Here is a 57671-nt window from a genome sequence, read left to right as displayed (position 1 = left end):
CCAGAGAGCTGGAAAAGATCCTGTTCGATCTCCTTCCCCGGTGTGTAAAGGGCGCGCTGTTCTACCATGACGCGGACCGTGCACACTTTCAGGCCATAGCCGATCTGGCAGAAGATCAGCAGTACATCCGGCAAAAGCTGCCTGAACTGGGCCTGTGCGCCTTTGTGGCCGACGGCAGCATCCTCCCCCGGGCCTCGGGTGTCTCCGCTCTGCCGATGAAGGGGGCGGTTCCCTTCCAGGCCCCGAAAGAGCTCTCCGTCACCTTGCAGCTGCCCCACCGGGGTGCCATCTCCGGCATGGGCATCCCAAGAGGGATCACCCTGATCGTGGGCGGCGGCTATCACGGAAAATCCACCCTGCTGAAAGCCCTGGAGCTGGGTGTCTATCCCCATATCGCCGGAGACGGCCGGGAGTTCGTAATTACAGATGACACCGCGGTGAAGATCCGGGCCGAGGACGGCAGAAGCATTCAGCGCACCGACATCTCCATGTTCATCCATGACCTGCCCAACGGAAAGGACACTTCCCACTTCACCACGGAGGACGCCAGCGGCAGCACCTCCCAGGCGGCCAATGTGGTGGAGAGCCTGGAGGCGGGCGCTTCCCTGCTCCTGATGGACGAGGACACCAGCGCCACAAACTTCATGATCCGTGACCAGCTGATGCAGCGGGTGGTCCGCCGGGAGATGGAGCCCATCACCCCGTTCCTGGACCGCATTGAGGAGCTGTACCAACAGCATGGCATCTCCACCATTCTGGTGGCAGGCAGCTCCGGGGCCTATTTCCACGCGGCGGATCACATCATCCAGATGGACCGGTATATCCCCCGGGATATTACCGCCTTTGCCAAGCGGGAGGCCCAGGCCTTTCCCGATGAGCGCTTCCCGCTGTCTCCGGCCTCCATGCCGGATTTTGCCCGCTGCCCCAAGCCGTCGCCGGAATTCCACAGCGGCGACCGGATCAAGCTCAAATCCCTCGGCCGGGACGGGGTGTCCATTCAGCGGGAGACCATCGATCTGCGGTATGTGGAGCAGCTTGCCGACGGGGAGCAGTCGGCCGCCCTGGGCTACTGTCTGCTCTATGCCCAAAAGCACCTGATGGACGGCAGGCGGACCCTGCGGCAGATCGTGGAGGCGCTGGACCGGCTGATGGAAACTCAGGGGCTGGCCGCGCTGTGTGGAACGCGCACCGCCCCTCCCTTCCTAGCCCGGCCCAGAACGCAGGAGATCTTTGCCTGTCTCAACCGCTTCCGGAGCCTGAATCTGTCATAAACCACGCCCGGCAAAGTAACTGCCGGAACCCAATACAACAGGAGGTATTTTGTTATGCGCAAGAATTTTGGAGCCAAGCCCTGGACCTATCCTCAGCCGGTGTTCATCCTCGCCACCTACGGCGAGGACGGCACCCCCGACGCCATGAACGCAGCCTGGGGCGGCATCAGCGGCAGTACGGAACTCTCCATGTGCATCAGCGCCGGCCATAAGACCACCGCCAACATCCTCTCCCGCAAGGCCTTTACGGTCAGCATGGCCACCGCGGAGCAGGCCGTGGCCTGCGACTATGTGGGTGTTGCGTCGGGCAATCACGTGACCAACAAGCCGGAAAAAGCGGGCTGGCACACCACCAAATCGGAATTTGTGGATGCTCCGCTCATTGACGAGCTTCCCATGGCCGTGGAGTGCCGCCTGGTCCGCTACGAGGCGGAGAGCGGCCGTCTGGTGGGCGAGATCGTCAATGTCAGCGCCGATGCGTCGGTGCTGGATGGGGACGGGAACATCGATCCCGACAAGCTCCAGCCCATTCTCTTTGACCCCATCCACAGCGCCTACCGCAAGATGGGCGAAAAGGTGGGCAACGCCTTCCAGGATGGCGCCAAACTGAAGTAAACACCCTCCGTGCCGGCAGCGAGAACTTCTGCCAGCTGAAAAAACGCAGACGCCAAAGCAGGCGTCTGCGTTTTTTATGTGGAAAGCGGCCTCAGGCGTCCGCCCGGATTTGGTCCAAGTGCTCCTGCAGGTGCTCCAGGAACAGCTCGGCCGCCTTGGAGAAAATTCTGGATTTTTTCCAGACCAGGTACATCCGCAGCTCCAGCCTCGGCTCCAGGGGCCGGAAGCAGAGATGGCTGCCGGTGGTATTCACCAGCTTGTCCAGGGTAAGGGCATACCCCATCCCCTCATCCACCATCAGGGAGGCATTGTAGATCAGATTGTAGGTGGCGACCGTATGGAGCTCCGGCGGCTCCTTCCGGAGCCAGCGGTACAGCCCGCTCTTATTGTCCACCTGCCGGGAGAGGAGCAGCGGCTTGTCCCACAGATCCCGGGGCGCGATGGTTTCCCGTCCGGCCAGGGGGCTGTCCCGCCGCATCAGGACACCCCAGGTGTCCCTCATGGGCAGCTCGATATAGTGATACCTGTTCTTGTCCATGTCCCCCAGGAGGACCCCGAAATCCAGCAGCCCCTTGTCCAGCCGCTCGCACACGTCCACCGCGTCGCCGCTGACGATGTGAAAGCGGATGCCGGGATGCTTTTCCTGCAGCTCCTTTGCGGCTCTGGCAAGCTGACGCACCCCATCGGTCTCGCCGGTACCGATATAGACATCCCCGCTGATGGTCTCCTCCGACCACATGACCTCTTTTTCTGTCCGGCTCACCAGTTCCAGGATCTCCTCCGCCCGCTTCCGCAGCAGCATGCCGTCCTCGGTGAGGGTGATCTTCCGGCTGCCCCGGATCATCAGCTGCTTGCCCAGCTCCTCCTCCAGCTCCTTGAGCTGCCGGGAGAGGGTGGGCTGGGTCAGGTGCAGGGACTGGGCGGCCGCGGAGATACTCTGCTCCCGCGCCACAGCCAGGAAATATTGCAGCACGCGCAATTCCATTCGCTTCACCTCCGAATGGTCTGATGATAGCACAGAGCAGATATAGTTTTCAAGCATACTAAGATATTCTATATAGGTATTTGTTATCCAACTTCACGAGTGCTACAATAAAACCAGAAATTCTATGGATCGGAAGTGCAACATGGATTTAGAAGCATTTTTGGAGCATCTGAACAGCGGAAAGCCGGTGCCGGGCGGCAGCGAGGCCCATCAGTTCATGCACGGCGTCAGCCAGGAGGCGCTGCGCCTCACCGCCGAGATCAACGGAAGCTACCATACGCCGGAGGAGCTACGCCGCCTCTTCTCCCAGCTGATCGGCGCTCCGGTGGACGAGACCTTCGGGCTGTTCCCACCCTTTTATACTGACTGCGGCAAAAACATCCACATTGGCTCCCATGTCTTTATCAACATGGGCTGCAAGTTCCAGGATCAGGGCGGTATTTTCATTGGGGACGGCGCACTGATCGGGCACAACGTGGTTTTGGCCACATTGAACCATGCCATGTCCCCCAAGGATCGCGGCAGCATGATCCCCGCTCCCATCCACATCGGGAACCATGTCTGGATCGGCTCCAATGCCACCATTCTGCCCGGTGTGACCATCGGAGACGGGGCCATTGTGGCGGCCGGTGCCGTGGTGACCAAAGACGTTCCGGAAAACACCATTGTGGGCGGCGTGCCCGCCAAAATCATACGGCATTTAAGCGAGGAGGAAATCAACCATGCATTCGAAATATAACGGCTATTCCTTCCCCCTGCGGGATACTGTCCGGCGGGAAAAGGTACGCTTCCACAACCGCTACGGCATCGAGCTGGCAGGCGACCTGTACCTGCCCAAAGAGGCGGAAGGCAAGCTGGCCGCCCTGGCAGTGGCCGGCCCCTTCGGCGCGGTGAAGGAGCAGTGTGCCGGGCTGTACGCCGAGGAGCTGGCCAGCCGCGGCTTTGCGGCGCTGGCCTTTGACCCCTCCTTTATTGGAGAGAGCGGCGGCGAGGTCCGCAATGTGGCCTCCCCTGACATCAACACCGAGGACTTCTCCGCCGCGGTGGACTTCCTCTCCACCCGGGACTTTGTAGACCCGGAACAGGTGGGCATCCTGGGGATCTGCGGCTGGGGCGGCATGGCCCTCAACGCCGCTGCCATGGATACCCGCATCAAGGCCACCGTCACCTCTACCATGTACGACATGACCCGGGTAAATGCCAAGGGCTACTTTGACTCCGCCGACAGCGCCGACGCCCGCTATGAGATGAAGCAGGCCCTCAACGCCCAGCGGACGGCAGACTACAAGAGCGGCACCTATGCCCGCGCGGGCGGTGTGGTGGACCCTCTGCCCGAGGACGCGCCCTTCTTTGTGAAGGACTATTACGACTACTACAAGACGGAGCGGGGTTATACCGAGCGGTCCCTCAACTCCAATGCCGGCTGGAACACCACCTCCACCCTGTCCTTCCTGAACATGCCGATCCTGCGGTACAGCAATGAGATCCGCAGCGCGGTGCTGGTCATTCACGGCGAAAAGGCCCACTCCTGCTGTTTCAGCAAGGACGCCTTTGCCGACATGGTAAAGGACAATCCCGATACCGAGAACAAGGAACTGCTCCTCATCCCCAGCGCGGTCCATACCGACCTCTACGACCGAAAGGACATCATTCCCTTTGACCGGATCGAGGCGTTCTTCCGGAAATATCTGAAGTAAACACCTGCGGGAGGAGGGATTTTTTTGAGACTTCTCTGCATACTTCTCGCCGTCCTTGGGATTTCCGCCTGCGGGAGCAGCGCGGTCCCGGCAGACTCCGGCAGTCCTCCGCCACAGGCGGTGGTTTCCGGTACCGAGAGCCCCATTTCCCAGCCCTCCGCAGAAGTTCAGCCCAGCGAGGAGGAACCTATGTTACACATCACGGTGGGCAGTCATGAGCTGCTGGCTGCCTTTGAGGATAACCCCTCCGCCCGGGAGTTCCAGGCCCTTCTGACTCAGGGACCGCTGACCATCGAAATGGAGGACTACGGCGGCTTCGAGAAGGTCGGCCCGCTGGGCACAACGCTGTCCCGGAGCGATCAGCAGATCACGACAGAGCCGGGCGACGTGATCCTCTACCAGGGCAATCAGATTACCATTTATTATGGCTCCAACACCTGGAGCTTTACCCGGCTGGCCCGGATCACAGATCCCGCCGGCTTACAGGAGAAGCTGGGCGACGGAGCTGTGCAGATCACATTTTCGCTTGCATAGGAGGTACTTGATATGGCAGTGAAACAGACCGCAGGCCGAGACGCTTTGGGGGAGTTTGCTCCCCAATTCGCTCAACTGAATGACGATGTGCTCTTCGGCCAGGTGTGGAGCCGGGAGAATCAGCTGTCCCTGCGGGACCGCTCCCTGGTCACCGTGGTCGCCCTCATGGCGCAGGGGCTGGTGGACAGCTCCTTCCAGTACCACCTGACCACGGCCCGGCAAAACGGCATCACCCGGGAGGAGATCGCGGAGATCCTCACCCATGCCGCCTTTTACGCCGGTTGGCCCAAGGCCTGGGCCGCCTTCCGCATGGCAAAGGAGGTCTGGGCAGAGGATGTGCCCCAGGACGGCAAGGCGCAGCATCAGCAGGAGATGGTCTTCCCCATCGGCGCCCCCAACGACGGCTTTGCCCAGTATTTTGTGGGCCAGAGTTACCTGCACCCCCTCTCCACCAGTCAGGTGGGAGTGTACAATGTGACCTTTGAGCCCGGCTGCCGCAACAACTGGCATATCCACCACGCCGATCAGGGTGGTGGACAGATCCTCCTCTGTGTGGCCGGACAGGGCTGGTACCAGGAGTGGGGCAAGGCGCCCCGGGCGCTGCGCCCCGGCGATGTGGTCAACATCCCCACCGGCGTAAAGCACTGGCACGGCGCGGCCTCGGACCAGTGGTTCTCCCATCTGGCCCTGGAGGTCCCCGGTGAGAACTGCTCCAACGAATGGCTGGAGGCAGTCACCGACGAGGTGTACCGCAGCCTGGACTGAGCTTCCCTTTCGTCTTTCTTCCAAAAATAACCCCCTATCTGATTTACAGATAGGGGGTCATTCTATCGGTCGATTCCTATCCTTGCCAAGCAGAGGAAGATTCGATATAATCCGGTTGTAAAATGGTCATGAGTCCTGCTCTCCTGGATTACGGGGTCCCGGAGGCATCTCATCCATAGAAAACAGTGAGGGAGAACGAGAGATGGAGCTTCGTACATTGGTGGAACGGGCTAAGACGGGAGACCCGGCAGCGATGGGAGAACTGTATCAGGCGACCAATCAGAGAGTCTATGCACTGGCCCTGCGGCTGACCGGCAATCCGGATGAGGCCATGGATGTGGTGCAGGAGAGCTATCTGTCCGCCCTGCAAAATCTGGAGGGACTGCGGAATCCCGACGCCTTTCTCAGTTGGATCTTCCAGATCGCCGCCAATCGCTGCCGCAAGCTCCACAACCAGGCCCGCCGCTTTGCCTCCCCCGGGTCGGAGGACGAGGAGACAGATTATTTTGACGCGCTCCCCGATCCGGATGAAAAGCTTCTTCCGGAAGCGGTCGTAGACAGCGGGGAGACCCGGCGCTTGATGGCCGAACTGGTGGACAGTCTGCCCGAGGCCCAGCGGGAATGTGTCATCCTCTACTATTTTTCCCAATGCTCTGTGGAGCAGATCGCCCAGATCCAGGCCTGCACACAGGGAACGGTAAAAAGCCGCCTGAACTACGGGCGGAAAAAGCTGAAGGAGGGAGTCCTGGCCCTGGAGGCCCGGGACGGCATCCGCCTGCACTCCCTGGTGCCCATTGGTCCTCTCTTCGCCTGCGTGGGATCGGAAGTACCCGACCCGGACTCGCTCCTCCATATCTGGCAGAACATTGCAGCTGGCATGGGTACCGCGGGCGTGGCTACCGCCTCCGCCGGGGCAGCCTCCACGGCAGCGGGCAGCCAGACCGCAGCGGGTGGTGCAAGTGCCGCGGCCAAGGGTGCGGTCGGAGCGGTGAAGCTGAAGATCGCGGCTGGTGTAACGGCGGGCGCGGTCCTGGCCGGCGGCGCAGGGATCGCCCTCAGCCAGCCGGCGGTAACCTTCTCAGATCCAGTCTTCGAGCAGAACATCCGGGTCATTCTGGACAAGCCTTCCGGGGCCATTCGAGCGAGCGATCTGGAGCAGATCAAACAGCTCTGGATCCTGGACGACGGCATGACAACAAACACATCGGGGGAAGCCCTCCAGGGCACTCAGCCGGTGAGCAGTCTGGAGGACATCGCCCTTCTCTCTGAACTAAGGCGGATTGACTACCAAGTGACAGATGGAGGCACCCTGCTGGACTCTCTGCCGGAGCAGGAGTCCATCCAGACCGCTTGGGTCAACACGGATGAGCTGGACGCGCCCGGTATCGAGGACCTGTCCTTTCTGGAGCGCCTGCCCAATCTGCGTAGACTGTATCTCCACACAGAACCTGGGATAGACCTTACTCTGCTTGAAACCAAAACCTCGCTGATGGGTCTGTCCCTGTTTTCAGAGAGCGACACCACCCTGGATGTCTCCCAGCTGACCCAGCTGCGTTTTCTGGATTACTGGGGGCACTCGAACATCGACATCACACTGGAACCTCCGGCGGAACTTCCCTATCTGAAGAGCCTAACTGTGTCTGGCGGCTCCGACTTTCTGACTCCCTTGGACCTTCTGTCCTATATGCCCGCCCTGGAATATCTATATCTCAGAGTGGCAGGAGACACCGATCTGACCCCCGTGACCCAGCTGACCCAGCTGCGTGTGATTCAGTTCTCCTACGACGGCCCCCCGGTGGATCTGACGCCGCTGCTTCAGTGCCCCAGCCTGGAGATGTGCTTTGTTCCGAATCAATATGATGGAATGACCATCCCGCCCAAGCTTCCACTGGGCACCTTGGAGCAGATTAAAGCCATCGAGGTAGAGATTTTCCAGGAAATCGGCGAGGAAATCCGGGGCTAACCTTCAAAACTCCGCCTTAAAAATAGAAAAAATAAAACCGTCCCCCACCCCTTCCGCCTCTTACTAGCGTGGGCAGAAATGCTCCCACCGGCGGCGGTAAGACGGACACAGAAAACATGGGAGGTGCCTTCTCCTGGAGGAGCGGCCTTCAAAAAACAGATTTTTCCGTCCCCGCCGCCGGAGTCCTTTCCATGCTGCACACTCTCCCCCTATGACAGAGCGCCGCCCCCGCCGAACGATCCGGCAGGGGCGGCGCTTTTCCTTTTTCAGGCCGATCCCATATGTATCACTTCAGCATGGCCTGAAGGGCAGCTCTGGTTTCATCCCGGTGATTGGTCACAGATACGGTGTCTCCCCCCAAAGCCTCCATACGGACATTGCGCGCAGCCGCTGCCTCGTACTCCGCCTGGGTAGTCTCTGTGGTGTGCGAGAGGTAGTAGAAGGTATGGCTGCCACCCGAGAAATCTCCTCCGCCGATGCTTTCATACTCAATGCCCAGCTCTCCGGTGGCAGTATCCCGGCACAGATACCAGTTCAGCGCACCTCCGGCCCAGATCCCGGTCTCCTTGCTCATGAGTTTCCCGTTCTGCCAATAGTAGAGATTGGCCGAAAAAGAGTCCAGAACGAACAGCTCCTCCATTCCATCCCCATTCAGATCGATTAGCTGGGCCTGTGCAAGGTTGGCATAATTGGAGGAGGTGAGCTTTTCCAGCATGGCTGCCGCCATTTTACCCCGCTCCGTCTGGACGGAGCCGCGGCCGGCCTCCAGGAGGGCATTGGCCGCCTCGATCACGTTGGTGCAGCGTTCGCTCTCCTCAAAACCGGGATAGCAGAGCTCATAGAGAGTCGGGCTGGCCTGCTCCGATCCCCACTCTTCCTCCTTCGGCTCGGTGTACTCCACCAGTTCTCCGTTGAAGAAAGTATAGTACTTGTTGCTGATGTCGTTCCGCCAGCCCGTGGTGTCATTTGTCTCCCACTCCGTATACAGCACCCGGCCATCCTTTTGCCAGCTCACATAGCCGCCGCTGGCGCTGCCGTCCCAGCAGTCACAGAGCATCTGGACCTTGCCGTTGACATAGCTGTAGACCACCGGGGCATATGCTCCAATCCCGGGTGCGGGACGGCTGACCACCAGATAAGGGTTCCCGTTGTTCTCCAGGTCGGCCAGGAACACATCCGTCTCCTCCGGCGTCTCATACATATCTCCGCACTCATCCAGGAGCTTTTGCCCATAGGCCTCCATCTGCTTCTGAGACATGGTGCACTTGCTCCGGTCTCCGTAGTAGGTGACCCGCTGCAGGGCCTTTTTCGCCTCCTGGCTGAGACCGCTCTCCTCCGTATATCCCTTAGAGCTGTCCACCACAATGGCGTTCGCCGCGGCATCCCACTCCACCGAGCAGTTAAGGAGCTTTCCCACATCTCTCAGCTTGACAAAGTTGTTTCCGCCGATGTCATAAGCGGTCAGCGCGATCTCCTTTCCGCCATAGAGGAAGGTATTGAAGCTGGGGGTGGCCTTTCCCGCGCCGGCAGAGGAGGTCAGCGTATGCCCCGCCGTGCTGTACGCCCGGTTGGGGACGATCTTCACCGCTCCCATCCCGTTGTCCCAGGTCACATCAAACTGCTTGTGGCTGCCCGAGAGGACATAGGCCAGATCTCTGAGCTTGAAGTAGTTGTTCTGCTTGATGGTATAGGCTGACAAGCGTACTTCCTTTCCATCCACGTAGATCTTGCTCTGGTTGGGTGCGGCCTGAATAGAGGTTGCCGCCGAGGCCACAGGTGAAAGCCCCATACACAGTGCCAGTGTCAAGCAGATTCCCTTTGCATTCTTCATGTTCTCTTCTCTCCTCTTTTTGATAAAATCTTCTCTATCCGCAAAACGGAAACGGGTAGGTCAGGCCGGTAGAAAGCATGGCGTCAGTTGCCTCCTGTCATCATGGCGCGCAGCTCTTCCAAGCTCTCCTCCACCTGACTGTCTCCGTTGAGGATATCCTCGATTACCTCATACCGGGCGCAGTTGGCCTCATAGGCCGCATACAGCCGGTCGTACTCCTCCTGGCTGGATTCATCGCCCGGCCCGATCCCCATGGAAAAGGAGTCCGTCCGGTCGGCAAAGGTACAGCTATGCTGCTGTGGGCCCTGATACTCCACCATCTGTAAGGCGTATTCCCCGCTGCTTTTCTCCCGCACCAGAGATACTGCGGCATCCAGTCCGGTTCCGAGCCAATTGGCCTGGATCTGTCCGTCCGCCCACTGCACCAGGAAGGCATTGGTGTATGAGGTGTCGTTTTGGGAGACGAGGATGAGCTCCTTCATACCGTCTCCGTTCATATCCAGAAGGCGGGCATAGTCCAGCGTGAGTCCCCACGGCATCTCCGGGTCGCTGATATCGGAGAGGGTCCCCATCTGATCCAGCTCCATCATGATATTATACATGTCTTTTGCCATGCGCTCCTCCTCAGTGTGCTCGGCGGCATATGCACCCTGAGAGGCATCCCTGTCGGTGAGGGCCGCCCGGTATTGGTTGAGGTATTGGATCATCTCGCTGGGAGAACAGGCGCAGGCCACGACCTCCTCAAAGGAGCGGTATGGGAGATTCCGCTCGGCCTTCTCCTCCACCGGCTCTTCCACGTCCCGGTTCGCCCACTCCTCCTCGGTATAGTAGTTTACTTCTCCATTCTCAACGATCTTCCATTCCCCCAGCTCATAGCTATACTCCTCCAGGTAGGATTCGCTCTCCTCTACCCGGCCCTGGAGGAAGGTGTACACGCTTCTGCTGTGGCTATCCGCCCCGGAAGAGCCACTCTCACACATCTTTACCTTGCCGTTCTCCGTCTCAAAGAGATAGCCCTCCTGCCGGCCGTTGTACGCCTCCTCGCCGATGATGCGCACCGGCTTTCCATACTCATCCCAGCCGTAGATCTCAAAGGAATTGTCCGCCAGGCTGCTGAAACAGTAGAGATATGGGAGACCTTCCCCCGAGAAATCTCCCAGCACCATCAGGGAGCGGTCGGTCTCGTAGTAGCCGTCATACCCCTGGACCGTGTAGGGATCGTTCCAAAACACCACCTGATCCACCGGCTGACTGTATCCGCTGAAGGGCTCTATATCACCCTGGAGTCCATGGGCGATCAGCAAACCCAGAAGGACCGCCTGATCCGCTGTCATCCGGCACTTGCTGATGTCCCCGTAATACGGCATGGCGGAGAGCACTTCGGCAGCCGCCTGTCTGGAACGCTCCGTCTCCAGAGCCTCTTTCAAGGTTCGATCCCCAGTCGCCTCTGCACCGCTCTGGAGCAGGGCGAGCAGCTTGTCCTCTTCTCCCATCTGCCGGCACAGCTCGATCGCCTTCTGATACAGCTCCGCGTTGCCGCTGTCCCGCTGGATGGCCGCCTCATACTCCGCCAGAGCCGACGCATAGGCAGAAGTCTGCTCCTCACTTCCCTCTTCTGCCGCCTCTGCCATGGCCAGATAGACCTCCGCCCGGCCCTGATAGGCCTCCGGACGATCCGGTAGCAGGTCTGCCGCCTTTCCAAAGGCCTCCAGCGCCTGCTCATATTCCTGCTGGGATAAGCTGGCGGTCCCCTGCTCACAGTAGGCCGTGTACTTTTCCTCCTTGTCGCCGCACCCGCTCAGCAGCAGTACCGCGGCCACCAGCAGCCACACAAACCGTTTCATCTCTCATCTCTCCCCTTTTTCGGATTCATCCCTTGACCCACGTGAGTTCTGGTGCATCCTCCCGATAATACTCGATAAACGGCTCGAATCCCTCTCCGCAGTAGGTCACCGTGGCTGGGTAGGTAGCAATAATGTCCATATTGTCAAAATCCAGCTTTATGGGCTCCGGTGCGTCTCCCTGAAACAGGATCGACTCCCCCGACAGCCCATGGTGCCCAACACGCTTTACACTGGCCGGCACCGTCAATTCCGCAAGCTGTTCACACTCTGAAAATGCAGAACTTCCAATTTCCTCTATGATGGTATTTGGAAGCACCACGCGGCTCAAATTGCTACACCGCCTGAACGCCCCTTTTCCAATGGAGGTCACGCCCTCTGAAATATAAATCAGGCCAATTTCATCATCGATGTCCTCCCAAGGTCTGTCAGATAATTCGTAATGGGTCATCTCCCCCTCTCCGGAGATCACCAGCACGGAGTCTTTATAGTACCAGACCAGGTCCGCTCCGCACACACCCGCGGATTCCGCCGTCTCGGCGTTGACCGTCTTGACGATCGCCTCCATCTCCGGACTCAGGCCATCAGAGGTGCTCTTCTCATCGGACACAGCTGGTGTATTCTCTGCTCCCGCGGCAGACGCCGGGGCCGGGGTGTCTCCGCCGCAGGCCGTCAGCAGCAGACTCAGTGCGATGGTCAGGGTCCCAATGCTTGTAAATTTGTGTTGTTTCATACCTCATACTCCATTTCTCTCATGTTCTGATGTTGCCGTCTCGGCTGTTTCTGTCCGTAAGATCCCGTACCTCTCCCTTCGGTTTTATCTCTGGACAAATTTTTTCGAAAATTTTTCTGAGGTGCTGTGGGCATAAAAAAGCAGCAAACCTTTTTCAGACTTACTGCTTTATTTTTTATGTGGAGTTCCTGAGGGCTCGCTTTTTGATGGGATATTGTTTGACCAAGTATAATCCTATTTTATCAGGAATCGATTCTTTTTACCATCTCAAATTGTTTTGCTACCGTTTTAAACCCAAGCGCGGCGAACATTTCCAGGACCTCCCGCTCCTTCTGATCGATATTCTTTGCGGTGAGCGGATGAACCCTGGAAAGAAGGGATTGGATGACCGGCTTTAACTCCTCCACGCTGCGACAGCCCATCTGGAGGATCTGTCCATCCGCTTTTGAGAACACGCAAAAGGCGGACACCCCGTTCTCTCTTCGATAGGCGACCTCATACAATTCGGGATTTCGTCGCAACAGGCCGGTGGAATGCTCATAAGAGGGCCCGATCTTCCGGCACTGCCCCACGTGGTCCAGATCAAAGCGGTCGAACTCCATATATTCCACCTTGCCCCGCTCTGCGCTCCCTGTGGGTGCACTCGCGCGAAGAACTGCGAACTCTCTTGTGACCGAAAAGCCCTGCTTTTTGTACAGGCGGATGGCCCCCTCATTTTGCTACAGCACTTCCAGATAATACGATTGAATCTGCGCTTGTCTCAGCACTTGCTCGGCCAACGAAAACAGGTCGGTAGAGATTCCATTACCCCGATGCTCCGGAACCACTCCCGTTCCCACATTGAACGCCGCTTCCTGGCCATGATAGAGGCCGCAGGAATGGAGCATAAATCCCACCATTTGGTCCCCATAAAAGGCTCCGAAGGACCGGCTTTCATCCACACCGCTTGTCCGGAAGAGATGGGCCAGCTCTCTCTCGGTCAGGCAGAGCGGAATATCATAATCTGAAAAAGCAAGGTTGAGGCAAGCGGCGATTTCCCCCAGCGGGACATCCTCTAACGTTTGATAGCGATACATAGCTGGTACCCCCTCCCAGATCACGCCAGGATCTCCACACGGCTGCCACCGGACTTGTCCTTTGTGACCACGATCTGTTTGTCGATCTTCTCCTTCAGCTCTGCCACATGGGAGATGATCCCCACCAGGCGTTTTCCCTCCGTGAGGGCAGTGAGCGCGCGGAGGGCCTGCTGGAGGGATTCCTCATCCAGAGACCCGAACCCCTCGTCCACAAACATGGTATCCAACTGGATCCCCCCGGCGGCCGACTGGATCTCATCTGAGAGGCCCAGGGCCAGGGAGAGGGACGCCTTGAAGGACTCACCGCCGGAGAGGGACTTGACACTGCGCTCCGAACCATTGTAATGGTCTATAACGTCCAGCTCCAGGCCGCTCTGGCTGCGGTTGTTCTCCGCCTCCCGGCGGCGCTTGAGTTCATACTGTCCTCCGGACATGACCAGCAGCCGGAGATTGGCCCGCTGCAATATGCGGTCAAAGAAGGTCATCTGGATGTAGGTCTCCAGCGCGATCTTCTCTTTGCCCTGGAGATTGCCGTTGACCGTGTTGGAGAGGGTCCGCACCCAGGCATACCGTTTCTCCAGCTTCGCCAGATCCGCCGCTTTCTCCTGCATATTCCGCAGAGCGGTCTCATTGGCCATCCAACGGGCATGGATCGCCTTCTGGGCCTGAAGCCGCTCCCCGCGCTGCCGGGTCAGCTCCTCCCCGCGCAGCTGCTGGGCCTGGACATCCACCTTCTGGCTGTTTTCCAACAGGTGGTTCAGTTCCTGAATGGCCGCGTCAGCCTTGGTCAGCTCTTCCTCACAGGTCTTTGCGGTCTCCTCGGCCCGCTTCCGTACATCGGCAAGACTCTGGATCTCCTCTCCCAGCGCGGCCATCTTCCCCTGGGCCGCCTCCATATCCGGGTAGTGGAGCTGGATGTGCAGGGTCTGGAGCTGCCCAGTGATCTCCTCTTTCCGGGTCTGAGCGCCTGCCCACTCCTCCCGCAGTCTGGCGGCAGAGTCCTCCGTCTTTCGGAGTTCCTGCTCCGCCAGTGGGATCTTCCGGTCCAACTCCTGTTTCCGCCGGATCTTTCCCTGGAGAAGCTGTTCCTGTGCTCCCATCCGGGCGAGCGCGCTTCCCGCCTGCTTTAGCTCCCCGTCGATCCGCCCGGGAGCCTCCTCCAGCGGACATCCTTCCAGATGCGCTGTGATCTCGCGGTGCAGGGCTTGCTCCATCTGCTCCCGCTGGCCGTCCAGCACGCCTCGGGCCACCTCTGCCTGTCCCAGGGCCTCCCGCAGCTGTTCCTGCTGTCGTTCCAGAGCTGCCAGAGCGATCTCCTGCTGCTGGATCGCCTGCTCCAGTTCGGCCCGGTGGGTCAGCTGTGCCTCCAGCGCCAGCAGCCCCCCGTGGAGCTGAGAGAGCTCTTCCGCCACGGCCTTCCGGCAGGCAGCCAGCTGCTCCTCCGCCTCTGCAAGGGATGGCGCCTCGATATGTGCCGCCATCCGGTTCAGGAGCTGACCCTCCCGCTCTTCCAAGGCGGTGTGGGCTCTGCCAGCGGCCAGGCTCTTCTCCTGTGCCTCCCGCTGGGCCGTCTCCAACTCAGATTTCGCCTGTTCCAGCTCAACCTCTGTGGGGGCCCCGCCGGACAGCCGGGCCGGGGACGGATGGTGGCAGGAACCGCACACGGGGCAGGGTTCCCCCTCTGTCAGTGCCTGGGCCAGCACCCCGGCCTGCTCGTCCAAAAAGGCCCGGTTCTTCCTGCGAAAATCCGCCTCCAGCCCTTCGGCCCGTTCTCTGGACCGCTCATAGGCAGCAAGCGCCGTCTCGCGGGCCTTTTTTGCCTTGGCGCAATCCGCCCACAGGACCGCCAGCTCCTGCAAGGCCCGCTCTTTCTCCCGGGCCCGCTCCTGACGGCGGAGGAGCGCTTGTTTTTCCTCCGCCAGACCCTGCGAAGCCTGGTAAGTCTCCCGGTCGGCTTGCAGGGTTCCCTTCTTTTCCAGCAGGTCGGCAGCCGCCCGCTCCTGCTGACGGGCAAGTGTTACCCGCCGTGCCTCCCCTGCTGCCAGCTGCTGGAGGCATTCCTGCCACGCCTTGATTTGACTTCCCAGAGCTTCCAGGTTGGACTTACGGCGCTCTGCCTCCTCCCGCTCCCGGAGCAGGCGCTCCTGCTCGGTCTCCGTGCCGGCCAGGCTACCAAGCTCCTCTTTCCACCGTTCCAGTTCCCGCGCCTTACTCTGGCAGGCCTCCTCCTGACGGGCCAGACTCTGCTCCAGATCGACTATCCTTTGGGTCAGGACGGTGAGCGCGTGCTCTTTTTCTGACAGCTCCCGGTACCGGGGCAGCTCCGCTTCCAGGGCGGCCAGTTCCCGGCTCAGCGCCTCCTGCTGAGGTGCTTTCTGGTGCTCTGCCTCCAGCGCCCGCTGGGCCCGCTCCACCTGGGGCAGCAATTCCTCCCGGGCTTTGCAGACAGCCGCCAGCTTCTCACGGGTCTTCTGGGCCTCCTCCGCCTTTCCCAGCAGGGCGGCAGTCTCTTTGAGCTCCTCGTCCAGCCCGTCCAGGATCTTTTGGACGCGCTGTTCCTCTTCACGGTCCTGACCGATCAGCTGCTCGATCAGCTCCACGGTCTCCTCAAAGGACAGCTCTCCCGCCTGGGCCCGCTGGAGGTCGGGCCAGCGGACGTGGTCCTCGGGACAGACCGTCCCTCCGATATACTGCTGTACGCTGGAGCGGGCGGCTTCACAGTCCCGCTGGAGCCTTCCGGCCTCCTGCTTCATCCGCTCCTGGAACACCATGTAGTACCGGGTCTGGAAGATCTCCCGAAAGATCTCCTGGCGGCTCTTGGTGTCGGCCAGCAGCAGCTTGAGGAAATCCCCCTGGGCGATCATGGCGATCTGGGCAAACTGGCTGCGGTCCAGGCCAATGATCCCGATGATCTCCCGGTTGACCTCCCGGGCTTTTGTAACCAGGCGTCCATCCGGGAGGGTGAGCTCCGCGTCGGCCTTCTGAACGGTGGTGCCGCCGCCCCGCTTGGCGGGACGCTCATACTCCGGATTCCGGCGGACGGTGTAGGTCTTGCCCCCGTAGGAAAAGATCAACTCCACCTCGGTGGGGGTATCCGGCTGGGCGTACTTGGAGCGAAACATGGATGGGTCCCGGTTGTCGCCGCTGGGCTCTCCGTAGAGGGCGTAGGTGATGGCGTCAAAGATGGTGGTCTTGCCGGCGCCGGTGTCCCCGGTGATGAGATAGAGCCCCTGCTCCCCCAGCCGTTCCAGGTCGATGACCACCCTTCCCGCATAGGGCCCAAAGGCGGATACCGTCAGCTTCAGCGGTCTCATGCTTCTCCCTCCCAGATCTGTTCCATCAGGCTCCGGGCAAAGGCGCGCTGCTCCTCGCCCATGGGCTGCCCGTTCTGCTTCTCATAAAACTCCTCCAGCAGCGCCAGAGGAGACTTCTTTTGCACATCCTCCGCACCGTCCAGCGAAATCGCGGTCCGGGTGCGCTGATTGTCATAGTCCAGCTTCATCAGGTTGGGATAGAGGATGCGCAGCTTGCGCACCGCATCAGGGACGTCCTCCTCATCGGTGAGGGTGATATGGACATAGTCCCGCGGATAGCTTGTCCCCTCATAAAAGCCGCGGAAGGTCAGCTCCTCGTAGGTGCCCCGCAGCTCCACCAGATCCCGCATGGGGGTCAGCGGTATGGTGCGGATGGATACGTTCCCCTTTTCCCGCAGCTCCACCACGGTCACGGATTTCTGGTGCCCGGCCTCGGAAAAGGAGTATTTCAGGGGCGTACCGCAGTAGCGCACCGTCTCCCGCCCCACCTGCTGGGGACCATGGATGTGCCCCAGGGCCACATAGTCAAACGGCGCAAAGACAGACACATCCACATTGTCGGAGCCCCCCACCGATATCTCCTCCGAATCGCACCGGGCGGCCCCGGTGACAAACTGATGGGTCACCAGTACATTCCGCTGGGCAGTGTCCACCCCCATGGCCTCAATGGCGGCGGCCATGGCCTGGGTATAGGTGGAGATCTCCCGCTCCGGGAAGCACCGCCGGACATGGGCCGGTTTCACGAAAGGCAGCAGATAGAGGTGCACCGGTCCGTACTCATCCGTAAAGGTGAAAGGTTTCACAACTCCGTCATACACAGGCGCCAGATAGACCCCGCTCCGGGTCATAAGCCGTCCGCCGAAAGCGATGCGCTCCGGCGAGTCGTGGTTCCCGCTGATGAGAAAAACCTGCACGCCCCGCTCGGACAGGCGCACCAGGAAGTCGTCCAGCAGGGCCACCGCCTCTGCGGAGGGCACGGATTTATCATAGACATCCCCGGCGATCAGGACGCCGTCCGGCTGTTCCTGGTCAATGATCCGGAGGATTTCCGCCAGGATATACTGCTGGTCTTCCAGCATAGAAAACTCGTTGACCCGCTTGCCCAGATGCAGGTCCGAGAGATGGATCCATTTCATGGTACAATTCCCCCTGTATGTGGTGGATATTACCATCATTATACCGGGGATACATCCACCGCGCAAGGATGCGATTGGCAGTCTCGCCGGTCGCATCGAGTTCCTGCGTATCCGCGCAGATTCGACAAGCGCTCCCTTTTCTGAAAAGTAATTTTCAGAAATCTGCACAGTTGAAAAAAGGAATCTTCATATAAAAAATGCAATGAAAATAAATTTCACAAATGTTACAATGGATTCAGCAATATGCCGGAAGATCACAAAAAACGTCTCCCATCATGTGACACTTTCTACAAGGAAGACAGATGTTCCAAGGCAGGCAGAAAGGAGGAATGGCAAAACATCCTGCTGTATGGCAGATATCACACCAGAAAGAAAGGAAAATATTATGAAACACACGTTTCGAAAGCTGGCATCGGTCCTGACCGCCCTTTGTATGCTGGTTTCCCTGTTCCCCGCGGCGCTGGCCGCACTTCCGGTCGCTTACGAGTATGTGCAGGACACCGACGGAGTGGACTCCGGCACGGTGTATGCCATTTACTACGGCGGAACCAGCAACGGAAGCATCCTCTATCATACCGGCAGCGGTACCACCGACCAGGTGGGCGGCACGGTCGCCGGCGACACACTGACCCTCAACGGCGGCTTCGCCGTCTCCCGTCAGCTGTGGACCATCGTTTCCGCAGAGGGCGGCTATACCCTCCAGAGTGTGGACAGCGGCCGCTATCTGGATCTGTCCCAGCCCACCAGCAGCAAAGTCAACACTGCCCAGGAGGCGGTGACCCTGACCATCTCACTGCTGGAGGATGGCACCTATACGGTGACCCATACTTCCGGGAATGCCCTCTCTCACGGCACCTCCGGCCAGTATTATTCCAGCAGCTCCGCCACTCCCCTGTATTTCTACAAGCAGACCGAGGTGGAGCCCAGCATGGCCCCCGGAGCCCCCTCCGGCTCCAGCGCTGGTCAGCCCTTCGTAAAAGAGGACACCAACAGCACGCATTTCCGTATCCCCGCCCTGCTGACCCTGGACAACGGCTGGATCGCGGCGGCCTCCGACATCCGCTGGCGCACAGACGGCGACTCCCCTCAGAATCTGGACACCATCGTCAGCCTCTCCAAGGACGGCGGCGCCACTTGGGATTGGAACGTGGTCAACTACTACGACGATATGGCCGATGACGCCACCGGCCAGACCAGCGCTTCCTTCATCGATCCCTCCATCCTTCAGGCCGAGGACGGCACCGTCCACATGGTGGTGGATGCCTGCCCCTCCTATGTGGGTCTGATGTACGGAAATCAGATGGGCTGGGAGAGCTCCGGCTTTGACGATGCAGGCCGCCTGCTGGTGACCCTGGGCACGTCCGGCGGCAACGCCTCCAAGAAGGTCGCTGACTATACCTATTATGCGGATATCAACAACCCCTCCGCCGGTGCAGAACAGGTCGTTGGCAGTGAAGCGATTACCCTTTACCCCATTTGCAAGGCAGAGGATGACAGCCAGACCGGAGCCTGGGTGGACGCCTGGCTGAACGTGTATACGGAGGAGGACGGTGTCATCACCCCCGACCTGTGCCTCCAGCTGCAGAGCTCCGACGCGGTGCAGAGTAACCTCTTCTACCGCAACTCCCAGTGGAAAGCCTACCCTGTGTTCTACATCATGCACCGCTCCGCCGACGTTACCGCGGACGGTCTGGTGTGGAGCGATCCCCAGTTCCTGGACATCAAGCTGTCCGAGGATGAGGCCTTTACCGGCGTGTGTCCCGGCCGTGGCCTCTCCTTCCAGTATGAGGGCCATGAGCGCCTGGTGTTCCCCCTGTATGACAATGCCACCGGCACCGAGCTGGCCAGCGTCATTTACTCCGATGACGGCGGTCAGACCTGGACGCGCGGCCAGCATAACGCCGACCTGAACGGCGTGGGCAAGACCAGCGAGTCTCAGGTGGTCCTTCTGCCCGACGGCACGCTCCGGATGTACTCCCGCAATACCATCCACTACATCAGCTACGCCGACTCCACCGACGGCGGCGAGACCTGGGGCACCTGCCAGAAGGACATGGCCCTGGGCAGCCGGAACCCCGGCAACGGCTGCATGGTCTCCTTCATCAACCTGGACGGCATTCTGGTGGGTCCGGACAACACCATCTATGAGAATCTGATCCTGGCCTCCTACCCGGTGGTACAGCGGAAACAGGGTGTGGTGCGCATCGGCTATGTGGACGGCGAGAACGTGGTCCACTGGCTCAACGACGATGAACCGCGCTATCAGGGCGCCGGCAATTTCAGCTACTCCTGTGTGACCCAGCTGCCAGAGGGGGACGCCTTCGGTATCCTCTATGAGTATGGCAACGAGACCAATACCATCCAGTATGAGACACTCACGGTAAACGACCTGCTGGGGCAGGGCTGGTATCTGCTCAGCGGTACGGAGAATCTGCCCTCCATCTCTCTGGATCAGGCCGTTGTGGATCTGAAGGCCGGTGAAACCGCCAAGCTCACCGCTACCTATACCCCCACCGGCGCAGAAGTGACCTGGACCTCCAGCAATCCCGCTGTGGCCACCGTGGAAGGCGGTGTGGTCACCGCCGTGGCCCCTGGCACCTCCACCATCACCGCCTCCGTCACCTCCAGCGGCATTACCCGCACCGCCTCTGCCGACGTGGCCGTCCAGGGGAACGAGGGCGTGATCCTGCCCGACCGGTACACTGATCAGATGGAGGAGAACTATCACGAGGCCTCCACCACCTATGCGCTGGACGACGACGGTATTGATTCCGGCAGCGTATACGCCATCTTCCACAGCAACAGTAACCGGATCCTGTACCACGCCAGCGGCAGCACCACCAGCGATCAGGTGACCGGCAGCGTCTCTAACAGCCTCCTCAATCTGGACAGCGGCTACCTCGTCACCCGTCAGACCTGGACGGTCACTGGGGATGCGGAGAGCGGCTATACCATCCAGAGCTGTGAAGCAGATGGCCGCTACCTCAACCTGAATACCGCCACTAACGCCGGCAGCAAGGTACCTGTCACCGATGAGTCCCAGGCTCTGACTATCACCCCCGTGGACGGCTCCGCCGGCTCCTACACGGTCAATCGGATGGTGGGCGATCAGACCCTCTACCTGGCCCACGAGAACGGTACCAAGCAGCACTATGTGGGTACTGAGGCCGTCCCCTTCCAGTTCTACCGCCAGGTCATCACCGAGGCCGGCTACACCTACACCACCTCTGCCGACGGTCTGAACGCCCTGATCGCCGACCTGTCCACACTGAAGGAGTCTGATTACACCGCCAGCAGCTGGGCGGCTCTGCAGAATGCACTGACCGCCGCCCGTGCAGTTGCCAAGAGCGAGAGCTTTGATAGCCAGGAGGCCGCCCAGGCTGCCCAGGCCGTTGTCGATCAGGCTGCCAAGGACCTGTACGCGGCCAAACTCGGTCTGACAGAGTCCAGCGGCGATTCCGGTTCGGGCGGTTCCAGCTCCGGCGGCGGCTCTGCCGGTGTGACCCGCTATACTATCACGGCCAGCGCTGGCGAGGGCGGATCCATCACCCCCAGCGGTAGCGTGTCCGTCAACTACAACAGCGACAAGGCCTTTACCATCACCGCCGACGAGGGCTTCGAAATCGCCGATGTGGTGGTAAATGGCAAGAGTGTGGGCGCGGTGGCCAGCTACACCTTTGAAAACGTCCGCACCAATCACACCATTAAAGCTACTTTTGCAAAGAGCATCGACGAGAGTGATACTCCGCTGGGCGACCTGCCCTTCACCGATGTGGCTGCCGATGCCTGGTATGCCGAGGCGGTGTCCTATGCAGTGGAAAAGGGTCTGATGACTGGAACGTCTTCTACGACCTTCTCCCCCGAGATGACCTTTACCCGATCTATGATGGCTCAGATCCTCTACAATCTGGAGGGTAAGCCCAGCTTGGACAATGAGGTCCTGGGCTATCCCTATGCCGACGTGGCGGGCGATACTTGGTATGCAGACGCTGTATATTGGGCCCGGCTGAAGGGTCTGATCAGCGGCTACTCGGATGAGAAGTTCGGTCCCAACGATTCCATCACCCGGGAGCAGCTGGTATCCATTCTGTACCGCTATGCCAGCTACCAGCAGCAGGACATCAGCGCAGCGGCAGATCTGAGCGTCTTCTCTGACGCAGAGCATATCTCGCCCTGGGCGGCGGACAGCCTGAAGTGGGCCGTAGCCGAGGGGATCCTCTCCGGCAAGGGCAACGGACAGCTGGATCCCACCGGCACCGCCAGCCGCGGCGAAGTCGCGCAGATGTTCTGGAATTACATGAAATAATCGGGTATATGAGTCGCAGCTCCTCCCCCTTTCGCTCGGTGACGAGGAACCCCTAATTAACCATGGAGTAATGCCAAAAGGCTTCCTGTCCATTTAAGGACAGGAAGCCTTTTTATACCGTGGCTGTCTTCCTTGAAAACTCGCTGCAACCGGATATACTCATCGGATACGAGCGCATAGTATCCGCTCACTTCATTCATGCTCTCGCATTTTTGTCCATGACAGGCGAACTCCTGTCATGGACTTTTTTATTTTCCTTTTCGAAATTTTTCAAAACTTTTTTCCTCATTTCTTTTTAAAAATGGTTGGTATCCCACGTCATTTTATTTTTTATCCAAATTCCAAATAATCTCATTCCAAACATATCGAAAAAAAGAATTTGCAGATTTTACCCCTCGGCACTACAATGAAATCTAAAAAATTTTTACGCCGTATGGTCAAGCCAAAGGAAAGGAGCCCGGGATGGAGCTATTTATCTCTGATTTGGACGGTACTCTGTTGGACTCGCAGGCACAGCTCTCACCGGTCAGCCTCAAAATTCTCCGCATGCTTCTGAGTGACGGACTTCCCTTCACCGTGGCCTCCGCCCGGACCCCCTTTTCCGCACTGCCGCTGCTGGCGAGCCTTCCGCTGCGCCTGCCCTGGATCCTGATGAACGGCGCACTCCTCTATGATCCCGTGCGCCAGAGCTTTCCCGATTTCGTCCCGCTCTCTCCGCAGGCCCAGAAAATACTGGCTCAAGCCGAGGAACGCTGCGGCATAAGCGGACTCCTCTTCACCCTGGAAGAGGGCCGGCTCCGCTGCCACTGTTCCCCTGCTGCTCCCCCTGCCGCCCAGCACTACTTTGATTGGACAGCTCTCGCCCCCTATCCAGCCCTGTGGAATGGCTTCGGCCGGCGGCAGGCGGCGGAGCTCGTCTCCCGCCCACTCCTGTACGGCATGTATCTGGATGACCGGCCCCAGCGTCTGGAACAGATGGCATCCCTGCTGGACGGGCGCGGCCTGACCCTGGACTTTTACCGGGATCGCTATACTGAGGAGCGGTGGTATCTGGAGGTTTACAGTGCACAGGCCTCCAAAGGTCTGGCCCTTGCCCGGCTGCAACATATGGGTGCTTTCACCCATATTGTTGCGTTTGGGGATGGGCAGAATGACCTCGCCCTTTTTGATGCCTGCGACGAGGGATACGCTGTGGCCAACGCCTGTCCCGCTCTGAAAGCCCATGCAGACGGCATAATTCCAAGCAACGAGGCGGACGGCGTGGCCGTCTATCTGAGTAAGAGGTGGAACTGTGAAACAGATTTTGATCGTCAGTCACTGCATTCTGAATACCGCCGCTAAATGCCGTGCCTACCGGATGGAATCCATCCGCGCCGAGGAGTCCTTGCGGCGGGAACTGCTCCATCGAGCGGTGGACCGCGGTGTTCAGCTTCTCCAGCTGCCCTGTCCGGAGCTGATGCTCTACGGTCTGGATCGCTGGGGCCACACCCGGGACCAGTTTGACAACCCTTTCTTCCGTCAAACATGCCGGGAACTGCTGAAGCCCATCCTGCTCCAGATCCAGGCCTATGCCGCAGCGGAGAACGTAGAGCTGCTGGGGGTTCTGGGCATCGACGGCAGTCCCAGCTGCGGAGTGAAATACACTTGCTCCGGCCCCTGGGGCGGCGATTTTGGCGGCCGGGACGTGAGCGGGGTACTGTCCCAGGTCCGGACTGCATCCGCTCCCGGGGTCCTGATGGAAGTATTTCTGGAAGAGCTGGCCCGCTTGGGGCTGACATTGCCCGTGGACGGGCTGTACGCCAAAGAGCCCGGGCGCGCCCTTTCCTTGCTGGGCGGAGAGGAGGCTTCCCATGGCTGAGATCGTTCTGGAGCACGTCTCCAAATCCTTTGGCAGCACCCGCGTCATCGAAGATCTGAGTCTCACCCTTCGCTCCGGCGCCTTTACGGTACTCCTCGGCCCCTCTGGCTGCGGCAAGACGACACTTCTGCGGATGATCGCCGGCATCGGCCCGGCTACCAGCGGCCGGGTCTATATGGACGGCGTGGATATTACCGATCTGCCCCCGGGAGAGCGGAATGTGGCCATGGTCTTTCAGAGTTATGCCATCTATCCCACCATGACCGTCCGGGGCAACATTGAGTTCTGCTTGAAAAACAACAAAGTCCCCCGCACCGAGCGGCAGCGCCGTGTGGCGCAGGTGGCCCGGACCGTGGGCCTGGAGGATTACCTGGACCGAAAGCCCTCCCAGCTCTCCGGCGGCCAGCGGCAGCGCATCGCTCTGGCCCGGGCCCTGGTGAAGGAGCCCGCCGTCTTTCTTATGGATGAGCCGCTCTCCAATCTGGACGCCAAGCTGCGCACTGCCATGCGCAGTGAGCTCATCCAGCTCCACCAGGCACTGGGCGCCACCTTTGTCTATGTGACCCACGACCAGACCGAGTCCATGGCCATGGCCGACCACATCGTGCTCATGAATGAGGGGAAAATCCTCCAACAGGGGGATCCGGAGTCTATCTACCGGGACCCGGATAATATCTTCACAGCCCAGTTCATCGGAACTCCGCCCGCCAATATCCTCCCCCTGCCCGGAAGCAACTTCCGCCTGGGCTTCCGCCCGGAGAAGGTCCGCTTCCTCGCTTCCGAGGAGGCCCTGGCCTATACCCGTCCCGGGACCGTGGTAACCCGGGAGATGCTCGGGGCCGAGGTTCTCTATAAGGTCCGTCTCCCGGAGGGCGATGTGATGGTGCGCAGCGCCTGCTTCCAGTACCGGGCCGGGGACACCGTGTGTCTGGGCGTGGCCGGGGAAGACCTGTACTTCTTCGATGAAAACGGCCTGCGCATCCGCAGCGGGTGCGGTGAGCTGATCCGCCGTCTGGAGGAGGGTACGCTATGAGGCCAGGCAGAAAGCTGCCCCGGCCAAGCGGGCGCAAATCCTCCGGCACTGGACTGGTCCCCTATCTGCTGGTGGGGCCGGCCATGCTCCTCCTGCTGATTTTCGTGTTCTATCCCCTGGTCAATCTGGTCTATCTCAGCTTTTTTGACTACAACCTCATCCGGGAAAAGACCTTTGTGGGTCTGAAAAACTACGAGGTTCTCTTCTTTGTTAAGACCGATTTTCTGGACGCTCTGCGCAACACAGCGGTCTACACTCTGTCCGTCCTCTTTTTCAGCCTGCTGCTGGCGGTACTCTTTGCCCTGTGGCTGGAACCAGACAGCCGGATCAACCGCTTTCTCCAGAAGAGCATGTTTACCCCCTATCTCATCTCCATGGTGTCCTGCGCCTACATCTGGTCCTGGATGTATGATGCCGACAGCGGCATCCTCAACGCCATGCTGGCTCTGTTCGGCCTGCCTCTCTCCCGGTGGCTCAACGACTCGGATCTAGCCCTCTTCTGTGTGGCTGCGGTGGCAGTGTGGAAGAGCCTGGGCTATTACCTCATCATCGTACTCGCCTCCATCCGCTCGATCCCTGCGGAAATTCTGGAGGCCGCCGCCCTGGACAACACCCCGCCGGTGCGGAAATTCTTCCGCATCACCCTGCCCATGATCTCCCCCCAGCTCTTTTTCCTGCTCATCACCATCACGATCAGCTCCTTCAAAGTCTTTGACGTGGTGCGGGTCATGACGGACGGGGGCCCTGGCAACGCCACCGATGTGCTGGTGACCTATATTTACCGCTACGCCTTCCAGATGAACGCCCGGGTGGGCTATGCCTCGGCGGCTGGCACTGTGCTGCTGGTGATCCTGATGATCCTGACCTATTTCTATTTCCGGGTGCTGAGCAAGCGCGTCCACTATCAGTGAGGAGGAACTGCCATGAATCTGACCTCTTCCCGAACCGTTCGCCTGCGCCGGCGCGCCATGGGCCTGCTCTCCCTGCTCTTTAAACTGGCTATGGCGGTCTTCTTCCTCTTCCCCTTTTATTGGATGATCACCACCGCCTTTAAAACCTATGGAGAGTCCATCCGCTTCCCGCCCACTCTCTGGCCGGAATCCTTTACACCGGAGGCCTTTTCCGACGTGTGGCAGCGCATCGATATCCCCCGCTATCTCAAAAACTCCCTCCTGGTGTCCCTGGGCGTGGTGACACTTCAGGCGGTATTCAATGTCACCGCAGCCTATGGCTTTGCCCGCTATGAATTCCGAGGCAAGCGGTGGATGTGGGCCCTGGTGATGCTCGCCTTTATGATCCCCACCCAGATCACCTTTGTCCCCGTGTACATTCTCTTCTCCAAGGCCAAGCTCCTGGGCACCCTCTGGCCCCAGATCCTCCCCTTTGCGGCCAATGCCTACGGCATTTTTCTCATCCGGCAGTCCTTTCTCCAGGTTCCGGACGAGCTGGTGGAGGCCGCCCGCATGGACCACGCCGGGGAGCTGAAGATCCTGACCCACATCATGCTTCCCATGTGCCGCTCCAGCATCATCACCGCGGAGCTCTTCAGCTTTATCAGCACCTGGAACTCCTATTTCTGGCCTCTGGTCATGACCAATTCGGACAAAGTACGCCCCCTGACCCTGGCCATGCAGCGTCTCCAGGACGCTCACCAGGGTCTGGAGTGGCCGGTACTGATGGCGGCCAACAGCCTGCTGGTACTGCCGGTACTGCTTTTGTTCCTGCTGCTCAGCCGCCAGCTTCTCTCCTCCTTCGGCTACCGCGGCATCAAATGATCCCTTTCTGTCGGGCATACATATGTATGACATATTTTAATACAAAGGAGACCTTGAAATGAACCAGAAACCCCTTGCCCTCCTCCTGGCCGGAGCCTTGAGCCTCAGCCTCACCGCCTGCGGCGGCGAGAGCGCTGCCACCCCTACCCCCGATACCCAGACCACCCCCACTCCCGCTCCGGAGAGCGAAGGCCCGGACTATGTCACCGAGCCCATCACCATCACCTTCTGGCATGACCGCACCTCCGACACCGACTACGCCTTCCTCCAGAAATCCATCCAGGAGTTCAACGACACCAATGCGTACGGCATCACCGTAGAGGAGGTGGCCCAGGGATATCTGGACGATGTCCAGGCCGCCATCGAGACCGGCATCGCCGCCGGGGAGACTCCGGTCCTGGCCGACCTCTCCTGCAACGGCATCCCCCTCTTTGCCAGCGAGGGGATCCTGGCCGACATGACGCCCTATGTGGAGCGGGATGGCTTTGACATGGAAAACGTGGTGAAGGAACTCACTGACTATGTCTACTACGAGGACCAGATCGTGGCCATGCCCTATACCCGCGGTACCGCCATCCTCTACTATAATAAGGATCTCTATGCCCAGGCCGGTCTGGACCACGCCCCCACCAGCCTGGAGGAACTTAACGAGTACGCCGCCAAGATCTATGAGACCTCCGGCGGAACCATCCGCGGCATCGGCTACACCATCGAGCCCACCTACTACCAGCACTACCTGCTGGAGTCCCTCAACGGCGTTGGCTTCATGGATGCCGACGGCCTGGGCGCCTCCTGCCTCACCGACGGCTCCATGAGCCAGTTTCTCACCGACTGGTATAACTGGACCGAGGAGGGCTGGTGCGAGATCCCCGCCCTGTCCAGCGCCAGCTCCGCCATGCAGGAGAGCTTCTACAACGGCCAGCTGGCCGCCTTCGTCTCCAGCTCCAACCGGGCCACTTCCATCTCCCAGAAGGCCGCCGAGATGAACATCAATCTGGGCATGTCCGCTACGGTGGGCTATGGCGGTTATGCCGCCCCTCTGGGCGGCGGCTCCATCGGCATCATCGCTGAGGGTCACAGCCAGCAGGAGATCGCCGCTGCCTGGGAGTTTGTCAAGTTCCTGATGAGCGACGAGCAGGTGGCTGCAAACCACATTGAGACCGGCGTGCTGCCCACCACCTATTCCTCCGTGGAGACCGACACTCTGAAGGACTTCTGGGCCGATCCCGCCAACGAGGGCTACAAGATCTCCTATGAGCAGGTCACCGACGCCTCCGCGCCCGCCATGTCCCTCTATACCAGCGAGTGGAACAGCGTGGTTCGCACCGCTTACTCCGACCTGATCCAGGGCCGCGATATTACCCCCGAGCAGGCCCTGGAGACTCTGGTCAAGGAGGCAGAGGTCATCTTCCCCGCCCAGTAAATCACCTGTGACATACGAACGCCCCCTGCATAGGTTTATCTTCTTCCTATGCAGGGGGCGTTTTGCCTGCGTTTTTCGAGCGCTGAAGTGCCATTGCAATCTACACCCATCCTAAAATAAGTAATGCAGTCCATACTTTCCATCTGCCCAAAGCGATAAATGTTTTCGCATATGTAAAAACATGCTATACTTAGCATAATACCGGCTTAATTCTTCGAAAAAGAGAGTGAGTGGAAATGAAACGGCAGGTCAGCTTTGTGTATCCAATGAAAGGTCCCGGGCGTCCACAGATTTTGTTGATCGGAAATGGGCTGGAATATAAAAGCGGACAGCGCAGTTGGGAGCAATTGGTCCGGGACCTGACCTTGCCGGAAAAACGGGAAATGAGCGGAGTGGAGTCCCTTCCCTTTCCTCTGCGCTATGAGCTGCTCTCTACCCCTTCCACTTCCCCCACGCCTATGGGGCACGAAGATATTTTGCAAGAAGAAAAGCGTCTGGCACAAGCCATGAAGGCCATGGTGCACAGGAGCAATCCCCTGCTGGAAAAACTTCCGGGCCTCCGGATGGACCACATTTTCACGACAAATTACTCCTATTGTCTGGAGCAGGCCTTTTTCCCTCACCGCAACTTTGGGTGCAGTCGAACACGCTCTCAGTTTCGTTTTGACCTGCGGGATCGCGAGAGCAAAGCCATTCAAACACGGGAAGTCCAGTACCGCCTGCACACAGGCTACTTCTTCCCTGCCGGACCTGATACCCCTCAGGGAACCGGCCTTTGGCATATCCACGGGGAGAGCAGTGTTCCGCAGGGCATCATCCTGGGGCATGACCGCTATGGCCGCCTTTTAGCCAGAATCGTGCAGTGCTGTCAGAATACGGCCCAGCGGACGTCCAGAACCAATGTGGGAAAGCTTCCATTTCTCTCCTGGCCCAGCCTCTTTCTCTTCGGTGATGTGTATATTCTGGGGTTTGGATTTGACTCATGCGAATTTGATCTATGGTGGCTTTTGCGCCGAAAGCAGCGTGAGCGCAATGGAGATGGAAAGGTCTATTTTTATGACAAGCCACCCTTTGATGCGCAAAAAAAGATGCACCATTTTCTTTTGCAGGCCAATGGCGCGGAGGTTCGGACTGCGGGCGCCACGGATCGGACGGATTATGATACGTTTTATGCTGCCGCCATTCAGGAGATCCGGCAAACGGTAGAACAACGCCGAACGTGAATATCTTTGAAGGAAGTGAGGGACATGAGGCTACTTTATCTGTACCTGGATTTCACACAAAATGGGAAAACACCAGATGGATACCGGGGACATAAGCAGTGTGAATTGAACTTCAGCACAGAGTATATCTACACCATGGAACGCGCTTCAGCAATAAGGACGCGCTTTTGCCTGAAGCGCACAGCAAGAAAAGAAAACGACAGAGTCGAACGTGGTTTCTGGGGCGACGAGCGGATTTATAATATATCAGCAATCGTAGGGGAAAATGGGACCGGTAAAACCACTCTGATGCATGCCGCGATTAGGGCACTGACTGCGCTGTATTTCAGAATACCCCAATCATTGCCCTTTCATTTTATCTGCTTGATGCAGGATTCCGGCGGAAAAATATATCTTATCTATTCTCAGCGGGAAGCTAAGATCAATACCCCTGATTTCGAATGCAGCCAAATCTCATATTCTACTGGTATTGTTTCACCATATTTCCTTAGAAAGACTAAGTTAATCACTTTTTCAAACACAATGTCCATGTCAGACCTGGAACAATGCCGTATACTGCATGAAGACAGCGAGGATGGTGGTATTGGCGTTTGCGGCACATTGTACTCAAACCCGCTCTATGACTGCTCTTTGGTTGCCAATATGATGCTGGCGCAAGAAGTCAGCAATACAAATTCGAACAAACGTCCGCTGGAAGATCAGCTATATACTTATTTTACGTTTGAAAGTTATCAGCAAGCACGTTATTTATTTGACCGGAATCAGAGAAACATTCTGCTCCAGATGAGGAAAGACGGATACCCGGTTCCTTTTCCGCGGGAGCTGACGTTAGGGATCCATCCCGTGGTTGAACGCCTCAAAAAAGTGGAAGAGGAGATTGCAGAAGGATCCCTGACGAACGGGTTCTTTGGGTGGTACCGCCAATACAGTATTTTTTCAGAACAAGCGAACGATACGTATTTGCTTCTTGCTGAACTGAGTTTAAACTGTGTGGTAAACTTTCTGAGGATGGCCAGCAGGTTGTTCGGGCACGACAGTATAGGATTGGTGTCGCTTCCGGAAGCATTTACAGAACCACAGGATTATATTCGAACGATGGATTTCGTCGCTGCCAACCAAAGCGATTGGAGACTGCAAACTTATTATACCTCTTGCAGAACATACATTGAATTTCTTTGGAACAATGCGGAGCATATCCAGAAGTATTGGACGTACTATAAAAATAATTATGTATGCCACATCCCACTGGGTGAACAACTGGATCCCATCTTGCAGGAATTGATGATCCGTTTTGTGGATTTAAACCGTGCAATCAGTGGAAGCGACTATTTTGTGACTTACCATTGGGGATTCAGCAGCGGAGAAAACATTTTACTCCGCATTTTCACAAAGCTGCGATACCTGCTGAGTGGAACTTGCTATGATGAGGAAAGCGCGGAGTTCATCACAGCAGAATCTGCGCAAAATGCAATGCTTGCTGAACGGAAAGATCATATTCAAAATTCGCTTGGCATGGAGGAAACATGGGACTGCGACTCCGTGATTCTCTTTTTGGATGAAGCCGACCTGTCCCTTCACCCGGAATGGCAGCGGATGTTTGTCGCCACATTGGCCGAATTTCTGCCGCGGCTCTATCAGAATCCTTACTATCCGGGAGCTGACAGCGGCTGTCAGGATATTCAGATCATCTTGACCACCCACTCTCCCCTGATGTTGGGGGACTTTCCATCGGCCTCTGTGCTTTACCTGAAAAAAGGCAAAGACGGCTGTATTACCGTGGAGTCCAACAGTGCCTTGCAGCCCTTCGGGCAGAACCTCTACACACTCCTCAAAGACGGATTTTATCTGCAGAACGGCACCATTGGAGCGCTGGCCCAGAAAAAAATCAAACGTGTGCTTGAGGACATCCAGAAGATCAAACCACCCGCACATGATCTCCCGATGGATTACACCGAGCAAGAACTGGATAAATGGGAATACCGTCTGGAAATGCACAGACAAAAGACGGTGCGGTATCTCCCGGAAGGCATTATGCGCAGCAAACTGGAAGAGGAAATTGCCGCTGCACTTGCTATGATCCATCAGAGGAGAACGCCGGAGCAAAAAGAACAGATAAAGCAGGAACTGAGAGAAGATATCGCCCGCTTACAGCGGCAGCTGGATATGTTAGAGCACGAAGGAGAGACATCACGATGATCCGTATTTCGCCGCCGTGGAAAGGACCACAAGCAGAGGACATCTGGGCGCTGTACTATTTCCTGCTCTATAAAACACTCCCCTTTGCACCAGAGAATTATCTGCCCATAGACAGACGTGGCGCCTACTACTATCCGGACGGAGACCGAACGAAGAAAAAGCGATATCCCACCGCCCATAAAAAATTCAAACTAACCAAAACATCGCAAGATATACTTTCCAAAGCAAAGGTTCCGGCACCGAATACGCTGGAAGAATTGATTGAACTGGTAAGCCCACAGCTGCACCAGTATCTCTATCAAAATCATACCGTCCAACGGGAAAAACTGAGGGAGCTGCTTACCACGGAGACAGACGGCAAGACCATTCAAGCCAAAAAGCTGGCGTTTTCTGCAAAGTCAGCGCTGTCAAAATTACTTTTGACGCAAATTTTTAACTATGACAGCTTTAGCCGCCAAAACTTGTTTCCCCAATTGGTACAGATGATGGGTGTGGAGGTCTGTCCCTATTGCAACCGAAGTTTTACCACCACAGTCAGGACCCGCAATAGAGAATATCATCGGCAAAACCAAGTTGATCACTACCGTTCCAAGTCCAAGTTTCCATGGTTTGCCCTGACGCTTCCCAATTTGATCCCCGCCTGTGGGAACTGCAACCAGAAAAAGGGAGATGATGAACAGTACGTACTCTATCCCTACCAGGAAGAGTTCGGGGAGCAGTATCAGTTTCATACAACCCCCATCTCGTCAACTGCCTATCTAATGGGCCAAATGGTCAAGCCCGACGAGTTTGAAGTAACCATCGAGAGAGTTGGACCGTCCACTGACCCGGACTATGACCAGCGCGTCCAAACCTCCATTGAGAAATTCGGGTTGGATGTGCTGTACCGCGAGAGCCACAATGCCTATGTGTGTGCGATCTTCGAACAGCGCTATATCTTCAATAATGCCTATCTGGATTCTCTGATTGACAGCTTTCCGGGCTTATTCAAAAGCAGAGAAGAAGCCCGCCAGCTGCTCTACATGAAGCGCTATGATGCGGAGGGACTCGGCGCAGCGCCTTTGGCAAAGCTGACCCATGATATAGATGAGGAAATTTCCAGGCTATACATGGACAAGAAGCCATGATCCTATGGCACTGCGTTTTGTCTGAAAGAACTACAACAAATAACACGATCGTCTGAGAGGCTGACCCTGGATGGAGGGTCAGCCTCTCAAATACATTTAGGGTTTGTTTTTCAGGGCACCATTTCCAGGTTTTTTGTTCGGCTCAGAAGGAGGGATTTGAAACCCGCGCTTACATTCTCCTCCTTTTTTCCTGCTTTATGTCTTCCCTTTCCGTGTAAAAAGTCAAAATTCAGCACCTGATACGGTACCAATTTACCCCCTTCCCTACTCCCCTATCCAGTCCCATAAGGGAAAAATAAGGGAAAAAAATGAGGCTGACCGGTGATCCGGCTGGACTGTGCTGTCGAAGACAGAAATACCGTAGATGTTCTGGATATACCTCTCAATATAGCCGGAAGTCATCCCTTTAACATACATGGACAGGAACTTCTCTTCGATGTCCTGTACTGTGCCTCATAATAAAAGAGACCCCCTACTCCCTTTTTTGTGAAATTCAATTGAATTTACAAATAAAGTGCGCTAACATTGACCAATAAGGCCCTAATACTTGCTTATGGCTATCGACGGGTAAAAATCTGGCTTCCTACCATATTATCAACCACGAACACATACTGCTTATTCCAAAAACAACCCCTATAGATGTGTTTTGGGACAGCACCATAGCTGGTTTTCTAAACCTCTGTCTGCTTGACAAGATGCCACATATAAAACAGTCCAGTTTATTGGACTCATTCGGTGATAATCTGTAACTGAATAAATGTTTAAAAGGAGAATGCTTTATGGAAAGCTCCCCCTGTATCGCCCATATTTCTGATGACGAACGATCACAAACCGTTCTTGCGCACTTACAGAATGTCGCACTTCTGGCAAAATCGTTTGCCCACCCTTTTTCAGGAGACGAACAGGCAGAGTTAGCCGGGCTGGCTCATGATATTGGGAAATACTCTGATTCCTTTCAAAATCGTTTAAGAGGTCTCCCTATACGAGTAGACCATTCTACAGCTGGTGCGGTAGAATGCTGGGGGCGCGGACAGCCTTTTGCTGCTTTTGCAGTGGCCGGCCACCATGGTGGACTGCCGGACGGCGGCAGCCAGACAGACGGGCCGGACCAGACCACACTGTGGGGCCGCATCAAGCGGAAAGAGTGGGGTCTTTTGGAATCCTATGAAGCTTGGATGCAGGAGGTCATGCTCCCTAAAACCGAGGTGCCAGATTTTACGGAACGTTCAGGATCGGAATGGGTATTTTTTACCCGGATGCTGTACTCTTGTCTGGTAGATGCCGACTTTTTGGACACAGAGGCCTTTATGGAGGGGCAGAGTCGGGAGAGATACCAGACTTCCATAGAACAGCTGTGGAACAAGCTCCAGGACTACATATCAGGCTGGTTTCCGCCCGAAGGGGAGCTGAACCGCCAGCGCTGTAAGATCCTGGAGCAATGCATTCAGGAGGGAGAAACGCGAGCGCCGGGGCTGTTTTCTCTAACCGTGCCAACTGGCGGAGGGAAAACCGTGGCCTCCCTGGCTTTCGCTCTGACCCATGCCAAACAGCACGGTCTGAAGCGAGTGATCTATGTGATCCCCTACACCTCCATCATTGAGCAGACAGCGGAGGTATTCCGGGAGATCCTAGGTGTGGAAAACGTACTGGAGCACCACTCCAACGTACTCTACGATCTGGACAGGGAGGCTGATCCCCACACCATTTCCCTGGCCAAAGCCACAGAAAACTGGGACATACCGGTAGTGGTGACCACAGCAGTACAGTTTTTTGAATCTCTGTATGCCTGCCGCTCCTCTCAATGCCGCAAGCTCCACAACATAGCCGGCAGCGTAGTCATTTTTGATGAAGCCCAGATGCTGCCTATCCCCTATCTTCGTCCCTGTGTCTGGGCTATTTCCCAGCTGGTGAAGCGTTACGGCATCTCCGCAGTTCTCTGCACAGCGACGCAGCCTGCGCTGGAGCCGATCTTCCGAGAATTTCTCCCTCAGGTTCCGGTGCAGGAGCTGTGTCCGCCCGATACCTGCCAGTGGGATCTATTCCGCCGAGTGACCTTCCGGCAGACAGGCTGCCTGACCTGGGACGAACTGACCGCACAGCTTAACGCCCACGACCAAGTTCTGTGCATTGTCAATACCCGGAAAGCGGCTCAGGAGATCTATGGGCGGCTGGACGGAGCAGGCAGTTTCCATCTGTCCACCCTCATGTGTCCCAGCCACCGTAAAGTACAACTGAGGGAGATCCGCCGCCGATTGAAGGAGGGCCTTCCCTGTCGTGTTGTGTCTACCTCCCTGATCGAGGCGGGTGTGGATGTTGATTTCCCGGCAGTATTCCGGGAAATAGCCGGTTTGGACTCTATTTTGCAGGCCGCCGGACGGTGCAACCGGGAGGGCAGGCGGTCTGCTGAGGAGAGTGTAGTCCACATTTTTAAAAGGGAGGAAAAAGCCCCTCCCCTCTTCTCTACCGCTATCGGAGCAGGAAAGGCGGCCATGGCCCGCTATGCCGATATCGCCTCCCCGGAAGCCATCCACACCTATTTTTCTGAACTTCTAGATCTGAAGGGATGCGATGCGCAGGACAAAGAGCGGATTTTGCCGCTGATTCAATCTGAGTTTTTTCCCTTCCGCAAAGTAGCGGAGCGATTCCATCTCATCGACAGCCCCACCCGGACGGTCTATATTCCTTGGGAAGAAGGAGCAAATCTTGTGGAGCAGCTGCGCACCGGCGGGGGGGGACGAGAGCTGTTCCGAAAACTAGGACAATATGGGGTATCTGTCTACGAACAGCACTTTGCTGCCCTGGAGGCAGCGGGAGATCTGGAGGTGCTGGAAAATGGCGCGGCCATTCTGCGCAATCCTGCTCTGTACTCTGATACTACAGGTCTCTCACTGGAGGCTGACAGTGGAAAGGGCTTGTTTATCTAGGTAGAAAGCGGTGGGGAAGAAAAACACTTCCCCACCGCCCTGGCCGGATCTTCTCTAAATCAATATTTCAATCCACGCATCTCTGCGACGTACCCAGTATACCACAGAAGCTTCTTTGTTTGCAAATCACCATATTCTATTTCATTGATTTAGAAAAGATAATATTGACTTATATGTTAGCGCGTGCTATATTGAAACCAGAGCAAGATAAAACTCTGAAAGGAGTGACGCCTATGTCCATCAAGCTGGAGGTCTGGGGAGACTACGCCCTCTTTACCCGCCCGGAAATGAAGGTAGAACGGGTGAGCTATGACGTGATGACTCCCTCGGCTGCCCGGGGTTTGATTGAGGCCATCTATTGGCACCCGGGTATGCGTTGGTACATTGACCGCATTCACGTCTGTACCCCCATCCGTTTTACCAATCTGCGGCGCAATGAGGTGAAATCTACCATCTCCGCTCGCACCGCCCGCACAGTGATGGAGCGTGGGAAGGGAGAGCTGTACCTCAGTACCTCGCAGGAAATCCAGCAACGGGCTGCCTTGCTGCTGCGGGAAGTCCGCTACGTAATCGAAGCCCATTTTGAGATGACAGAAAAGGCTACACTGGGAGATAATCCAGGGAAATTCCAGGACATCGTAAAACGACGGATCCAGAAGGGACAGTTTTACCACCAGCCCTGCTTCGGCTGCCGGGAGTTTCCTGCTCAATTCCGTATGTGTGAGAAAATCCCTCCCTGTCCCGATGCTCTGAATGGAGAGCGAGATCTGGGCTGGATGCTCTATGACATGGACTATGCTGACCCGGAGAATATTACCCCCCTCTTTTTCCGGGGAGTGCTGCGGGATGGAGTATTGGAGATTCCCCCTTGGGACAGCGAGGAGGTGCGCCGATGATCCTACAGGCGCTGACAGAATACTATCGCATGCTGGCTGACAGCGGCAAGATCTCTCCGCCTGGCTGGGGCGAGGTCAAAGTCTCTTTTGCTCTGTGCATTGGAGCAGACGGGACGCTGGAACAGGTGGTCTCCGTCCAGACCGAGCAAACCAAGGGGAGAAAGACCGTACTGGCACCTCAGCCCATGATGCTTCCGGCTCCAGTAAAACGTTCGAGTGGAGTTGCCGCTAATTTCCTCTGTGATAATTCCAGTTATCTGCTGGGCGTGGACAATAAGGGAAAGCCTCAGCGAACTTTGGAGTGTTTTCAGGCGTGTAAGAAGCTCCACGAGGAGCTGTTGGAAGGAGTAGATAGCCCCGCAGCCCAAGCTGTGCTTGCCTTTTTCCGGACATGGCAACCGGAGCAAGCCGCCAGTCACCCTGCATTGTCCGTCTGCTGGGAAGAGCTTATGGCCGGAGGCAATCTTGTATTTCGCTTTGATGGGGCCTTTGTTCATCAAAATATGCCAGTCCGGCAGGCTTGGGACGATCACTATCAGACGGAAGAGGATGGTCCTCAGATGGTCTGCTTGGTCACAGGAAACCGCGGAGCAGTAGAGAGCGTCCACCCCTCCATTAAAAACGTACAGGGCGCCCAGTCCAGTGGAGCAGCCCTGGTGTCTTTCAACGCGCCTGCCTTTTGTTCCTATGGTAAGGAGCAAAATTATAATGCTCCTACCAGCAAATACGCTGCTTTTGCCTACACCACCGCCCTCAATCACCTGCTCTCTGATCGGGAACACGTCTACCGAATGGGAGATACCACGGTGGTCTGCTGGGCCAAATGTGGTGGGGATGTCTATCAGAATCTGATGGGCTGGGCCCTTTTTGGAGCAGAGCCATCTTACACGCTGACCGATTTACAGGGGGCGCTGAACAATCTGTGCAATGGTATGGCGGTAGACCTGGACGAGACACGGCTGGACCCCGACATGGAATTCTATATCTTAGGGCTCTCCCCCAATGCCGCCCGGCTCTCGGTACGCTTTTTCCTGCGCAACAGCTTTGGGGCCTTCCTCCGCAATACCCAGGCTCACCAGCAACGGTTGGAAATCACCAAGCCCACCTATGATAAATTTGACACACTCCCCATGTGGAAGCTGCTGGACGAGACTGTCAATCAGAACAGCCGCGACAAGAGCCCGGCCCCCAATATGGCTGGCGAGGTACTGCGCTCTGTCCTTACCAATACTCATTATCCGGCCACCCTGCTCAACGGCGTGGCACTACGTATCCGAGCAGAGCACCGCGTAACTCGTGGCCGAGCCGCCATTCTCAAGGCTTACTACCTAAAAAATATACATCCAGATGTCCCAAAGGAGGTTTTGACTGTGTCGCTCAATCCAGACAGTACCAATGTTCCCTATAACCTGGGACGGCTCTTCTCCATACTGGAAGCCGTCCAGTCCAGCGCCAATCCTGGCATCAACACCACTATCAAGGACAAGTACTTCAATTCTGCCTCCGCTACCCCCGCCATTGTGTTCCCAATCCTGCTGAATCTGGCGCAGAAACATCTGAAGAAGTTGGATGCAGGCCTACGTACTTATTACGATAAACAAATCACCGGGCTGCTCTCCAAACTCGGAGAAGTCTACCCTCCGCGCTTGAATCTGCCCCAGCAGGGTTCCTTCCAGCTGGGATATTACCATCAGACCCAGAGCCGCTTTGAAAAAAAGGAGGAAAAGTAATATGTCTGAGCCCATCAAAAACCGCTATGAATTCGTTATCCTCTTCGATGTAGAAAACGGCAACCCTAACGGCGATCCCGATGCCGGTAATATGCCCCGTGTGGACCCGGAAACTGGTCTGGGCATCGTGACCGATGTGTGTCTCAAGCGAAAAATCCGCAATTATGTGGAGACGGTGAAGGAGGATGCCACTGGTTACCGCATCTATGTAAAGGACGGTGTGCCCCTGAACCGCAGCGATGGAGAGGCTTACACCGAGTTGGATATCACGGAAAAAAATGTGAAGGAGAAAAAGAAGGCTGACCCCGATTTGGACCGGAAGATCCGAGATTGGATGTGCGCTAACTTCTATGATATCCGTACCTTTGGCGCAGTAATGACTACCTTCGTAAAAGCAGCCTTGAACTGCGGTCAGGTGCGCGGCCCGGTACAGCTGGGTTTTGCCCGCAGTGTGGAGCCCGTGGTACCTCAGGAAGTCACCATCACTCGTGTAGCCATTACCACAGAAGCTGATGCCGAGAAAAAAGGGACTGAAATGGGCCGGAAGTACATCGTCCCCTATGGTCTTTACCGCTGTGAGGGCTATATCTCCGCCAATCTGGCCCGTAAGACCACCGGTTTCTCCGAGGAGGACCTGTCTCTGCTATGGGATGCAATTCTCAATATGTTTGAGCATGATCACTCTGCTGCCCGTGGCAAGATGGCAGTGCGGGAACTGATCGTCTTTAAGCACGACAGCGAACTGGGCTGTGCTCCTGCCTGGAAGCTCTTTGATACGGTGACAGTTGCCCGCAAAATTCCGGATGACCCCTCCCCCGCCCGTTCCTATCAGGACTATACCGTCTCCGTGGATGAGGCTGCCCTGCCGGCCGGTATCACCTGTCAGCGCATGGGGTGATCTACACCGAGGAGGACTTCCTCCAGCTGTCCGGTTTGCAGCACTTTGCCTTCTGCCGACGCCAGTGGGCACTGATCCACGTTGAGCAGCAGTGGAGAGAAAATCTGCGCACGGTAGAGGGCGATTTGTTTCACCGCCGGGCCCATGATGAGCAGTCACGGGAGCGCCGAGGAGATATCCTCATCCTGCGCGGGTTGCCGGTGGCCTCCCCCACCCTAGGAATCTCTGGAAAGTGTGATGTGGTGGAGTTCCGCACAGATATTAGCGGGGTCCCTCTCCGCGGGGAAGAGGGCTTGTGGGTTCCCTTTCCTATAGAGTACAAGCGAGGCACACCCAAATCCCACCGGGCCGACGAACTACAGCTGTGCGCCCAGGCCATGTGCCTGGAGGAGATGCTCTGCTGTGCCGTTCCGGAAGGAGCCCTTTTCTATGGCGAAACCCGGCGGCGGACGTTAGTGCCCTTTTCCGCAGAGCTGCGGGAAGAAGTGCAGACGATGTTGGAAGAGATGCACCAGCTCTACCGTCGGGGACATACCCCTAAAGTACGGCGTTCCAAGTCCTGCAATGCCTGTTCCCTCCAGGAACTCTGCCTGCCCGCACTACTGAAGGGGAACGATGTGGACACCTATTTACGTCAGGCCATGGAGGTGGAACCATGAGACATCTGCTCAACACCTTGTTTGTGACCTCAGAGGACATCTACCTCTCTCTAGATGGGGAGAATGTGGTGGCCAGTCGGGAAAAGAGCCCTGTGGCCCGCTATCCCCTTCACACCCTGTCTGCCATTCTCACGTTTTCCTATCCCGGTGCTTCTCCCGCCCTAATGGGAGCCTGTGCCCAGCGCGGGATCTCCCTGTCCTTCTGTACGCCCCGGGGGAAATTCTTGGCCCGAGTCACCGGTGAAGCCAACGGGAATGTACTGCTACGCCGAACCCAGTACCGAGCGGCAGACGACCCAGCGCAGAGCTGCACTATCGCCCGATCAATGGTGTTCGGAAAGGTCCACAACGCCCGCTGGAGCATCGAACGCACCCGCCGGGACCACGGACTCCGGGTAGATGACCAGCGGCTCGGGGAGGTGTCCGGCCAGCTGAAAGCCATGCTGCCCCAACTTTTGCAGGTGACAGAGCTGGACAGCCTGCGCGGGCTGGAGGGGGCCGGGGCCACCGCCTATTTTGGTGTATTCGATCAACTGATCCTGGGGGACCGTTCTGTGTTTCGCTTTGAGACCCGTAGCCGCCGACCGCCTCTGGATCCGGTAAATGCCCTACTTTCCTTTGCCTACAGCCTGCTGTCCCATGACTGCACCTGGGCTTTGGAGAGTGTGGGACTGGACTCTTACGTGGGCTTTCTCCACCGCGACCGGCCGGGCCGCAGTTCCCTGGCACTGGATCTGATGGAAGAATTTCGCCCCTGTATCGCAGACCGTTTTGTTTTGACCTGCATCAACAACCGCGTCTTTCAGAAATCAGATTTTATCTATCACGAAAATGGTAGTGTACTGCTCAACGAGAGTGGACGACGTACTTTTCTCCAACGTTGGCAGGCGCGCAAAAAAGATAGCCTGACTCATCCTTTTCTGGGAGAGAAAGTGCCGTGGGGATTGGTGCCTTACCTTCAGGCACTTCTTTTGACTCGATATCTCAGATGTGACCTGAAGGCCTATCCACCCTTTTTGTGGAAGTGAGGATGCTATGCTGGTACTGATCACATACGATGTCAATACAGCAGATGCCGCCGGACGCAGGCGTCTGCGCCAAATTGCCAGGCAATGTGTCAACTATGGGCAGCGGGTCCAATGCTCGGTATTTGAATGCCTGCTGGATTCGGCCCAATGCAAACTGCTGCAGGCAAAGCTGCTTTCCATTATTGATCAGGAAAAAGACAGTCTGCGCTTTTATTATCTTGGGAAACAATATGAAAACAAAATTGAGCACTTTGGCTGTAAATCCTCTTATCTCCCGGAAGAGCCGTTGATTCTATAATGGTGCGAAGAGACAGCAGTCACATATTCCCCTGGAGGTTCGCACTGGAATAGAGCCCTTTCTTGCAGCGCGGAAGCAGTGTCGTCTGACAAAACTTACTCAGATACGCTAAATTTTATCTAAGTTCTATAAGTTTACAGGTGTGTATTTGTACATATCTGCTGTCGCTCCCCACACGGGGAGCGTGGATTGAAATTCGCTCTGGACAGGGAGCGCGCTGCCTCCAGACAGTCGCTCCCCACACGGGGAGCGTGGATTGAAATCTGACGCTCTTGAAGTGCAGGTTGCGGAAATCCTGTCGCTCCCCACACGGGGAGCGTGGATTGAAATATCTCCGGGAAATCCCGCAGGAGCTCGTCCCAGCGTCGCTCCCCACACGGGGAGCGTGGATTGAAATGCAGAGTCACATGCAGACCGCCGATTGATGCGGGTCGCTCCCCACACGGGGAGCGTGGATTGAAATATACATACGACGACGCACACATTCCCATCCACAGGGTCGCTCCCCACACGGGGAGCGTGGATTGAAATCGGTGAAGAGACATTGCAAAATTATTATGATACGTCGCTCCCCACACGGGGAGCGTGGATTGAAATATTTTGCTCCTAAGTTTAAAGAGGGGTGCAATAGTCGCTCCCCACACGGGGAGCGTGGATTGAAATTCTTTTGTTTACTTTTTATTTTAACAGGCTCTAGTCGCTCCCCACACGGGGAGCGTGGATTGAAATTTCTTGCTCTCCGCCCGGATGCGGCTCAGCTCCGGTCGCTCCCCACACGGGGAGCGTGGATTGAAATGTAACTCTTGCATTTTTTGAATCTTTCGGTGGAAGTCGCTCCCCACACGGGGAGCGTGGATTGAAATCAAGCTTATAAAATATAAGCAAAAACTCAGCCGCCGTCGCTCCCCACACGGGGAGCGTGGATTGAAATATATTTCCACCTTAAATAAAAAGCGGGGTATAAAACCGTCGCTCCCCACACGGGGAGCGTGGATTGAAATCAATAGGGAATTTAACTGTTCCGCCACCAGAAGCGTCGCTCCCCACACGGGGAGCGTGGATTGAAATAAATACGCTTTTAGTTTCTACTTCATCTGAATAGTCGCTCCCCACACGGGGAGCGTGGATTGAAATCTCTAAGAGTTCTGAGGACGAAGAGGACGAGGACGTCGCTCCCCACACGGGGAGCGTGGATTGAAATAACCGGGTATGCTATTATCTCTCTCGAATTGATGTCGCTCCCCACACGGGGAGCGTGGATTGAAATTACATCAAAAATCCATTATAGTCAATAGCCATAAGTCGCTCCCCACACGGGGAGCGTGGATTGAAATCCGCCAGGAGAGACCGCTTGACCAGGACATTTTTGGTCGCTCCCCACACGGGGAGCGTGGATTGAAATCCTGTCGAACTACTCCCACCAGAGCGCTATCATGGTCGCTCCCCACACGGGGAGCGTGGATTGAAATACTGTGCCCCGACTCACGTCCAGCTCAGCGGCCACGTCGCTCCCCACACGGGGAGCGTGGATTGAAATCCGCCTGACGCGTCATCTCCATGTCGGTCAGTTGTCGCTCCCCACACGGGGAGCGTGGATTGAAATAGTTTATACAGATGGAGCTTGTAAAGGAAATCCCGGTCGCTCCCCACACGGGGAGCGTGGATTGAAATTATCCCTCTAAGATATGCAGTATCAACAATAGTGTCGCTCCCCACACGGGGAGCGTGGATTGAAATTGAGTTTTAACAAGATTTGAACAATTGCAACAAGTCGCTCCCCACACGGGGAGCGTGGATTGAAATTGGACGAGACGCTGTGGCTCCTCTCGGCCATGCTGTCGCTCCCCACACGGGGAGCGTGGATTGAAATCACGCGGGTGGTGCGGTCCTGCCACGAGCGATACGGTCGCTCCCCACACGGGGAGCGTGGATTGAAATCGCTTTAACAAGAGCAAGAAGTGAAAATTTAGGGTCGCTCCCCACACGGGGAGCGTGGATTGAAATAAGATAGATCGCGCGCGCACGCGCGCGTGCGCGGTCGCTCCCCACACGGGGAGCGTGGATTGAAATTGGGTGAGACGGCGGATGGCCCATCGGAGGCAGCGTCGCTCCCCACACGGGGAGCGTGGATTGAAATATGCTCCTCGGCTTGCTATAATACAGGATCACTCCAGTCGCTCCCCACACGGGGAGCGTGGATTGAAATATGCTCCTCGGCTTGCTATAATACAGGATCACTCCAGTCGCTCCCCACACGGGGAGCGTGGATTGAAATAGGCCGTGTATAGGCTCGGAGAACTGCACCGTGTCGGTCGCTCCCCACACGGGGAGCGTGGATTGAAATATTTCTCCTCCAATTCCTGGACGATTGCCTCAAGTCGCTCCCCACACGGGGAGCGTGGATTGAAATACGATCACCAGGTTATTTGCGCCGCAGTCTCCGGGTCGCTCCCCACACGGGGAGCGTGGATTGAAATATAGAGAAGAATGCTGAGATCAGACATCATTCCGAGTCGCTCCCCACACGGGGAGCGTGGATTGAAATTTTCACCATCTGACGTGTTTACCGTCCAACCGCGGTCGCTCCCCACACGGGGAGCGTGGATTGAAATTCCGTCATGTCGAGGGCGGACGAACCGGCGTAGCTTGTCGCTCCCCACACGGGGAGCGTGGATTGAAATTGGAGCTGCGGCTTTGTGGCGATTACCGTAAAGGGGTCGCTCCCCACACGGGGAGCGTGGATTGAAATATCAAAGATGTATTCTGGGCGTAAAAGCCGTCACGTCGCTCCCCACACGGGGAGCGTGGATTGAAATACGCTCCAGCGGTTGGAGGAAATGGCATCCAACGTCGCTCCCCACACGGGGAGCGTGGATTGAAATCAAAAATATCGTGCTGGTCAAAAATACGGTTGAGGTCGCTCCCCACACGGGGAGCGTGGATTGAAATCAGAGCCGCCTGTACCGGGTCTGTCCGGAGCCCCCGTCGCTCCCCACACGGGGAGCGTGGATTGAAATACGCCCTTGGGCTTTCGCAGCACGCCGTCTTCCCGTCGCTCCCCACACGGGGAGCGTGGATTGAAATAACGACAATATGGCGACCATCACCACCGAGACCGGTCGCTCCCCACACGGGGAGCGTGGATTGAAATCAACAGCAGCAGAGAGGTAGGCGCAAGCCCCGGCGTCGCTCCCTACTCGGGGAGCGTGGATTGAAATAACTTGTGGCTACGGCAGCCCTCCCGAACCAACGTCGCTCCCCACTCGGGAAGCAGTGACACAAAGGCCCCCTGATGTAGTCTATTTTCCTACATCAGGGGGCCTTGTCATAGAAAGATGATTGACCACTATATCCACTTTTCCAATTATGAACGCGTTCCAGCTAAAAATGAAAGAGACAAATGGCTCATCTTTTACATCAAAACCTTTGTCACACTCCCAGCGCTTACTTCGCCGCGCCGGCCACACTTCCCTCTTCGGCCGCAGAGAGAAAGTCCAGCTGCTCCTTGCTGAGCTGGATCTTCAGGGTCCCCATTGCCTCTTCAAACTGGGCCATATTTGTGGTGGTGACCAGCGGAATGGCGGCCGGATCTTGGTGCATGAGCCAGTAGTAGACGATCTGAACCTTGCTGTACCCCGTCTCTCTGGCCACCCGATCCAGCGCCGCCAGACGTGCCTGGGCATCTGCTCCAACATACTGGGCCATAAAGGGCTTCTCCGGATTGACATAGGCGCCCTTCAGCAGAGGGCAGTAGGCCAGCAGTGTGATCCCCGTATCCCGGATATATTCCCGCAGGTCCTCCACCACATACTTCTGGCCGGGAAACACCGCGTCCTGTTTCGGGCGCAGATAGGAGTACCGCTGCTGGATGCAGCAGATCTGTGTCCAGTGGTTGGCCTGGCAGATCTGACGGGCGCGCTCCAGCCGCCAGGCGCTGAAGTTGCTGGCGCCGATGGCCCGCACCTTTCCCTCCCGCACCAGGGTATCCATGGCAGAAAGTGTCTCCTCCAGCGGTGTATTCTCATCGTCGGTATGGAGGTAATAGAGGTCCAGATAGTCGGTCTGGAGCCGTTGGAGGGATTTTTCACACTCCTCCCGGATCTGGCGGGCAGAGGTCCCGTAGGAGATGCCCGGGTATGCAAATCCCACCTTGCTGGCCAGGACGACCTGATCCCGGCATCCCCGCTCCTTGAGCCACGCTCCGATGATCTCTTCACTTCTCCCCGCGCGGCCCGTGCCGTCGATCTTGCGCCGTCCGTAGATGTTGGCCGTGTCCAACAGGTTGCCGCCCCGCTCCAGATAGGCATCCAGCTGTGCAAAGGCCTCCTCCTGTTCCAGCTTGGGGCCAAACATCATGCAGCCGTATCCCAGCTCGGTGACCTCGATCCCACTGTGTCCCAGCTCTACTCGCTTCATGGAACTCTCCTCCTCAGATCAGTGTGTTGTCTGCAAAACCGAACAGATGGTTCCAGGAGCGCTTATAGCTGTGCCCCCAGACCCAGGCATTCCCATACTGGGGATTCTTCCGCCGCTGGGCAAAGATCCCCTCGTAAATACCGTGCAGCTCGTCATAGCTGGTGATCTCAAAGATGCTCTTGATCCGGTCGTCATCGTTACTGCCCCGGCAGGGAATCACATTGCAGAATTCGCTCAGGGTGATGGATTCCGGCTCATTGAACTCCCGGAAGTATTCCTCCTTGTGGGCAATCAGCTCATCAATGTGGTAGAAGAACAGATCCCGGGAGGCATCCCGCAGATAGAGCGGGTCCATCGTCCCGGAGAGATAGTCCCCATTCCCCCCAGTCCCGTTGAAATAGGCGTAAATGGTGTGCAGTCCCAGGCCCAGCTCGTCGGCAAAGACCTTTGCCGCACGGACCTCGCCGATGTTGAACTGGTAGAGATGGTAGTTGATCATGGCATATCCATGGAACCCCCGCGCCCGGATGGCCTCCATGGTAGCGCGGATGTTGGCCTTGACCTTTTCAAAATCAAAGCCGTGGATGCGGTCATAGGAGCTCTGGCTGAATCCCGGCATGGAGAAAAGGATACCATACCAGTTTTCACAGGACTCCACCCGGGAGAAATCAATGGCCTTTCCCGCATTCGTGCTCATATCCAGCCGAATCCCGACCTCGTGCATATAGTTGAACAGATCGGGCAGATGGGGATTGAGGGAGGGCTCATACCAGTTGTAGATCCGGTAGATACAGTCCGGCGTGATGATGTTGTGGTCAAGCAGATGGCGGTGGAGCCGCTCAAACTCCGCCCGTGTCATGTAGTAGGGCGGCACCTCCCGGCTCGCGCCGCAGAGATTGGCCTGTCCCGTTTTGCAGTATTTACACATGGCGTTGCACTTGTTGGTCACATCCATGTAGATCTCGGTATAACGGCCGGGAACCACATTGTGATAGAGCTCCTCAAAGCGCTGTGGATTCCGATGATCGGTACGCTCCAGACACATAAATTCAGTCCACCCTTTCCTCTTTTGTCACCCTGCACGGAATGCCGCGGCAGGAAAACGCCTGGATCTCCCCGCCGAGCAGGGTCCGGTCCGACGTCAGGTTGTTGCAGTTTCCGGCCAGCACATCCCGCTCACCGGCAGCATCCGTGTCCCACCAGCCGATGGCCAGGGCAATGGTGCCGGCAGGCATACCCGGTCCGATGTGCACCCGCTGACAGGTCTCCCCGGTCGGTGTGGTGATCCGGGCCCAGTCCCCCTCGCGCAGTTCCTCCCGCGCGGCCACATCTTCACTCACATAGGCCACCGGGTCTGGCTGCCGGGTACGCTGTCCCGGCAGCTGCCGCCCCGCCGAGTGGAAAAAGAAGGGAGATTTGTAGTTCGTGCAGCGGTCGGGGTATGCCTCATCGGGCTCCGGGAGGGACCGATACCTGGGCACGCTTCCGCCGCTTCGCTCCTCCAGCTCCGGAAGGGCGAGGTGGATCGTTCCATCGGCCGTGGGGAATCCGCACTGCCGGTATCCCCGGGGTGCGGGCTGCCGCTTGGTCCCGTCCCCCTCCAGCCGTCCGGTGGTGCGGAGCTCTTCCAGCGTGACTCCGCTCCCCTCCAGCAGGAAGTTCCAGAACCCGTCCATGTCAGGCCAGAACGCATCCGCCAGTCCCAGCCGCTTTCCCATCTCGTTGATGATATCCATATCACTGCGGGCATCCGAGCCGGATACCAGCGCCGGGCGGTACTGGATACTCCCGTCCCCCTCAAAGAAGAGGTTTTCATACTCCAGATAAGTGGCCACTGGGAGCACCAGGTCGGCAATCTGCGCGGTGGGCGTGAGGAAGAAGTCCTGCACCATCAGAAAGTCCAGGGACTGCAACACCGACTGCGTGCGGCGGCTGTCCGCCCACATGACCACCGGGTCGCCGCCGACCACCCAGCCTGCCCGGAGTTTCCCTGCCTCGATCCCCTGGAGCATGGCCTGCCCGCTGGTCTGCCGGGCGGTGGGAAGCAGCGCACGGTCCCAGCCCCACATCCGTTCCCGCTGGGCGGCGGAAAAGCGGTCTGCGCAGGTCAGCCGGGGCGTCCGGATCGGGTTGCGGCCGGAAGGAGGCGCCGCATGGAGTGCCGCCCCCGGGACATCCACATTTCCGGTCAGCGCCAGCAGGATGGCCAGGCAGCGTCCCTTCTGATAGCTGTCCCAGTTGTGGTCCAGCGCATTCCCGCCAAAGAGGATGCCGGGCTTTGCACAGGCAAACCACTCGGCCCCCTGCCGGATCTGCGCGGGCGCAAGTCCCGTAAGGGCCGCGGTATATTCCAGCGTATAGGGCGCGCAGGCCTTGCGGATATCCTCCAGGCCGGTCGCCCACCGGCTGAGCAGGTCGGCATCCTCCCAGCCCTCCTCCAAAATGAGGCGCATCCACCCCAGGGCCAGCGCCATGTCCGTGCCGGGACGGATGGGCAGCCAGAGATCGGCCAGCTCGGTCATCCGGGTGGGCAGCGGATCCACCACCACCAGACGTCCCCCGGCCCGTTTCATCTCGGCAATATCCCGCTGCACCCAGCGCATGGTATTGCTGGGATTGGAGCCCCAGAGTACCACCGTCCGGGTCTCCGCCGTGATGCGCCGGTCCGCCGGAAAGCCGAAGGTGTCCACAAAGGACTGGGCTTGGGCCTGATGGCACATGTTCCCTGCACCCAGCCGGTTGGGTACCCCCAGCAGATTGGCCAGCCGGTCAAAGACCGCGCTCTGCAACGGCTTATTGAAGCCCTTGATGAAGAGCAGTCCCTCCGGTCCCATCTGATCCAGGGTCTTTTGAAGCTCCCGGGTCGCCAGGTCAAAGGCCTCGTCCCAGGAGATCTCCTCCCACTGGCCGCTCCCCCGCGGTCCGACCCGGCGCATGGGGTGTTTTACCCGCTGTGCATGGTTCATAAGCTCCAGGGCATGAAGCCCCGTGGGGCAGGAGATGGTTCCCTCCTCATGGGCCGGACGGATGGCCGCTGGCCGGCCGGCGGCATCCAGTGACACCGCCATATGGCACTCCCGGTCGCAGAAGCGGCAGGTCATCGTTTGTATCTGCATCTGTGTAACCTCCCAAACAGTCAGTTTTTGATTCCTGTTCCGGCAATTCCGGCAATAAAATAGCGTTGGAAAAAGACATACACCAAAAAGGGCGGCAGGAAATTCATCAGCGCCCCGGCCATGGTGATGCCATAGTTGATGGTGTGGGTCCCCTGGATGGAGGCAAGTCCCACCGGGAGGGTCCGTGTGGCGTCGGTATTGGAGATGATCAGAGGCCAGAGGAAGCTGTTCCAGCTCCGGGCAAAATAGAGAATGGCCACCGTGATCAGGATGGGCCGGATGACCGGCAGGACAATGTTCCAGTAGATCCGGAAATCCCGGCAGCCATCCACCCGGGCGCTCTCAAAGAGCTCCTTGGGCAGGGCCAGGATAGCCTGCCGGATCAGGAGCAGTCCCAGCATGGAGGGAATGGGGGCGATCAGCGGGAAAAAGTTGTCGATCATTTTCAGCTTCCCCATCATCAGCCAGAGGGGAACCACCGTGGCGGTGAACGGGATGGCCATCGAAATCATGAGGAAGTTCATGAGTCCCCGGCTTCCCCGGAAATGCTTTTTGGCAAAGGCAAAGGCGCCCAGACTGCACACCGCCAGGGTCAGCAGTACACCGGCTAAGGAGATCACGATGCTGTTGCGCACCCAGAGGGAAAAGCCACTCACGGCAAAGGTCTTTCGGAAGTTGTCCAGCGTGTAATCCGCCGGATTGAAGCTGATCAGATAGGGTGAATAGGTCTCCTGAAGGGAGCAGACCAGCATATACGCAAAGGGGAGCAGCATCAAGAGTGCAAGGGATACAAAAAACACATACCCCAGTGCACTCAGCACCTTGGAATATCCTTTTTTCATGTCTCTCCCCCCTTAATACAGTATATTTTCTTTCCGGCCAGCCAGTCTGCGCTGCACGATGGTGAGCACAGCGATCACCAGGATCAGCACATTGCCGATGGCCATGGCGAAGCCGATCTTGGAGTATTTGAAGCTGTACAGATAGAGGTAGACCATTGCCGTCATGGTCGTGGAGCGTCCCGGTCCACCTCCCGTCATGGTGTACACCAGATCAAAACTCTGGAAGGCCGAGATGCTCCCCAGCAGGATGACCAGCAGGGTCATGGGCCGCATCAGCGGGAAGGTAATCTTCCAGAAGATCTGAAACTGGCTGGCCCCGTCGATCTTGGCCGCCTCATAGTAGCTGTGGGGAATATCCAACAGGGCCGCCAGATAGATGACCATATAGTAGCCCGACCCAATCAGGATCTCGATCACGATCAGAGTGGGAAAGGCGGCCTTCTCACTGCCCAGCAGTAGGGAGGGATTGAGCCCGAAAAGAGAAAAGAGCGTGTTCAGCGGAGAACTGGGATTGTTGAGCAGGATACGGCAGACAATGCCCACAATGCTCACAGAGGCCAGGCTTGGAATAAACATGGCCCACCGCACAAACTGCGTGGCGGGGTTTTTCCCCTTCCGGTCGATCCAGGATGCCGTCAAAAAGGCCAGGATGGTCTGTCCCGGTACCACCGTAATAACAAAAATCAGCGTATTGATGAGGGACTGACGGAAAATGCGGTCCTCAAACAGCGCTTTATAGTTTTCCACTCCATTAAAGTGAGGGGTAGAAAGGGCGTTATACTGCGTGAAGCTCAGCACCACCGAGATCAGGATGGGAATGATCCAGAAAAAGATCACAATGGCAAGCATGGGCAGGATGTAGAGGTAGGAGCTCCAGTCCTGTTTCTTCCGACGGGGATATGCCAACTCCTTTGACATAACTGCACCACCTTAATCAGGAATTCCAAAGAGATGATTCATGGAGAGTTTATAGCTGTGGGCCCAGAGATGGATCTGCCGGTAAATGGGATCGTTGCCCCGCTTTGCGGCCAGACTGTCGTAGACCGCTTTGACCTCCTCATAGCTGTGGAGATCAAAGATGCTGCACACCTTCGACTCATCGTTACAGCCACGGCCCGGGATGACATTACAGAATTCACTCAGGGTGATGGATTCCGGCTCCACAAACTGTTCCAGGTACTTCTCTGCATGCTTCTCCAGCTCATAGAGATGCCCGAAGAAAATCTCCCGGGTGGCGTCTTTCATCTCCTCGGCACTCAGCGTACCGCGCAGGTAGGGCTCAAATTCTCCCGAACCGTTGAAGTAGGCGAAAATGGAGTGGAGACGCAGTCCGACCGAATCGGCAAACGCTTTGGCGCCATAGATCTCCCCAAGGTTGAACTGATAGAGGTGGAAATTGATATACGCATCTCCCTTGAAGCCTCTCCGGCGGAGCTCTTTCATGGTGGTGCGGATGTTCTGCTTTACCTGCTCAAAATCAAACCCGTGAATGCGGTCGTAGGAACTCTGGCTGAAGCCCGGCATAGAGAAAAGGATGCTCTCCATATGCCCACAGTCCCCCAGTCCAGAGAAATCCATACAGCGCCCGGCATTGGTGCTCATGTCCACCCGCAGCCCATGCTCCCGCATGTAATTGAGAATCCCCGCAAGATGGGGGTTCAGAGTGGGCTCATACCAGTTGTAGATGTGGAACAGCGCATCCGGCGTCATGATCTGATGGTCCAGCATATGCCGGGCCAGACGGTCAAAGGTAGGGACATCCATGTAGTAGGCCGGAAACCGGCTGCTGTATCCAGTCCGGTTGGCCTGACCGGTCAGGCAATATTTGCACCGGGCATTGCATTTGTTCAGGATATCCATGTAGATTTCAGGATACATTGAGAAAACCGCCTTTCCAAAAAAACAGGCAAAGCAGGCGTCCGCCTTGCTTTGCCTGTTTTTTAATCTGTTTGTCAGAAATCCCAGCCGATCAGTTGGCCGGAGCAGCGTAATCCAGGCTGTTGGCGAATTCCGCCACCTCGTTCATGGCGTCCTCGGGGCTGACGTTTCCGTTCATCATCTCCTGCAGGGTCTTCCACAGGAAGTCATAGACCTCGGTGGCACGGCGGGCGGCCTTGATGGGCCGGATGGAGGTATCCAGGCTGGCCGCCAGGGCCTCCTTGGTCACCTCATAGCCGTGATCCTCCTCGCCCACGGTGGAGGGCGCGCTTCCGGTCAGCTCGCGGTACTTGGCGCCTCCCTCGGGGCCCGTCATGTACTTGACCAGCTCCCAGCCCAGCTCCTTGTCCTCACAGGCGGACATGAGCACGATCTGGTCTACACTGGCACGGGCGCCCATATCGCCGTTGGGGCCCTGGAGGTCATAGGTAAAGCCGTACTCGAAGTCCCCGTCAGCCAGCTTGTTGAAGGTGCTCTCCGAAGTGCCCACGAAGGCCAGGGCCGCATTTCCGGGCACAAAGTAGTTGTCAAAGGCCTCGTTGTTGATGAGGGACATGGTGTCCTCAGGGAGGGCATTGTAGGTATTCTTCAGATCATAGAGCAGCTGCGCGGCCGCAATTCCCTGCTCGCTGTTGATGATGCACTTGCCCTCGTCGTCAAAGATGTCGCCGCCGGCCTGCCAAATGAAGTTATACCAGTTCCAGTTCAGGTCCTGATAGAAGGTCTGGCCCCAGCCCTGGGCCACACCGTACTGGTCAATCTTTCCGTCGCCATCGGTGTCCTGGGTGGCCTTCTGGGCAATGCGGATCACATCATCCCAGGTCTTGGGGGCCTCTTCCCCGATGGAGTCCAGAATGGTCTTGTTGTAGACCAGGCCGCTGACCGCCTGGGGACCGCTCTGGGCGATACCATAGAACTTGCCGAAGATCTTGTATTTGTCCGTCAGAGTCGTATAGGTGGCATAATCCTCTTCCGTCAGGTAGTTGCTCAGATCCTCCACCGCGCCGGCATCGATATAGGTGGGGAACATCTCAACATACATATAGCCCACGTCCGGCCCGGTCCCTGTGGAAATACCGGAGCTGTACTTGGCCTCATAGTCTTTCCAGGAGATAAACTGGAAGGTAACGTCCACGTTGTGCTCCTCCTCAAAGGGAGCCACAACCTCATCCCAGATCTCCGCATCGTTGCCATCGGTTGCCTTGGCCGGCAGCCAAACTTCCAACACCTTCGTGCTCTCTCCCTCCGAGCCCCCCTGTGTGGGTGCCGCAGAAGGATCGCTCCCGGCGCTCTGTCCGCCACAGGCGGCCATTGAGAGCGTCAACACCGTGGCAAGGCCAGTGGTACCAATTCTTTTACCCCAGATGTGTGCCATGAAAAACTCCTCTTTCTTTCTAAAGTTGCAAGGAAATCCATAAGTTAAGATAGCAGACTTAGAATGAAAACTCAAATTGCAATAACGAATAAATCACTGGCACAAATATAGAAAAATTTAATTTTTATACACTTTCTATCCAGTTCCATTTTGATTCTGCCATCCTCTTCCTTCCTGCTTCCCACCACACTTTTCTATCGAAAATTCAGATATGTTTTGTGCCATTTTAGTATTATTATTGTACTTTTAAAATTTTTGTGTCCTCCACCTACGTACACATGTCCAAATTCATATAATGACCCAACATGCAAAACGGATGAGATATTTGAATTGCCCGCGCTTGCGTTTTCCTCCCTTACGTCTTCCCTTTCCGTGTAAAAAGAAAAAATTGACACCTGATATGATGCCAATTTGCCCCCTTCCCTACTCCCCTATCCAGTCCTATAAGGGAAAATATGGCGGCCTATATATGCGCTCAGATTTAAACAAAAGCAAGAGTCAAATGCACATAGATTATGTGTTCTCTTTTGCTTCCTTACTCTTTGTGTTTTTTGTGCTTTTTTAGATAGCCTATTGTATTTTCATAAAACAAGGTGTACAATATCTAATCGAATAAATACAGGGGAGCTTGTGTTTGCAGGCTGAGAGGAAGTAACCGAACTTCGACCCTATAACCTGATGCGGATAATGCCGCCGTAGGAAGTCATACACAAGGATTTTTTACAGGAGGCATCCGAAAGGGTTGTCTCCTGTTTTTATTTTACAATTAAAAAAAGCGGGGAGCTTGTATGACAGGCTGAGAGGAAGGTGCAACCTTCGACCCATAAACCTGATTTGGATAATGCCAACGTAGGGATTTTTGTGAGTGTTGCGGGAAACGTCCAAATCGGAGGTTTCCCGTATTTTATTTTGGAGGTGCAATCGTGGTAAAGGTAAATGGCACGGAACTTGATGTTGCAGGAAAGACAGTGTCGGAGTATCTGGCAACAACCGCCTATGATCCCAAACGAATCGCAGTTGAACAAAATGGCGACATCGTATTTAAGTCTCAGTACGATGATACCATTCTTAAAGATGGCGATCGTTTGGAGATCGTCAGCTTTGTGGGAGGTGGTTGATTGATACCGTCTAAAAAAGAATGGACGGACGCTTTGATTGCCCGCCACGGAGCCACACTTTATAAACAGTTTTCTTCCGCAACTGTTGCAATTTGCGGCCTTGGCGGTCTTGGATCAAATATCGCCGTCGCTTTGGCAAGAGTTGGAATCGGTAAACTGCTGCTGATTGATTTTGACCGTGTAGACATAACCAATCTGCACCGACAGCAATACAAGGCAAATCAAATCGGATCCTACAAGGCAGATGCTCTTGTGGAAAATCTGTTAGAGATTGCCCCCTATACGGAACTCCAAGCTGTAACAGCAAAGATCACAGAGGAAAATTTCGCGCGTCTGCTAAAAGACGCGGATATTGTATGTGAAGCATTTGACGATGCAGAGTGCAAGGCAATGATTGTAAACGGCGTTTTAGAGCAATTACCCCAGTGCTATTTGGTTGCAGCTTCCGGCATGGCTGGTATAGATACGCCCAATACCATTAAAACAAGAAAAGTTACGAAACGATTTTACCTATGCGGTGATGAAGTCAGCGATGTGGCAAATACCATTGGACTGGTGGCCCCTCGTGTTATGCTTTGCGCCGCACATCAGGCTCATACCGTCCTGCGTATCCTCGCAGGCAAATATGAAGTATAAGAAAGAAGGAGTTATTATGGTTAACAACGATAAGCTCGTCATTGGCGGTCACGAATTTAATTCACGTTTTATTTTGGGTTCCGGTAAGTATTCCATGAAGCTCATTGAAGCTGCAATCAAAGATGCCGGTGCAGAAATCATCACGCTTGCTGTTCGCCGTGCAAACACCAAGGAGCATGAAAACATTTTGGACTACATCCCAGAAGGCATCACCCTGCTGCCCAACACCTCCGGTGCAAGAAACGCAGAGGAAGCTGTCCGTATTGCCCGTCTTGCGAGAGAACTTGGCTGCGGTAATTTTGTGAAGGTAGAGATCATGCGTGATACCAAGTATTTGCTGCCCGACAACCAGGAAACCATTAAGGCTACTGAGATTCTTGCAAACGAAGGCTTTGTTGTCATGCCTTATATGTATCCTGATCTGAACGCTGCCCGTGATATGGCGAATGCAGGCGCGGCTACCATTATGCCTCTGGCTTCGCCCATCGGCTCTAACAAGGGTTTGGCAACCAGAGAATTCATTCAGATTCTCATTGATGAGATTGATCTGCCTATTATCGTGGACGCTGGCATTGGTAGACCTTCGCAGGCTTGTGAAGCCATGGAAATGGGTGCGGCTGCTATTATGGCGAACACCGCCCTTGCAACTGCCGGAGATCTGCCGCTGATGGCATCTGCTTTCCGTCAGGCTATCGAAGCAGGCAGAAAGGCATATCTGTCCGGTCTGGGCCGTGTGCTGACCCGAGGTGCTTCTGCTTCCGATCCTCTGACCGGCTTCCTGCGTGATTAAGGAGAAGGAGAACGACTATGGAAAATCAATTTTTTGTAGATTCTGAGTATCTGTCACCGGCTGCTCTGGAGAAAAAACACAAACTGGAAACAGACCCGTCCAGTCGTAAAAATCACATGGAATATTTGCCGGGTATGGAGATCATCGAATCTGATGTTTGCCAGCAGGTTATGTACCAGATGAACTCCTTTGATTATTCCGTCTATACTGCTCGTGATGTTCGTGCTGCCCTCGACCATGAGACTTGCTCTGTCGAGGACTTCAAGGCACTCTTATCTCCTGCCGCGGAACCTTTTCTGGAAGAAATGGCACAGAAAGCCCGCATGGAGACAAGCAAGCACTTTGGCAATACTGTTTACTTATTTACCCCTCTGTACATTGCCAATTACTGCGAAAACTACTGCGTTTACTGCGGCTTCAACTGTTACAACCATATCAACCGCATGAAACTGACTATGGAGCAGATCGAGCATGAAATGAAAGTGATTGCTGACTCCGGTATGGAAGAAATCCTAATCCTTACTGGCGAGAGCCGTGCACAAAGCGATGTGCAGTATATTGGGGAAGCTGTCAAGCTGGCTCGAAAGTATTTCCGCATGGTTGGTCTGGAGATCTACCCCGTGAACACCGATGAATACAAGTATCTCCACGAGTGCGGTGCTGATTATGTAACCGTGTTCCAAGAGACCTACGATGCCGACAAATACGAAACACTCCATTTGTTTGGGCACAAGCGTGTATGGCCGTATCGTTTTGATGCCCAGGAGCGAGCACTCCGTGGTGGTATGCGTGGTGTCGCGTTCTCTGCACTTCTTGGCTTGTCCGATTTCAGAAAGGATGCTCTGGCAAGTGCACTTCATGTGTACTATCTGCAACGCAAATATCCCCATGCAGAAATGTCCCTGTCCTGCCCGAGACTGCGCCCGATCATCAACAACGACAAGATCAATCCTCTTGATGTAGGCGAAAAGCAGTTGTGTCAAATCCTTTGTGCTTACCGTATCTTCCTTCCATTTGTGGGAATTACCGTCTCTTCGCGTGAGAGTGCAGAGTTCAGAAACGGTATTGTAAAAATTGCTGCAACCAAGATTTCCGCTGGCGTTTCTACCGGCATTGGAGACCACGAAAGCAAGTACACCGGCAAAGAAGATGATGCCGTTAAGGGTGATGAGCAGTTTGAGATTGACGATGACCGCAGCTTTGAAACCATGTACAAGGATATGTCGGGTGAAGGTTTACAGCCAGTGCTGAATGATTATGTATATGTCTGATATTCTGTGTGTCACCAACCGAAAACTGTGCCGGGAAGACTTTCTCACAAGGGTCGAACGGATTGCAGCCTGCCATCCTGCAGGAATCATCCTCCGTGAGAAAGATATGTCACCGGAAGAATACGAGACATTGGCAGCGGCGGTCATGGAGATCTGCGGTCAATATGATGTGAAGTGTATCCTGCATAGCTTTTCTGCCGTTGCTCTGTCTCTTCGTGCAGCTGCTATCCATCTGCCGCTGCATCTTCTAAGGGAGCTTTCACAGGAGCAAAAAGCCCATTTCGACGTCTTAGGAGCATCTTGTCATAGTGTGGATGATGCTTTGGAAGCACAGGCTTTCGGCTGCACGTACATTACTGCCGGCCATGTGTTTGAGACAGACTGTAAAAAAGGTCTGCCTGGCAGAGGATTAGAATTCCTGCGGAATGTGTGTGCTGCCGTAGATATTCCTGTGTATGGAATCGGTGGAATCTATCCCTATAACATTGCTTTGGTGCGCAGCGCAGGAGCCAGCGGAGCTTGCTTAATGAGCAGCTTGATGGCAACCGAGGATGTAACAGGGCTTATGAAAGCCATGGAGAGCTAAATGAAATTCAATGAGAAAATGTTACTGCTATACGTCGTAACTAGGTGTTGAGGGTGCGCCTGTGGCAGAGATTCGTAAGCGTGTCCCCTCCAACTTGGTCATTGGCGCTGCTTGCAAAACTGTGGAACAGGCAAAGGTTCTAGTCGAATTATGATTCAAGGTATAATTTTCGATTTTGATGGAACGCTGTTCGATCTCATGTTTATATGGGATGTTGCTGGCAAAGTAGATATGCGCTCCATCGGAAAGGTGCCAGAAGCCGATCTATAGAAAATCCTAAAGCCATTGAGCCCGCTTCCATTTGCGAAGTACATTCGTGAGAAATATCAGAGACTTCTTCAAATTATGTGTAAACCTCCTGAGTGGTGTAAAATAGAAGCATCACACAGGAGGTTATACATATGGCCAGAAAGAATCGCACGCCGGAAGAAAAAGCCCGGCGGGAGAA

The 57671-nt window shown here is 56.4% G+C and carries 44 protein-coding genes, 1 CRISPR repeat array and 2 riboswitches (1 of these 47 running past the window's edge); of the genes, 29 read left to right on the top strand and 15 right to left on the bottom strand.

Going from position 1 to position 57671, the window contains the following annotated elements:
- A protein-coding gene (locus H8S34_RS09220; protein ID WP_366485827.1) for an ABC-ATPase domain-containing protein crosses the window boundary here: on the top strand, positions 1 to 1271 show its 3' portion. 418 nt of this gene lie to the left of the window's left edge; the window shows 1271 of its 1689 coding nt (coding positions 419–1689); the start codon falls outside the window, past its left edge; the stop codon is at positions 1269 to 1271.
- Positions 1272 to 1325: 54 nt separating this feature from the next.
- A complete protein-coding gene (locus H8S34_RS09215) occupies positions 1326 to 1886 on the top strand; it encodes a flavin reductase family protein (RefSeq protein WP_186963801.1) in 561 nt (186 codons plus the stop codon).
- 91 nt (positions 1887 to 1977) lie between these two features.
- Here the strand turns inward: H8S34_RS09215 and H8S34_RS09210 are convergent, their stop codons facing one another.
- Complete coding sequence (locus tag H8S34_RS09210; RefSeq protein ID WP_101693197.1) at positions 1978 to 2871, bottom strand: LysR family transcriptional regulator; 894 nt, start codon at positions 2869 to 2871, stop codon at positions 1978 to 1980.
- Positions 2872 to 3013: 142 nt separating this feature from the next.
- On the opposite strand from H8S34_RS09210, the gene H8S34_RS09205 reads away from it, so the two are divergent.
- The 5 genes from H8S34_RS09205 (at position 3014) to H8S34_RS09185 (ending at position 7830) form a co-directional block, all read left to right on the top strand.
- Complete coding sequence (locus H8S34_RS09205) at positions 3014 to 3610, top strand: sugar O-acetyltransferase (protein ID WP_101693198.1); 597 nt, start codon at positions 3014 to 3016, stop codon at positions 3608 to 3610.
- A complete protein-coding gene (locus tag H8S34_RS09200; RefSeq protein ID WP_186963800.1) occupies positions 3594 to 4568 on the top strand; it encodes an alpha/beta hydrolase in 975 nt (324 codons plus the stop codon). Before H8S34_RS09205 ends, H8S34_RS09200 begins: the two co-directional genes overlap by 17 nt.
- A 189-nt stretch (positions 4569 to 4757) precedes the next feature.
- Complete coding sequence (locus tag H8S34_RS09195; protein ID WP_243207973.1) at positions 4758 to 5102, top strand: cyclophilin-like fold protein; 345 nt, start codon at positions 4758 to 4760, stop codon at positions 5100 to 5102.
- 12 nt (positions 5103 to 5114) lie between these two features.
- Entirely contained in the window at positions 5115 to 5867 is a 753-nt protein-coding gene (locus H8S34_RS09190; protein WP_186963798.1) for a carboxymuconolactone decarboxylase family protein, read from the top strand.
- A 202-nt stretch (positions 5868 to 6069) separates the two neighbouring features.
- On the top strand, positions 6070 to 7830 hold the full coding sequence (locus H8S34_RS09185; protein WP_186963797.1) for an RNA polymerase sigma factor: 1761 nt from the start codon (positions 6070 to 6072) through the stop codon (positions 7828 to 7830).
- 286 nt (positions 7831 to 8116) lie between these two features.
- Here H8S34_RS09185 and H8S34_RS09180 read toward each other — a convergent pair whose 3' ends face one another.
- From H8S34_RS09180 to H8S34_RS09150, 7 genes are all read right to left on the bottom strand, one after another.
- Positions 8117 to 9661, bottom strand: a complete 1545-nt coding sequence (locus H8S34_RS09180) for a hypothetical protein (RefSeq protein ID WP_186963796.1) — start codon at positions 9659 to 9661, stop codon at positions 8117 to 8119.
- Between the two features lie 83 nt (positions 9662 to 9744).
- Positions 9745 to 11505, bottom strand: coding sequence for a tetratricopeptide repeat protein (locus H8S34_RS09175; RefSeq protein WP_186963795.1), 1761 nt, complete (start codon positions 11503 to 11505; stop codon positions 9745 to 9747).
- 25 nt (positions 11506 to 11530) lie between these two features.
- Complete coding sequence (locus H8S34_RS09170) at positions 11531 to 12235, bottom strand: leucine-rich repeat domain-containing protein (protein WP_186963794.1); 705 nt, start codon at positions 12233 to 12235, stop codon at positions 11531 to 11533.
- Between the two features lie 242 nt (positions 12236 to 12477).
- Entirely contained in the window at positions 12478 to 12837 is a 360-nt protein-coding gene (locus tag H8S34_RS09165) for a hypothetical protein (RefSeq protein WP_186963793.1), read from the bottom strand.
- 117 nt (positions 12838 to 12954) lie between these two features.
- Positions 12955 to 13311, bottom strand: coding sequence for a GNAT family N-acetyltransferase (locus H8S34_RS09160; protein WP_186963792.1), 357 nt, complete (start codon positions 13309 to 13311; stop codon positions 12955 to 12957).
- Between the two features lie 20 nt (positions 13312 to 13331).
- On the bottom strand, positions 13332 to 16625 hold the full coding sequence (locus tag H8S34_RS09155; RefSeq protein WP_186963791.1) for an AAA family ATPase: 3294 nt from the start codon (positions 16623 to 16625) through the stop codon (positions 13332 to 13334).
- On the bottom strand, positions 16622 to 17761 hold the full coding sequence (locus tag H8S34_RS09150; protein ID WP_186963790.1) for an exonuclease SbcCD subunit D: 1140 nt from the start codon (positions 17759 to 17761) through the stop codon (positions 16622 to 16624). The genes H8S34_RS09155 and H8S34_RS09150 overlap by 4 nt, the downstream gene beginning before the upstream one ends.
- Positions 17762 to 18146: 385 nt before the next feature.
- Here H8S34_RS09150 and H8S34_RS09145 point away from each other — a divergent pair, with 385 nt between their 5' ends.
- The 17 genes from H8S34_RS09145 to cas2 all read left to right on the top strand — a co-directional run bounded on the left by H8S34_RS09145 (position 18147) and on the right by cas2 (position 41135).
- The gene (locus tag H8S34_RS09145; protein WP_186963789.1) at positions 18147 to 22067 is read left to right on the top strand and encodes an S-layer homology domain-containing protein; all 3921 of its coding nucleotides are present in this window, start codon (positions 18147 to 18149) and stop codon (positions 22065 to 22067) included.
- A gap of 462 nt (positions 22068 to 22529) precedes the next feature.
- On the top strand, positions 22530 to 23408 hold the full coding sequence (locus H8S34_RS09140; protein WP_186963788.1) for an HAD family hydrolase: 879 nt from the start codon (positions 22530 to 22532) through the stop codon (positions 23406 to 23408).
- The gene (locus H8S34_RS09135) at positions 23359 to 23925 is read left to right on the top strand and encodes a CD3072 family TudS-related putative desulfidase (RefSeq protein ID WP_101693212.1); all 567 of its coding nucleotides are present in this window, start codon (positions 23359 to 23361) and stop codon (positions 23923 to 23925) included. The genes H8S34_RS09140 and H8S34_RS09135 overlap by 50 nt, the downstream gene beginning before the upstream one ends.
- Complete coding sequence (locus H8S34_RS09130; RefSeq protein ID WP_186963787.1) at positions 23918 to 24958, top strand: ABC transporter ATP-binding protein; 1041 nt, start codon at positions 23918 to 23920, stop codon at positions 24956 to 24958. The genes H8S34_RS09135 and H8S34_RS09130 overlap by 8 nt, the downstream gene beginning before the upstream one ends.
- Positions 24955 to 25869 (top strand): carbohydrate ABC transporter permease, encoded by a 915-nt coding sequence (locus H8S34_RS09125; RefSeq protein WP_101693214.1) that lies wholly within the window; start codon positions 24955 to 24957, stop codon positions 25867 to 25869. Before H8S34_RS09130 ends, H8S34_RS09125 begins: the two co-directional genes overlap by 4 nt.
- A gap of 12 nt (positions 25870 to 25881) precedes the next feature.
- Positions 25882 to 26733 (top strand): carbohydrate ABC transporter permease, encoded by an 852-nt coding sequence (locus tag H8S34_RS09120; RefSeq protein ID WP_186963786.1) that lies wholly within the window; start codon positions 25882 to 25884, stop codon positions 26731 to 26733.
- Between the two features lie 58 nt (positions 26734 to 26791).
- Positions 26792 to 28156 carry an extracellular solute-binding protein gene (locus H8S34_RS09115; protein WP_186963785.1) on the top strand — a complete coding sequence of 455 codons (1365 nt, stop codon included), beginning with the start codon at positions 26792 to 26794 and terminating at the stop codon, positions 28154 to 28156.
- Between the two features lie 236 nt (positions 28157 to 28392).
- Complete coding sequence (locus H8S34_RS09110; RefSeq protein ID WP_186963784.1) at positions 28393 to 29379, top strand: SIR2 family protein; 987 nt, start codon at positions 28393 to 28395, stop codon at positions 29377 to 29379.
- 24 nt (positions 29380 to 29403) lie between these two features.
- Complete coding sequence (locus tag H8S34_RS09105; RefSeq protein WP_186963783.1) at positions 29404 to 31575, top strand: ATP-binding protein; 2172 nt, start codon at positions 29404 to 29406, stop codon at positions 31573 to 31575.
- Positions 31572 to 32702, top strand: coding sequence for an HNH endonuclease signature motif containing protein (locus tag H8S34_RS09100; RefSeq protein ID WP_186963782.1), 1131 nt, complete (start codon positions 31572 to 31574; stop codon positions 32700 to 32702). Before H8S34_RS09105 ends, H8S34_RS09100 begins: the two co-directional genes overlap by 4 nt.
- A gap of 779 nt (positions 32703 to 33481) precedes the next feature.
- Positions 33482 to 35626, top strand: a complete 2145-nt coding sequence (cas3, locus tag H8S34_RS09095; protein WP_186963781.1) for a CRISPR-associated helicase Cas3' — start codon at positions 33482 to 33484, stop codon at positions 35624 to 35626.
- Positions 35627 to 35859: 233 nt separating this feature from the next.
- Positions 35860 to 36522 carry a type I-C CRISPR-associated protein Cas5c gene (gene cas5c, locus H8S34_RS09090; protein ID WP_101693220.1) on the top strand — a complete coding sequence of 221 codons (663 nt, stop codon included), beginning with the start codon at positions 35860 to 35862 and terminating at the stop codon, positions 36520 to 36522.
- Positions 36519 to 38252, top strand: coding sequence for a type I-C CRISPR-associated protein Cas8c/Csd1 (gene cas8c / locus H8S34_RS09085; protein WP_186963780.1), 1734 nt, complete (start codon positions 36519 to 36521; stop codon positions 38250 to 38252). The genes cas5c and cas8c overlap by 4 nt, the downstream gene beginning before the upstream one ends.
- Before the next feature lies 1 nt (position 38253).
- Entirely contained in the window at positions 38254 to 39150 is an 897-nt protein-coding gene (gene cas7c / locus H8S34_RS09080; RefSeq protein ID WP_101693222.1) for a type I-C CRISPR-associated protein Cas7/Csd2, read from the top strand.
- Entirely contained in the window at positions 39147 to 39809 is a 663-nt protein-coding gene (gene cas4 / locus H8S34_RS09075) for a CRISPR-associated protein Cas4 (RefSeq protein WP_186963779.1), read from the top strand. Before cas7c ends, cas4 begins: the two co-directional genes overlap by 4 nt.
- On the top strand, positions 39806 to 40837 hold the full coding sequence (cas1c, locus tag H8S34_RS09070) for a type I-C CRISPR-associated endonuclease Cas1c (protein ID WP_186963778.1): 1032 nt from the start codon (positions 39806 to 39808) through the stop codon (positions 40835 to 40837). The genes cas4 and cas1c overlap by 4 nt, the downstream gene beginning before the upstream one ends.
- Before the next feature lie 7 nt (positions 40838 to 40844).
- Positions 40845 to 41135, top strand: a complete 291-nt coding sequence (gene cas2, locus H8S34_RS09065; protein WP_101693225.1) for a CRISPR-associated endonuclease Cas2 — start codon at positions 40845 to 40847, stop codon at positions 41133 to 41135.
- 163 nt (positions 41136 to 41298) lie between these two features.
- Positions 41299 to 44353: a CRISPR direct-repeat array (repeat unit 33 nt; unit sequence GTCGCTCCCCACACGGGGAGCGTGGATTGAAAT).
- A 226-nt stretch (positions 44354 to 44579) separates the two neighbouring features.
- On the opposite strand, the gene H8S34_RS09060 is transcribed toward cas2, so the two are convergent.
- The 7 genes from H8S34_RS09060 to H8S34_RS09030 form a co-directional block, all read right to left on the bottom strand.
- Positions 44580 to 45551, bottom strand: a complete 972-nt coding sequence (locus H8S34_RS09060; protein ID WP_101693226.1) for an aldo/keto reductase — start codon at positions 45549 to 45551, stop codon at positions 44580 to 44582.
- Positions 45552 to 45564: 13 nt separating this feature from the next.
- A complete protein-coding gene (locus tag H8S34_RS09055; RefSeq protein WP_101693227.1) occupies positions 45565 to 46596 on the bottom strand; it encodes a radical SAM protein in 1032 nt (343 codons plus the stop codon).
- Between the two features lie 4 nt (positions 46597 to 46600).
- Positions 46601 to 48667, bottom strand: coding sequence for a molybdopterin-containing oxidoreductase family protein (locus tag H8S34_RS09050; protein WP_186963777.1), 2067 nt, complete (start codon positions 48665 to 48667; stop codon positions 46601 to 46603).
- 20 nt (positions 48668 to 48687) lie between these two features.
- Entirely contained in the window at positions 48688 to 49509 is an 822-nt protein-coding gene (locus H8S34_RS09045; RefSeq protein ID WP_101693229.1) for a carbohydrate ABC transporter permease, read from the bottom strand.
- A gap of 12 nt (positions 49510 to 49521) precedes the next feature.
- Positions 49522 to 50427 (bottom strand): carbohydrate ABC transporter permease, encoded by a 906-nt coding sequence (locus tag H8S34_RS09040; protein ID WP_101693230.1) that lies wholly within the window; start codon positions 50425 to 50427, stop codon positions 49522 to 49524.
- A 12-nt stretch (positions 50428 to 50439) separates the two neighbouring features.
- A complete protein-coding gene (locus H8S34_RS09035; RefSeq protein ID WP_186963776.1) occupies positions 50440 to 51387 on the bottom strand; it encodes a radical SAM protein in 948 nt (315 codons plus the stop codon).
- A gap of 91 nt (positions 51388 to 51478) precedes the next feature.
- Positions 51479 to 52822: an ABC transporter substrate-binding protein gene (locus tag H8S34_RS09030; RefSeq protein WP_101693232.1), complete on the bottom strand. Its 1344-nt coding sequence runs from the start codon at positions 52820 to 52822 to the stop codon at positions 51479 to 51481.
- A 610-nt stretch (positions 52823 to 53432) separates the two neighbouring features.
- Positions 53433 to 53541, top strand: a riboswitch (TPP riboswitch).
- Between the two features lie 47 nt (positions 53542 to 53588).
- A riboswitch (TPP riboswitch) is annotated at positions 53589 to 53695 on the top strand.
- A 50-nt stretch (positions 53696 to 53745) separates the two neighbouring features.
- Between H8S34_RS09030 and thiS the strand changes: the two genes are divergently transcribed.
- Genes thiS through H8S34_RS09005 form a run of 5 tightly spaced genes read left to right on the top strand, consistent with a single transcriptional unit; the run spans position 53746 to position 57223 of the window.
- Positions 53746 to 53940 carry a sulfur carrier protein ThiS gene (gene thiS, locus H8S34_RS09025; protein WP_101693233.1) on the top strand — a complete coding sequence of 65 codons (195 nt, stop codon included), beginning with the start codon at positions 53746 to 53748 and terminating at the stop codon, positions 53938 to 53940.
- Entirely contained in the window at positions 53941 to 54576 is a 636-nt protein-coding gene (gene thiF / locus H8S34_RS09020; protein ID WP_186963775.1) for a thiamine biosynthesis protein ThiF, read from the top strand.
- Between the two features lie 16 nt (positions 54577 to 54592).
- A complete protein-coding gene (locus H8S34_RS09015; RefSeq protein WP_101693235.1) occupies positions 54593 to 55366 on the top strand; it encodes a thiazole synthase in 774 nt (257 codons plus the stop codon).
- A 17-nt stretch (positions 55367 to 55383) separates the two neighbouring features.
- Positions 55384 to 56637 carry a 2-iminoacetate synthase ThiH gene (gene thiH / locus H8S34_RS09010; RefSeq protein ID WP_101693236.1) on the top strand — a complete coding sequence of 418 codons (1254 nt, stop codon included), beginning with the start codon at positions 55384 to 55386 and terminating at the stop codon, positions 56635 to 56637.
- On the top strand, positions 56630 to 57223 hold the full coding sequence (locus H8S34_RS09005) for a thiamine phosphate synthase (protein WP_186963774.1): 594 nt from the start codon (positions 56630 to 56632) through the stop codon (positions 57221 to 57223). Before thiH ends, H8S34_RS09005 begins: the two co-directional genes overlap by 8 nt.
- The last annotated feature ends 448 nt before the right edge of the window (positions 57224 to 57671 follow it).

It is taken from the genome of Pseudoflavonifractor hominis (assembly GCF_014288125.1).
GTDB lineage: Bacteria > Bacillota > Clostridia > Oscillospirales > Oscillospiraceae > Pseudoflavonifractor_A > Pseudoflavonifractor_A gallinarum.
The sequence above is the reverse complement of the archived record's forward strand: the minus strand, read 5'-3'. Positions and strand labels throughout refer to the sequence as shown.

Bases quoted from the DNA above. Each gene is read 5' to 3' on its own strand.
- H8S34_RS09215 (WP_186963801.1), top strand. From the start codon at position 1,326: ATGCGCAAGAATTTTGGAGCCAAGCCCTGGACCTATCCTCAGCCGGTG.
- H8S34_RS09210 (WP_101693197.1), bottom strand. From the start codon at position 2,871: ATGGAATTGCGCGTGCTGCAATATTTCCTGGCTGTGGCGCGGGAGCAG.
- H8S34_RS09205 (WP_101693198.1), top strand. From the start codon at position 3,014: ATGGATTTAGAAGCATTTTTGGAGCATCTGAACAGCGGAAAGCCGGTG.
- H8S34_RS09200 (WP_186963800.1), top strand. From the start codon at position 3,594: ATGCATTCGAAATATAACGGCTATTCCTTCCCCCTGCGGGATACTGTC.
- H8S34_RS09195 (WP_243207973.1), top strand. From the start codon at position 4,758: ATGTTACACATCACGGTGGGCAGTCATGAGCTGCTGGCTGCCTTTGAG.
- H8S34_RS09190 (WP_186963798.1), top strand. From the start codon at position 5,115: ATGGCAGTGAAACAGACCGCAGGCCGAGACGCTTTGGGGGAGTTTGCT.
- H8S34_RS09185 (WP_186963797.1), top strand. From the start codon at position 6,070: ATGGAGCTTCGTACATTGGTGGAACGGGCTAAGACGGGAGACCCGGCA.
- H8S34_RS09180 (WP_186963796.1), bottom strand. From the start codon at position 9,661: ATGAAGAATGCAAAGGGAATCTGCTTGACACTGGCACTGTGTATGGGG.
- H8S34_RS09175 (WP_186963795.1), bottom strand. From the start codon at position 11,505: ATGAAACGGTTTGTGTGGCTGCTGGTGGCCGCGGTACTGCTGCTGAGC.
- H8S34_RS09170 (WP_186963794.1), bottom strand. From the start codon at position 12,235: ATGAAACAACACAAATTTACAAGCATTGGGACCCTGACCATCGCACTG.
- H8S34_RS09165 (WP_186963793.1), bottom strand. From the start codon at position 12,837: ATGGAGTTCGACCGCTTTGATCTGGACCACGTGGGGCAGTGCCGGAAG.
- H8S34_RS09160 (WP_186963792.1), bottom strand. From the start codon at position 13,311: ATGTATCGCTATCAAACGTTAGAGGATGTCCCGCTGGGGGAAATCGCC.
- H8S34_RS09155 (WP_186963791.1), bottom strand. From the start codon at position 16,625: ATGAGACCGCTGAAGCTGACGGTATCCGCCTTTGGGCCCTATGCGGGA.
- H8S34_RS09150 (WP_186963790.1), bottom strand. From the start codon at position 17,761: ATGAAATGGATCCATCTCTCGGACCTGCATCTGGGCAAGCGGGTCAAC.
- H8S34_RS09145 (WP_186963789.1), top strand. From the start codon at position 18,147: ATGAAACACACGTTTCGAAAGCTGGCATCGGTCCTGACCGCCCTTTGT.
- H8S34_RS09140 (WP_186963788.1), top strand. From the start codon at position 22,530: ATGGAGCTATTTATCTCTGATTTGGACGGTACTCTGTTGGACTCGCAG.
- H8S34_RS09130 (WP_186963787.1), top strand. From the start codon at position 23,918: ATGGCTGAGATCGTTCTGGAGCACGTCTCCAAATCCTTTGGCAGCACC.
- H8S34_RS09125 (WP_101693214.1), top strand. From the start codon at position 24,955: ATGAGGCCAGGCAGAAAGCTGCCCCGGCCAAGCGGGCGCAAATCCTCC.
- H8S34_RS09120 (WP_186963786.1), top strand. From the start codon at position 25,882: ATGAATCTGACCTCTTCCCGAACCGTTCGCCTGCGCCGGCGCGCCATG.
- H8S34_RS09115 (WP_186963785.1), top strand. From the start codon at position 26,792: ATGAACCAGAAACCCCTTGCCCTCCTCCTGGCCGGAGCCTTGAGCCTC.
- H8S34_RS09110 (WP_186963784.1), top strand. From the start codon at position 28,393: ATGAAACGGCAGGTCAGCTTTGTGTATCCAATGAAAGGTCCCGGGCGT.
- H8S34_RS09105 (WP_186963783.1), top strand. From the start codon at position 29,404: ATGAGGCTACTTTATCTGTACCTGGATTTCACACAAAATGGGAAAACA.
- H8S34_RS09100 (WP_186963782.1), top strand. From the start codon at position 31,572: ATGATCCGTATTTCGCCGCCGTGGAAAGGACCACAAGCAGAGGACATC.
- cas3 (WP_186963781.1), top strand. From the start codon at position 33,482: ATGGAAAGCTCCCCCTGTATCGCCCATATTTCTGATGACGAACGATCA.
- cas5c (WP_101693220.1), top strand. From the start codon at position 35,860: ATGTCCATCAAGCTGGAGGTCTGGGGAGACTACGCCCTCTTTACCCGC.
- cas8c (WP_186963780.1), top strand. From the start codon at position 36,519: ATGATCCTACAGGCGCTGACAGAATACTATCGCATGCTGGCTGACAGC.
- cas7c (WP_101693222.1), top strand. From the start codon at position 38,254: ATGTCTGAGCCCATCAAAAACCGCTATGAATTCGTTATCCTCTTCGAT.
- cas1c (WP_186963778.1), top strand. From the start codon at position 39,806: ATGAGACATCTGCTCAACACCTTGTTTGTGACCTCAGAGGACATCTAC.
- cas2 (WP_101693225.1), top strand. From the start codon at position 40,845: ATGCTGGTACTGATCACATACGATGTCAATACAGCAGATGCCGCCGGA.
- H8S34_RS09060 (WP_101693226.1), bottom strand. From the start codon at position 45,551: ATGAAGCGAGTAGAGCTGGGACACAGTGGGATCGAGGTCACCGAGCTG.
- H8S34_RS09055 (WP_101693227.1), bottom strand. From the start codon at position 46,596: ATGTGTCTGGAGCGTACCGATCATCGGAATCCACAGCGCTTTGAGGAG.
- H8S34_RS09050 (WP_186963777.1), bottom strand. From the start codon at position 48,667: ATGCAGATACAAACGATGACCTGCCGCTTCTGCGACCGGGAGTGCCAT.
- H8S34_RS09045 (WP_101693229.1), bottom strand. From the start codon at position 49,509: ATGAAAAAAGGATATTCCAAGGTGCTGAGTGCACTGGGGTATGTGTTT.
- H8S34_RS09040 (WP_101693230.1), bottom strand. From the start codon at position 50,427: ATGTCAAAGGAGTTGGCATATCCCCGTCGGAAGAAACAGGACTGGAGC.
- H8S34_RS09035 (WP_186963776.1), bottom strand. From the start codon at position 51,387: ATGTATCCTGAAATCTACATGGATATCCTGAACAAATGCAATGCCCGG.
- H8S34_RS09030 (WP_101693232.1), bottom strand. From the start codon at position 52,822: ATGGCACACATCTGGGGTAAAAGAATTGGTACCACTGGCCTTGCCACG.
- H8S34_RS09015 (WP_101693235.1), top strand. From the start codon at position 54,593: ATGGTTAACAACGATAAGCTCGTCATTGGCGGTCACGAATTTAATTCA.
- thiH (WP_101693236.1), top strand. From the start codon at position 55,384: ATGGAAAATCAATTTTTTGTAGATTCTGAGTATCTGTCACCGGCTGCT.
- H8S34_RS09005 (WP_186963774.1), top strand. From the start codon at position 56,630: ATGTCTGATATTCTGTGTGTCACCAACCGAAAACTGTGCCGGGAAGAC.